This is a genomic window from Gordonia sp. ABSL11-1 (assembly GCF_030315685.1).
Lineage (GTDB): Bacteria > Actinomycetota > Actinomycetes > Mycobacteriales > Mycobacteriaceae > Gordonia.
This window is the reverse complement of sequence record NZ_JASXSI010000018.1, coordinates 55096-102633: the sequence shown is the minus strand read 5'-3', so window position 1 is coordinate 102633 and position 47538 is coordinate 55096. Positions and strand designations below refer to the sequence as shown.

At 68.0% G+C, this 47538-nt stretch carries 53 protein-coding genes and 9 pseudogenes (1 of these 62 only partly in view); 37 read left to right on the top strand and 25 right to left on the bottom strand.

What is annotated here, in order from left to right:
* Nucleotides 1–186 (bottom strand): hypothetical protein (locus QSJ19_RS19235; RefSeq protein ID WP_286322590.1); only part of this gene is annotated, 186 nt, incomplete at its 3' end.
* A 21-nt stretch (nt 187–207) separates the two neighbouring features.
* On the opposite strand from QSJ19_RS19235, the gene QSJ19_RS19230 reads away from it, so the two are divergent.
* Nucleotides 208–657, top strand: coding sequence for a hypothetical protein (locus tag QSJ19_RS19230; RefSeq protein WP_286322589.1), 450 nt, complete (start codon nt 208–210; stop codon nt 655–657).
* 100 nt (nt 658–757) lie between these two features.
* Here the strand turns inward: QSJ19_RS19230 and QSJ19_RS26860 are convergent.
* From QSJ19_RS26860 to QSJ19_RS19210, 5 genes and pseudogenes are all read right to left on the bottom strand, one after another.
* Nucleotides 758–910: pseudogene (locus QSJ19_RS26860) on the bottom strand (hypothetical protein); the annotation flags it as partial.
* Nucleotides 904–1449 (bottom strand): recombinase family protein, encoded by a 546-nt coding sequence (locus QSJ19_RS19225; protein WP_286322601.1) that lies wholly within the window; start codon nt 1447–1449, stop codon nt 904–906. The gene QSJ19_RS19225 and the pseudogene QSJ19_RS26860, both read right to left, overlap by 7 nt.
* Before the next feature lie 194 nt (nt 1450–1643).
* Nucleotides 1644–1823, bottom strand: coding sequence for a hypothetical protein (locus tag QSJ19_RS19220; protein ID WP_286322588.1), 180 nt, complete (start codon nt 1821–1823; stop codon nt 1644–1646).
* 130 nt (nt 1824–1953) lie between these two features.
* A complete protein-coding gene (locus tag QSJ19_RS19215; RefSeq protein WP_286322587.1) occupies nt 1954–2223 on the bottom strand; it encodes a hypothetical protein in 270 nt (89 codons plus the stop codon).
* A gap of 56 nt (nt 2224–2279) precedes the next feature.
* Nucleotides 2280–2849 (bottom strand): hypothetical protein, encoded by a 570-nt coding sequence (locus tag QSJ19_RS19210; RefSeq protein WP_286322586.1) that lies wholly within the window; start codon nt 2847–2849, stop codon nt 2280–2282.
* A 30-nt stretch (nt 2850–2879) separates the two neighbouring features.
* Here QSJ19_RS19210 and QSJ19_RS19205 point away from each other — a divergent pair.
* Nucleotides 2880–3258, top strand: a pseudogene (locus tag QSJ19_RS19205) (IS21 family transposase); the annotation flags it as partial.
* A 52-nt stretch (nt 3259–3310) separates the two neighbouring features.
* On the opposite strand, the pseudogene QSJ19_RS26855 reads toward QSJ19_RS19205, so the two are convergent.
* Nucleotides 3311–3547 (bottom strand): annotated as a pseudogene (locus QSJ19_RS26855) (GNAT family N-acetyltransferase); the annotation flags it as partial.
* Complete coding sequence (locus tag QSJ19_RS19200; protein ID WP_286322585.1) at nt 3544–3807, bottom strand: hypothetical protein; 264 nt, start codon at nt 3805–3807, stop codon at nt 3544–3546. The pseudogene QSJ19_RS26855 and the gene QSJ19_RS19200, both read right to left, overlap by 4 nt.
* A gap of 490 nt (nt 3808–4297) precedes the next feature.
* Here QSJ19_RS19200 and QSJ19_RS19195 point away from each other — a divergent pair, with 490 nt between their 5' ends.
* A complete protein-coding gene (locus tag QSJ19_RS19195; RefSeq protein ID WP_286322584.1) occupies nt 4298–4753 on the top strand; it encodes a GNAT family N-acetyltransferase in 456 nt (151 codons plus the stop codon).
* A gap of 69 nt (nt 4754–4822) precedes the next feature.
* Entirely contained in the window at nt 4823–5434 is a 612-nt protein-coding gene (locus QSJ19_RS19190; RefSeq protein ID WP_286322583.1) for a TetR/AcrR family transcriptional regulator, read from the top strand.
* Between the two features lie 6 nt (nt 5435–5440).
* Here the strand turns inward: QSJ19_RS19190 and QSJ19_RS19185 are convergent, their stop codons facing one another.
* Entirely contained in the window at nt 5441–5992 is a 552-nt protein-coding gene (locus QSJ19_RS19185) for a MarR family winged helix-turn-helix transcriptional regulator (RefSeq protein ID WP_286322582.1), read from the bottom strand.
* Between the two features lie 109 nt (nt 5993–6101).
* Between QSJ19_RS19185 and QSJ19_RS19180 the strand changes: the two genes are divergently transcribed.
* The 7 genes from QSJ19_RS19180 (at nt 6102) to QSJ19_RS19150 (ending at nt 12535) form a co-directional block, all read left to right on the top strand.
* Nucleotides 6102–7034 carry an NADP-dependent oxidoreductase gene (locus QSJ19_RS19180; RefSeq protein ID WP_286322581.1) on the top strand — a complete coding sequence of 311 codons (933 nt, stop codon included), beginning with the start codon at nt 6102–6104 and terminating at the stop codon, nt 7032–7034.
* Nucleotides 7035–7130: 96 nt separating this feature from the next.
* Nucleotides 7131–8516, top strand: a complete 1386-nt coding sequence (locus tag QSJ19_RS19175) for an MFS transporter (RefSeq protein ID WP_286322580.1) — start codon at nt 7131–7133, stop codon at nt 8514–8516.
* 100 nt (nt 8517–8616) lie between these two features.
* Nucleotides 8617–9624 carry an ABC transporter ATP-binding protein gene (locus QSJ19_RS19170; RefSeq protein WP_286322579.1) on the top strand — a complete coding sequence of 336 codons (1008 nt, stop codon included), beginning with the start codon at nt 8617–8619 and terminating at the stop codon, nt 9622–9624.
* Nucleotides 9621–10409 carry an ABC transporter permease gene (locus QSJ19_RS19165; RefSeq protein WP_286322578.1) on the top strand — a complete coding sequence of 263 codons (789 nt, stop codon included), beginning with the start codon at nt 9621–9623 and terminating at the stop codon, nt 10407–10409. Before QSJ19_RS19170 ends, QSJ19_RS19165 begins: the two co-directional genes overlap by 4 nt.
* A 47-nt stretch (nt 10410–10456) precedes the next feature.
* Complete coding sequence (locus QSJ19_RS19160; protein WP_286322577.1) at nt 10457–11515, top strand: sensor histidine kinase; 1059 nt, start codon at nt 10457–10459, stop codon at nt 11513–11515.
* Complete coding sequence (locus QSJ19_RS19155; protein WP_286322576.1) at nt 11512–12198, top strand: response regulator transcription factor; 687 nt, start codon at nt 11512–11514, stop codon at nt 12196–12198. Before QSJ19_RS19160 ends, QSJ19_RS19155 begins: the two co-directional genes overlap by 4 nt.
* Before the next feature lie 151 nt (nt 12199–12349).
* The gene (locus tag QSJ19_RS19150; protein WP_286322575.1) at nt 12350–12535 is read left to right on the top strand and encodes a hypothetical protein; all 186 of its coding nucleotides are present in this window, start codon (nt 12350–12352) and stop codon (nt 12533–12535) included.
* Between the two features lie 428 nt (nt 12536–12963).
* Here the strand turns inward: QSJ19_RS19150 and QSJ19_RS19145 are convergent.
* The 3 genes and pseudogenes from QSJ19_RS19145 to QSJ19_RS19135 all read right to left on the bottom strand — a co-directional run.
* Nucleotides 12964–13395: pseudogene (locus QSJ19_RS19145) on the bottom strand (IS701 family transposase); the annotation flags it as partial.
* Nucleotides 13396–13681: 286 nt separating this feature from the next.
* Nucleotides 13682–14578 carry a DMT family transporter gene (locus QSJ19_RS19140; protein WP_286322573.1) on the bottom strand — a complete coding sequence of 299 codons (897 nt, stop codon included), beginning with the start codon at nt 14576–14578 and terminating at the stop codon, nt 13682–13684.
* Nucleotides 14579–14719: 141 nt separating this feature from the next.
* Nucleotides 14720–15184 carry a MarR family winged helix-turn-helix transcriptional regulator gene (locus QSJ19_RS19135; protein WP_286322572.1) on the bottom strand — a complete coding sequence of 155 codons (465 nt, stop codon included), beginning with the start codon at nt 15182–15184 and terminating at the stop codon, nt 14720–14722.
* Between the two features lie 75 nt (nt 15185–15259).
* Here QSJ19_RS19135 and QSJ19_RS19130 point away from each other — a divergent pair, with 75 nt between their 5' ends.
* From QSJ19_RS19130 to QSJ19_RS19120, 3 genes are read left to right on the top strand one after another with little or no spacing between them, the layout of a single operon-like run.
* Nucleotides 15260–15973 (top strand): hypothetical protein, encoded by a 714-nt coding sequence (locus tag QSJ19_RS19130; RefSeq protein WP_286322571.1) that lies wholly within the window; start codon nt 15260–15262, stop codon nt 15971–15973.
* Entirely contained in the window at nt 15970–16716 is a 747-nt protein-coding gene (locus QSJ19_RS19125; RefSeq protein ID WP_286322570.1) for an SDR family NAD(P)-dependent oxidoreductase, read from the top strand. Before QSJ19_RS19130 ends, QSJ19_RS19125 begins: the two co-directional genes overlap by 4 nt.
* A 32-nt stretch (nt 16717–16748) precedes the next feature.
* Nucleotides 16749–17597 carry an SGNH/GDSL hydrolase family protein gene (locus QSJ19_RS19120; protein WP_286322569.1) on the top strand — a complete coding sequence of 283 codons (849 nt, stop codon included), beginning with the start codon at nt 16749–16751 and terminating at the stop codon, nt 17595–17597.
* A gap of 28 nt (nt 17598–17625) precedes the next feature.
* Here the strand turns inward: QSJ19_RS19120 and QSJ19_RS19115 are convergent, their stop codons facing one another.
* Entirely contained in the window at nt 17626–17874 is a 249-nt protein-coding gene (locus QSJ19_RS19115; RefSeq protein WP_502876258.1) for a VOC family protein, read from the bottom strand.
* A gap of 39 nt (nt 17875–17913) precedes the next feature.
* Here QSJ19_RS19115 and QSJ19_RS19110 point away from each other — a divergent pair.
* A pseudogene (locus tag QSJ19_RS19110) lies at nt 17914–18606 on the top strand (transposase); the annotation flags it as partial.
* A gap of 280 nt (nt 18607–18886) precedes the next feature.
* On the opposite strand, the gene QSJ19_RS19105 reads toward QSJ19_RS19110, so the two are convergent.
* The 3 genes from QSJ19_RS19105 to QSJ19_RS26845 form a co-directional block, all read right to left on the bottom strand.
* Nucleotides 18887–19249, bottom strand: a complete 363-nt coding sequence (locus tag QSJ19_RS19105; RefSeq protein ID WP_286322568.1) for a hypothetical protein — start codon at nt 19247–19249, stop codon at nt 18887–18889.
* Nucleotides 19250–19422: 173 nt separating this feature from the next.
* Nucleotides 19423–19623 carry an IS3 family transposase gene (locus tag QSJ19_RS26850; RefSeq protein ID WP_353507162.1) on the bottom strand — a complete coding sequence of 67 codons (201 nt, stop codon included), beginning with the start codon at nt 19621–19623 and terminating at the stop codon, nt 19423–19425.
* A gap of 119 nt (nt 19624–19742) precedes the next feature.
* Nucleotides 19743–20039 (bottom strand): transposase, encoded by a 297-nt coding sequence (locus QSJ19_RS26845; protein WP_353507160.1) that lies wholly within the window; start codon nt 20037–20039, stop codon nt 19743–19745.
* Between the two features lie 507 nt (nt 20040–20546).
* Between QSJ19_RS26845 and QSJ19_RS19100 the strand changes: the two genes are divergently transcribed.
* The 8 genes from QSJ19_RS19100 (at nt 20547) to QSJ19_RS19070 (ending at nt 27202) form a co-directional block, all read left to right on the top strand.
* Complete coding sequence (locus QSJ19_RS19100; RefSeq protein WP_502876254.1) at nt 20547–21554, top strand: hypothetical protein; 1008 nt, start codon at nt 20547–20549, stop codon at nt 21552–21554.
* Entirely contained in the window at nt 21551–22564 is a 1014-nt protein-coding gene (locus QSJ19_RS19095) for a hypothetical protein (protein ID WP_286322567.1), read from the top strand. Before QSJ19_RS19100 ends, QSJ19_RS19095 begins: the two co-directional genes overlap by 4 nt.
* Entirely contained in the window at nt 22565–23398 is an 834-nt protein-coding gene (locus QSJ19_RS19090) for a hypothetical protein (RefSeq protein WP_286322566.1), read from the top strand.
* Nucleotides 23395–24456, top strand: coding sequence for a hypothetical protein (locus QSJ19_RS19085; RefSeq protein WP_286322565.1), 1062 nt, complete (start codon nt 23395–23397; stop codon nt 24454–24456). Before QSJ19_RS19090 ends, QSJ19_RS19085 begins: the two co-directional genes overlap by 4 nt.
* 2 nt (nt 24457–24458) lie before the next feature.
* Nucleotides 24459–25193: an ATP-binding cassette domain-containing protein gene (locus QSJ19_RS19080; protein WP_286322564.1), complete on the top strand. Its 735-nt coding sequence runs from the start codon at nt 24459–24461 to the stop codon at nt 25191–25193.
* Nucleotides 25190–25924, top strand: coding sequence for a hypothetical protein (locus QSJ19_RS19075; RefSeq protein ID WP_286322563.1), 735 nt, complete (start codon nt 25190–25192; stop codon nt 25922–25924). The genes QSJ19_RS19080 and QSJ19_RS19075 overlap by 4 nt, the downstream gene beginning before the upstream one ends.
* Nucleotides 25925–26482: 558 nt before the next feature.
* On the top strand, nt 26483–26812 hold the full coding sequence (locus QSJ19_RS26840; RefSeq protein ID WP_353507159.1) for a TetR family transcriptional regulator: 330 nt from the start codon (nt 26483–26485) through the stop codon (nt 26810–26812).
* 93 nt (nt 26813–26905) lie between these two features.
* A complete protein-coding gene (locus QSJ19_RS19070) occupies nt 26906–27202 on the top strand; it encodes a MarR family winged helix-turn-helix transcriptional regulator (protein WP_353507161.1) in 297 nt (98 codons plus the stop codon).
* A gap of 516 nt (nt 27203–27718) precedes the next feature.
* On the opposite strand, the gene QSJ19_RS19065 is transcribed toward QSJ19_RS19070, so the two are convergent.
* On the bottom strand, nt 27719–28357 hold the full coding sequence (locus tag QSJ19_RS19065) for a TetR/AcrR family transcriptional regulator (protein WP_286322562.1): 639 nt from the start codon (nt 28355–28357) through the stop codon (nt 27719–27721).
* Here QSJ19_RS19065 and QSJ19_RS19060 point away from each other — a divergent pair.
* From QSJ19_RS19060 to QSJ19_RS27045, 4 genes and pseudogenes are all read left to right on the top strand, one after another.
* The gene (locus QSJ19_RS19060) at nt 28256–28783 is read left to right on the top strand and encodes a VOC family protein (protein WP_353507158.1); all 528 of its coding nucleotides are present in this window, start codon (nt 28256–28258) and stop codon (nt 28781–28783) included. The genes QSJ19_RS19065 and QSJ19_RS19060 overlap by 102 nt on opposite strands.
* Nucleotides 28784–28880: 97 nt before the next feature.
* Nucleotides 28881–29420 (top strand): ester cyclase, encoded by a 540-nt coding sequence (locus QSJ19_RS19055; protein WP_286322560.1) that lies wholly within the window; start codon nt 28881–28883, stop codon nt 29418–29420.
* Nucleotides 29417–30766: a glycosyltransferase gene (locus tag QSJ19_RS19050; RefSeq protein WP_286322559.1), complete on the top strand. Its 1350-nt coding sequence runs from the start codon at nt 29417–29419 to the stop codon at nt 30764–30766. Before QSJ19_RS19055 ends, QSJ19_RS19050 begins: the two co-directional genes overlap by 4 nt.
* 261 nt (nt 30767–31027) lie before the next feature.
* Nucleotides 31028–31616: pseudogene (locus QSJ19_RS27045) on the top strand (hypothetical protein); the annotation flags it as partial.
* 11 nt (nt 31617–31627) lie between these two features.
* Here the strand turns inward: QSJ19_RS27045 and QSJ19_RS19045 are convergent.
* Nucleotides 31628–32056, bottom strand: a complete 429-nt coding sequence (locus QSJ19_RS19045) for an SRPBCC family protein (protein WP_286322558.1) — start codon at nt 32054–32056, stop codon at nt 31628–31630.
* Between the two features lie 125 nt (nt 32057–32181).
* Between QSJ19_RS19045 and QSJ19_RS19040 the strand changes: the two are divergent.
* A pseudogene (locus tag QSJ19_RS19040) lies at nt 32182–32392 on the top strand (IS1380 family transposase); the annotation flags it as partial.
* 377 nt (nt 32393–32769) lie between these two features.
* On the top strand, nt 32770–33363 hold the full coding sequence (locus QSJ19_RS19035) for a DUF1707 SHOCT-like domain-containing protein (protein WP_286322557.1): 594 nt from the start codon (nt 32770–32772) through the stop codon (nt 33361–33363).
* A 53-nt stretch (nt 33364–33416) separates the two neighbouring features.
* On the opposite strand, the gene QSJ19_RS19030 is transcribed toward QSJ19_RS19035, so the two are convergent.
* The 3 genes from QSJ19_RS19030 to QSJ19_RS19020 all read right to left on the bottom strand — a co-directional run bounded on the left by QSJ19_RS19030 (nt 33417) and on the right by QSJ19_RS19020 (nt 35608).
* Nucleotides 33417–34109, bottom strand: a complete 693-nt coding sequence (locus tag QSJ19_RS19030) for an alpha/beta fold hydrolase (RefSeq protein WP_286322556.1) — start codon at nt 34107–34109, stop codon at nt 33417–33419.
* Between the two features lie 150 nt (nt 34110–34259).
* Complete coding sequence (locus tag QSJ19_RS19025) at nt 34260–34595, bottom strand: histone-like nucleoid-structuring protein Lsr2 (protein ID WP_286322555.1); 336 nt, start codon at nt 34593–34595, stop codon at nt 34260–34262.
* 215 nt (nt 34596–34810) lie between these two features.
* Nucleotides 34811–35608: a hypothetical protein gene (locus QSJ19_RS19020; protein ID WP_286322554.1), complete on the bottom strand. Its 798-nt coding sequence runs from the start codon at nt 35606–35608 to the stop codon at nt 34811–34813.
* A 1-nt stretch (nt 35609) separates the two neighbouring features.
* Between QSJ19_RS19020 and trhO the strand changes: the two genes are divergently transcribed.
* From trhO to QSJ19_RS18990, 6 genes are all read left to right on the top strand, one after another.
* Nucleotides 35610–36521, top strand: a complete 912-nt coding sequence (gene trhO, locus QSJ19_RS19015) for an oxygen-dependent tRNA uridine(34) hydroxylase TrhO (protein WP_286322553.1) — start codon at nt 35610–35612, stop codon at nt 36519–36521.
* Nucleotides 36518–37576, top strand: coding sequence for a CobW family GTP-binding protein (locus tag QSJ19_RS19010; protein WP_286322552.1), 1059 nt, complete (start codon nt 36518–36520; stop codon nt 37574–37576). Before trhO ends, QSJ19_RS19010 begins: the two co-directional genes overlap by 4 nt.
* Nucleotides 37577–37775: 199 nt before the next feature.
* A complete protein-coding gene (locus tag QSJ19_RS19005; RefSeq protein ID WP_502876257.1) occupies nt 37776–38900 on the top strand; it encodes an N-acetylmuramoyl-L-alanine amidase in 1125 nt (374 codons plus the stop codon).
* Nucleotides 38901–38960: 60 nt separating this feature from the next.
* Nucleotides 38961–39908: an SDR family oxidoreductase gene (locus QSJ19_RS19000; protein ID WP_286322550.1), complete on the top strand. Its 948-nt coding sequence runs from the start codon at nt 38961–38963 to the stop codon at nt 39906–39908.
* Entirely contained in the window at nt 39905–40678 is a 774-nt protein-coding gene (locus QSJ19_RS18995) for a fructosamine kinase family protein (RefSeq protein WP_286322549.1), read from the top strand. Before QSJ19_RS19000 ends, QSJ19_RS18995 begins: the two co-directional genes overlap by 4 nt.
* A 9-nt stretch (nt 40679–40687) precedes the next feature.
* A complete protein-coding gene (locus tag QSJ19_RS18990) occupies nt 40688–41287 on the top strand; it encodes a nucleosidase (RefSeq protein WP_502876252.1) in 600 nt (199 codons plus the stop codon).
* A gap of 66 nt (nt 41288–41353) precedes the next feature.
* Here QSJ19_RS18990 and QSJ19_RS18985 read toward each other — a convergent pair whose 3' ends face one another.
* From QSJ19_RS18985 to QSJ19_RS18970, 4 genes and pseudogenes are all read right to left on the bottom strand, one after another.
* Nucleotides 41354–42373 (bottom strand): DUF6542 domain-containing protein, encoded by a 1020-nt coding sequence (locus tag QSJ19_RS18985; RefSeq protein WP_286322548.1) that lies wholly within the window; start codon nt 42371–42373, stop codon nt 41354–41356.
* Nucleotides 42374–42407: 34 nt separating this feature from the next.
* Entirely contained in the window at nt 42408–43613 is a 1206-nt protein-coding gene (locus QSJ19_RS18980) for a DNA recombination protein RmuC (protein ID WP_286322547.1), read from the bottom strand.
* 66 nt (nt 43614–43679) lie between these two features.
* A pseudogene (locus QSJ19_RS18975) lies at nt 43680–43934 on the bottom strand (methylated-DNA--[protein]-cysteine S-methyltransferase); the annotation flags it as partial.
* 471 nt (nt 43935–44405) lie between these two features.
* Nucleotides 44406–45944, bottom strand: a pseudogene (locus QSJ19_RS18970) (DNA-3-methyladenine glycosylase 2 family protein); the annotation flags it as partial.
* 119 nt (nt 45945–46063) lie between these two features.
* Here QSJ19_RS18970 and QSJ19_RS18965 point away from each other — a divergent pair.
* Both QSJ19_RS18965 and QSJ19_RS18960 read left to right on the top strand, forming a co-directional pair.
* On the top strand, nt 46064–46429 hold the full coding sequence (locus tag QSJ19_RS18965; RefSeq protein WP_286322546.1) for a hypothetical protein: 366 nt from the start codon (nt 46064–46066) through the stop codon (nt 46427–46429).
* 204 nt (nt 46430–46633) lie between these two features.
* Nucleotides 46634–47538: the 5' portion of an AI-2E family transporter gene (locus QSJ19_RS18960; RefSeq protein ID WP_286322595.1), read on the top strand. 280 nt of this gene lie beyond the right edge of the window; the window shows 905 of its 1185 coding nt (coding positions 1–905); the start codon lies at nt 46634–46636; its stop codon lies beyond the right edge, outside the window.

Sequence of the window (47538 nt, the reverse complement as noted above, 5' to 3'; positions counted from 1 at the left end):
TAGTACAACCGGCGACGCGCGAAACATCCGTTGGTGCGAGAGCGGCGAACGGTTCGGCGAGTACCGCGTCGGCTGTTCGTCCTCTTCGCCGATGTAGATGCGCTTGAAGAACGCCTGGTTGGCGAGGCGCTTGCCGTTGTCGTCTGACTGCATGTACGTCTGCGCGCAACGGGTGAGCAGGCCCATCGCGGTGGCGAGGTGCTTGCGGTGCCCGGTGTGTTCCTCATGCTCGCTGTCGAGCTTGCGGTCGATCTCGGCGAGGCCGGCGCGGATGCGGTCTTGGTGGCGTTTGAGGGTCTCGAGGTCGATGGCGTCGGCGAAGTGCGTGGCGAGGAGCTTGTCGGACTCGTCGTGGAGGCGTTTGCGGTTCGCGGCGAGCTCGGAGAGTTCTTGGGACCGGGACGCGAGGCGCTCCTCGAACGCCGCGTCGACCTGAGAGGCGAGGGCGTTGTAGGTGTCCTCGCTGATCCCGATCCGCTGGTAGCAGGCGGCGACGAGGTCTTCGGCGACGCCGACGGGGATGGCTTTGCGGGTGCAGGTGGTGGCTTTGCGTGCTCGGCCGGTGCAGATGTAGTAGGCGTACCGGACCCGGTGTGGCTCTTGGCGAACGCGAACTGGAGCCGGGCGGGCAGGCAGCGCAGTACAGCGTGCCTTTGAGGTAGTGCTCGTGCTTGCGGTAGCGGACCTCCGCGCTGGCGCGTGAGGACAGCAGACGTTGCACCTGTTCCCAGGTCTCGGTGCTGATGAGGGGTTCGTGGCTGCCGGGATGGACGGCACCGTTGTAACGGATCTGCCCGATGTAGTAGGGGTTGCGGAGCAGTTTGAAGAACCCGGACAGGCTCACCGGTTTCGCTGCCTTTCGAGGGGACGGGACGGTGGTGAGCCCGCGGGCGGTGATGTCGGTCAGCACTCGTTCGACGGACGTGTCGCCGGTGGCGTAGGTCTCAAACGCCCAGCGGACCAGGTTGCCCGGTCGGGGTCGATGTCGACGGTGCGATACTCGCGTCCTTCCGGGGTGTGCCGCCGGACGTTGAGGTACCCCAGCGGTGCTTTGCTGGGGGTTCCGCCGGTCGCGATCTTCTGAGTGAGACCTTTGGTGACCTCCGCGGCGAGGTTGCGGGAGTGGTACTCGGCGATCGTGGCCATCACCCCGTGCACGAGCGCACCGGAGGGCGTCTCGTCGATGCTCTCGCTGCAGGAGACGAGGATGACGCCCGCCTGGGTGAGGGCGTGCTGGATTGTCACGTCCACGAACCGATCGCGGGCGAGCCGGTCGACCTTGTGCACGATGCAGTAGGTGACCTGGTGTGCCTTGACGTATGCGAGCATGCGTTGCAGGTCGGGCCGGTCGGCCGATCGGGCAGACTTCCCCGGATCGGTGAACTCTTCCACCACGGTCGCGCCGAGCTCGTCGGCCTTGCGGCGGTTCGCTTCGCGTTGCGCGGGGATCGAGAACCCCTCGGCGCGTCCGCCTTTGAGTGCCTGCTCCTCGGTGGGGCACGCTGGTAGGTCACGGCCGTCAACGGCAGCGGTTCGCGGGTTACCGACGCTTCCGGTTCAATCAGCATAGTCACGATGTCCTCCTTCATCGTCCTCGGGCCCGCTTCTATGCGGATCCGGTCGTCGCCGGCCTGCGCGGGGTGCTATTGAACCTTGGGTTCGCCACTGCCGGGCAGGGTTGCCGCGCCGTTGTTCGCCACGGGCTGTCCGCCGCCGGCACCTCCGGGCTCGGCCCGGGCGCGGGTTGCGGCACGGTGCTCGGTTTCGGCGAGATGGAGCACGAGATCCACCAGCCGCTGCATGTCGGGAACGGGCCGCTTCACGGGCTCCGCGTACAGGCGCCTTCCGGTATCGGTGCTGGTTCGATGTGTCCGACGTGTCATACCGCCCAGGTACGAGTGGCGTCCGACGGGCGCGCTAACGGAGACGGGCACCCCGCATGAACGCGTCGCTCTATTCGCTGTCGATGATCTCCTGCACGACCCGGTCCTGCTCTGCGCGGCGCGCGGCGACTCGTTCATCGACGAACGCGAGGAAGTCGTCGGTGCGGTCGGTGACGGGATGCTCGGTGGTGTCGGGTGGCGTGAAGTCTTCTGCTTCGCCGCCGGGCCATGCGGTGACGCGAGTCGCGCGGTCGCGGTCCAGGCGGGTGCTGGAGATGGTCACCCAATCACGCAGGCGCTCACGCGCTATGGCGAAGTCGTTGTGCCAGACGATGCCCATGTTGCCGTTGGCTTGCTGGTCGTAGCAGATCTCCCATGCTGTTTCAGTGCGGACAGTTACCAGATCAGCTCGGGGTGGCGGTGCCACATGGGTGGGATGATCTGCGGCGGCAGCCCGTACTCGTGGCGGATCCTGTCGACGAAGGCGTTGAGCTCGAGGAGTTCGTGTTCGAGATCGACCGGGCTCAGGGCATGCCAGTTGACGGTGCGGGGCACGGTGCCGAGCTGGGCGCGGAGGTCTTTGGCGTACTCGGCTTGCACCATGCGCTTGACCTGCGCCAGTAGTGCCGGGGGCAGGCTGGACAGGTCCGGGGCACCTCGCCGTCGTGAGTGTCGCCGGGATCGGGGGTCGGGTTCATGATCGTCCTCCTCGAAGTGGAGCGTGGAGACGACTGCAGGGCAAGCCGGCAACCGTGGTGGCTGGCCTGCCCCGCAGCAGGTGGGCGCTACCGGGCGACCGCGTCGCGGCGGCGGGTCCGGCTGCGCCAGCGTGTCCATGGCCATGAGAAAGTCCCCATTGGTGGCCAGGTCGAGGTCCCCACTGGTGGCCAGATAGAAGTCCCCGCCTTGTGTTCGTCGTGTCGACCCGGAACTGAAGGTCCAGGCGATGACGGTGTTACGTGCCAACCACTCACCATCACCGCCGGGGAGTTCCAATTGTGGTCTGCGAAGGACCGTATGGACATCATTTCTGCTTACCGCGAAGTCGGGAGCTGCCGAGGGGCCGCCGAGTTGTGCGGCACCACCCACAAGACTCCACAAGACTGTGAAGCGTGTCGTTGACCGGTTCGAGGCCGGTGACGATTCGCCACCGGAGCACGTTGAGCGTTCCCGCAACTACGACGCTGTGGCCGACCTGGTCGATGAACGTGTCAAACGATCACACGGCCGCATCACCGCGAAACGGCTGTTACTGGTTGCCCGCACCGCCGGCTACGACGGATCGGACCGCAACTTCCGTCGCCTCGTCGCGCAGTCAAAAGCGCAGTGTCGCAGAGACAATCACCGAGGACGCCGCCCGGCTGTATGGGCTCCCCATCCGCGCGGTCGGTTCCCGGGACGCCGCCTGCCCACACAGCACGTGGTACGAGCACCGCCCAGTAGCCGAACCCGTGCTCTGCCCAGTGCGCGAGCATCGGCCCGAGGAACTGGGCGGTATGGTCGCGATCGGGGTGGGTCTCCTGTGGGTCGTACTGGTAGACGGCGGGGTCGCGGTGGACCGCGAACACTCCCGCGGCATCGTTGGCAGTCGGGCGGCGCAGCAGCACCCCGGAGTCAGCCTCGATCCGTGTCCAGGGCTGCTGCGGTGCGCTGATGGCCGTCATGAGGTCAGGGCGATGGCCGCGACGAAGGCCGCGACGAGGATGTCGAGCACTGCGCAGAACTGGGCGAACGAGTGATCCACGATTCGTCCGGTGCGGTGGTGGTGGATGTCCCATGCGGCGTGGGCGAGGAGCGCCGCGGCTAGCAGCAGGCCACCGACGGTCATATTCAGGCGAACGGCGAGCACTGCGGTCGAGCCGAGCACGAGCATCGCAGCGGTCTGCAGCGGCAGCGCCCACCACGGGCGAGTGCGTCGACCCACAAGGCCCACTGCCAGGAGGGCCGCGGCCAGGGCGAGGATCCACGTGTCGCGTCGAGCCCGGCGAACTTGTCCAGCGCGACCAGCGAGAACGTGATCCCGAAGGCGACCCACGCAGCCCATCGACGCCCAGTGGCCGCTGCCGCCAAGTACGCCAGCCCGGAGGCGGCGACGATGGACGCGACATCTCGTCCGTCGCTCAGCCCATAGGCGGTTGCTGCTGCGACGAGCACTCCCAGCGCCGCCGGCCAGGCCCGTTGCCATCGCGGACCTCGGCGGCTGAGCCGTGCCGGGCCGCGGTGCTCTTCCTGCGTCATGGTGGCGGTATCTCCAGACTCCTTCTTCTTGAACACGAATGTCCAACTTGATAAACTGTACGCCAATGTTCGAGTTGATGGGAAGGGGCGATCGTATGCAGACGCCGCGTAGCGTCGAAGCCGCTGGCCAGGGAGCTACCCGGAAACCGGGTGCACTCGTCCAAATCCGGCCAGCGGTGCCAGCCGATGCCGTCGGCATCGCGCGCATCTGGCAGGAAGGGTGGGCTGACGCGCACCTCGGCCATGTCGCCGATGCCCTCGTTGTCGCACGCACTCCCGCTTCGTTCGCTGAACGTGCCCATGAACTCCTCGCCGACACGCTCGTCGCCGTTCGGGGTGACGTCGTCGCCGGATTCGTGACGATCGACGGCGATCAGGTGGACCAGCTCTACCCGGACCGCGCTGCACGCGGCGTCGGTATCGGCGCGGCGTTGCTCACCGCAGCGGAACAGGTCGTGATCACAGGAGGCCACCGGCATGCCTGGCTGGCGGTGGCGACCGGGAACGCCCGCGCCCGGCGCTTCTACGAGCGGCAGGGCTGGATCGACGACGGCCCCTTCATGCACCAGGCGCCCGTCCCGGGCGGGGCGGTCGCGGTCGACTGCCACCGGTTCCTCAGCCCCCAACGTTGAGTTGCCTGAGTGGGCCGTCGCACATCACCCGGTAACATGAACAGCGTTGTCTATGCTAGGAGGTTGTCGATGGGTCCCAGCCCTACCGGAACGAGTGCCCGTGGCGACGGCGGCACGGCGACGCGCCCCAAGCGTGCCGACGCCCTGCGCAACATCGAGGCGATCATCGACGCAGCCACCCGGCTGCTGGCCGTCAACCCCGACGCGAGCGTGAACGAGATCGCCGAAGAAGCCGGCGTCGGCCGGATCACCCTCTACGGCCACTTCGACTCCCGGGCCACCCTGCTCCGCGAGGTCTCCGAGCGCGCGATCGCACACACAGAGGAAGAGCTCGCGCGGATCGACGTCGACGGTGACCCACGCGATGCGCTCGGTCGGCTGCTGGAAGCCACCTGGCATCTGACGCATCGCTTCGGCGCGCTCGTGGTCGCCGCTTCCCAGGCACTGTCACCCGAGCAGATGCATCGCGCTCACGATGAGCCCTCTGCCCGCGCACGGCGCCTTCTCGAGCGTGGTCGCGCGGCGGGCGAGTTCCGGGGAGACGTACCGATCGACTGGCAGATCAGCGTGATCCAGGCGATCCTTCACGGCGGATCTGCCGCGGTGCACCGCGGCGAGATCACGGCTGACGCCGCGCCCGCGCTCGTTCGAGACACGGTTATCGCCGCGCTCTCGCGCTGACGTCGGCTATAGCACTGCAGGAGGCTCGGTCGCGCCCGGCAGGTGTCTCTTCGGACCCCGGCGTCGCCTTGCCGAGCGGGGAGGTTCGGCGCGGATGCGGTCGCGGACCCGGGTCATGATGTCGGCGAGCTGGTCGCTCTCCTGGTCGGTGAGGAGGTCGAGCAGGAGTGTGCGCACGACGTGGATGTGACCGGGCAGGATGCGCCGGATGAGCTCTGCGCCCTCCTCGGCGATAGTCACGAGGGTGGCGCGTTCATCGTCGGGACTGCGGTCCCGTGAGATCAGGCCGCGCCGTTCGAGGAGCCCTGCCTGGTAAGTCAGGCCGCTGCGGCTATGGACCAGGCCATCGGCCAGGTCGGTCATCGTGGCGTGTCCGTCACCGGAGGCCAGGCGCATGAGGATCTGGAACTGCACCGTGCTCAGGTTCCCCTCTGCGCGCAGGTGCTGTTCGACTTGGTCGTTCAGCAGGCTCGTGGCCTCGCTCAGCGCGAAGTACGCCTGGAGGCGGCGCGGGTCAGGGGGATCGGTCCCTGGCGGCAGGAGGCTCGGTTCGCTCATGGGCCCCTCATCGTCGGCTGGCCGCAGCGCGGCGTACAGGATTGTGTTTCAACTTCGCAGCATAGTACGGTCTAGACGTTACTAATTCGAAGCAATCTGGAGGTTGTTCATGAGAGCGATCCGCTACCACGAGTACGGCGACAGCAGTGTGCTGCACCTGGAGGACGCCCCCGATGCCCGGCCCGGCGCCGGAGAGGTCGTGGTCCAGGTGGCGGGCACGTCGGTCAACATGCTCGACGTGGCCATCCGGCTCGGCATCCTGCAGAACGACGCGCCGATCGCGTTCCCGCACATCCCTGGCGTCGACGTGGCAGGCCGTATCAGCGAGGTCGGGCCGGGGGTCACGGACTGGCACACAGGCGACGCAGTCATCGCGTTTCTGCCCGCGACTGCCGCAGGGGCAGCGGCGGAGTATGTCTCGGCGCCGGCCGCACTGCTCGCCCCCGCACCCGCGTCGGTCGACCTCGCCGACGCGGCCGCGCTCCCACTCGCCGGGCTGACCGCCTGGCAGGCGCTGGTCGAGAACGCCCGCCTGCGGGCCGGGCAGTCGATCCTCGTCAACGGCGCCGGTGGAGGCGTCGGAGGATTCGCCGTCCAGCTCGCCCGGCGCGAGGCGGCGACGGTGACCGCGACCGCGAGCGACCGAAGTCGCGAGCGGGTTCGCGCGGCGGGCGCTGACCGGATCGTCGACTACGCGGCGACGCCGGTCGCCGAGCAGCTCGCCGGCGAGCGCTTCGACGTCGTGCTCAACCTCGTACGCAACAGCCCTGTGGAGGCCGCCGCACTGGCCGATCTCGTCGTCGATCGCGGCGTCTTCGTCAGCGCCACCACTCCCGGCCCCGAACGGCCCGAGCGGAACATCCGCGTCGAGCAGGTCGCGGTGCGCAGCGACCCGGTCCAACTGACACGGCTGGTCGCGCTCGTCGACGGGGGAGAGCTTGTCCTCGACATCGCCCAGCGGCTCCCGCTCGCCGACCTTCACGTCGCTCACGACCAGGCCCTCCACGGCATGCTGCCCGGCAAGACCGTCCTCATCGTCTGACGCCCGAGGGTCCCACGCCTGCCCTCTTGTCGAACATGAGCGTACGATTTATTGTATTCGTACACCACTGTTCGAGTTGAGAGCGAGGATAGCCGGATGACTGCTGCTGACGACGCGTCCGTCGAGAGGGAGCCGACGCCGGATCCGCGCCGGTGGCGCGTCCTGGCGATGCTCGGCATCGCGCAGCTGATGCTGATCATCGACGTGACCGTCGTGGCTGTCGCGCTGCCGGAGATGGGCGCCGATCTCGGCCTTGATCGCGCAGGGCTGGCGTGGGTTGCGAGCATCTACGCGCTCGCCTTCGGCGGATTGATGCTGCTGGGCGGGCGAGCGGCCGATGTCTTCGGCCCCCGCCGCCTCGTCCTCGCGGGCCTCGTGCTGTTCACCGCGGCATCACTGGTCGCGGGCCTGGCAGGCACAGCCGAGCTGCTGCTCCTTGCCCGCGCGCTGCAAGGCGTCGGCGCCGCGATGATGTCGCCCGCGGCGCTGTCGATCATCGTCCGCACATTCGCTGGACCCGAGCTGAGCCGTGCGCTGGGCGTGTGGTCGGCGCTCGGCGGTGCCGGCGCCGCGTTGGGCGTCCTCCTCGGCGGCGTGCTCACAGAGGGACCCGGCTGGCCGTGGGTGTTCTACGTCAACGTGCCTCTCGGAGCGATCCTGCTCTTGACGCTGCTTCGCTGGGTACGACCGATGCCGGGAACCGGGGGTCGGCTCGACCTGCTCGGCGCCGCGATAGCGACGCTTGCAGCAAGTGCGATCGTGTTCGGCCTCGTCTCAGCCGGCGACCACGGCTGGCTGAGCCCGCACACTCTCATCGCCGCCGCGGTCGGCATCGCCGGATACGCACTGTTCGCCTGGCGCATCAGGACCGCGGCCACACCCCTGGTCGATCCCGGCATGCTCCACCGCCGACCGATCCTGCGTGGACTTGCACTCGTCTTCGTGTCCACGGCGCTGATGATCGCGGTGTTCTTCCTCGGCTCCTTCGCGCTACAGCAGTCCCACGGCTTCACCGCACTCCAGACGGGGCTGTCCTTCCTCCCGGTCGCGGTGGGCACGATCCTCGGCTCGAACCTCGCGGGGCGCCTCCTGCCCCGCTGGGGCGTGCGCACCGTCTCGGTGGTCGGGCTGCTGATCACCGCAGCCGGTCTGGCGGCAGCCGCAGGGATCGCATCGGTGACCGTGCTGATCGTGGCCACGAGCGTTGCGGGCTTCGGGATCGGCGCGGGATTCGTCGCCGCCGCGGGAAGCCTGTTCTCCGCCGTCCAGCCGCAGGAGGCGGGAGTCGCTTCGGGCGCGCTGAGCACCCTCCACGAGTTCGGTGCGGCTACCGGGGTGTCGGCGGTCTCCAGCGTCGCGGCCGGGGCGCTGCTGGCCCCCACGGCGGATGCCTTCGCCCCCGGCTATTGGTTCGCCGCCGCTGTCGCCGCCGCCGCGGGACTGCTCTCGCTGGCCCGGCCCAAGGAGACCACCCATGCGTGACAGCGTCAGGATGCCGCGCGCTCCTCTCGCCGGGGGAGGAGCCGGATCTCCACCCGTGCGCAGAGGCGCACCACAACGGGTTCGCGATTCGCTGGTCGGTATGAATGAGACAGCACGGCCAGAGGCCGACGCCGTGGTGAGCGTCCGGGGCCTGTCGAAGTCCTACGGAGGCAAGCTCGTCCTCGACCGCTTCGACATGGACATCCAAGCCGGCGAGGTCGTCGGGCTGATCGGTGCCAACGGCGCTGGGAAGACCACGGCGGTCGAGTGCATCCAAGGCCTTCGCCGCCAGGATGCCGGCAGCATCCGGGTCTTCGGACTGGACCCGGCGCGCGACGCGCAGCGCGTCCGGTCGCAGATCGGCAGTCAGCTGCAGGACTCGGGCCTGCCGGACCGGATGCGGGTATCCGAAGCGGTCGCCCTGTTCGCCGGCCCGGACGCCTCAGACCCTGCCGCGCTCATGGAGCAGTTCGGGATCGCCCACCGCGCCCGCGCTCCGTTCGCGGGACTCAGCGGCGGGGAGCGGCAGCGGCTGTTCCTCGTGCTCGCCCTGCTGAACCGCCCCCGGATGGTGATCCTCGACGAGCTCACGCAGGGCCTGGATCCCGCCGCCCGCCGAGGCGTCTGGGCCGCCGTCGAGCAGCTTCGCCGCACCGGCGTCACCGTGCTGCTGGTCACCCACGAACTCACCGAAGCCGAGGCGCTGTGCGACCGAGTGCTTGCGATGCGCGCCGGACGGATCCTCGACCAAGGGACCCCCGCCGAGCTCATCGAGCGTCACGCCGGCCAGGCGATCATTCGCTTCACCCTTCCCGTGTCCGACGACCACGCTGCGGCGACGGCACTTCAGCAGCTCAACAGGCTGCCAGAGGTGCAGTCGGTGACTCGCACCGGCGACATCGTCACCGTCCGCGGTGGTCGCGTCGTCATCGCGCACGTCGGCGCCTGGCTGACGAGTCGGCCGGAACCGGTCCCCGCCGACCTCGACGTGCACATCCCCGATCTCGAGACCGCCCTGCTGACGCTGCTCACCGATCCGCCCGACGAGGCAACCGAGAAGGCCGGTGCCCTCGCGGCGCCCGCACAGGCGACAGGAGGCTTGCGATGACGAACACAGCGCTCACTCGACCTGCCGGGGTCGACGGCCCGAAGCCGCGGAGGCGGTCGGTGACCGGCAAGCTGCTCGCACAGGAGTTGCGGCTGGTGTCCCGCGATCCGTTCACGCTGATCTTCGCCGTCGGGTTCCCGGTGCTGTGCATGCTGACCCTCGGCGGCGTGTTCGGTACCGAGCCGGCGCACGGCTTCCCGATCAACCCCGCGCACTACTACATCGCCTCCTACTTCACGGTGATGATCGGCGCCGTCGGGTTCGTGATGCTCCCGCTGCACATCGCCTCCTACCGCGAGCGCGGGGTGCTGCGACGCTTCACCGCCGCCGGTTTCTCCCGCTGGTCGTTCCTGTACGCCGAGTCGTGGCTGGGGCTGAACTCGATCGCGGTCGCCGGGGTCGTGCTGTTGCTGGTCGCCGCCCCGGTCTACGGTGTCCCGCCCGTCCAGGATCCGCTGCGCGCCGGCGCGGGGATCGTAGTCGCCTCGATCGCCTTCGTCGCTATCGGCGTGCTGCTCGGGACCCTGCTGCCCACCGCGCGCGCCGCCCAGGCCGTCGGACTGCTGCTCTACTTCCCGTCCTTCCTGCTCGGCGTCGGCGGCCCGCCGACCTCGGTCATGCCCCCGGTCCTGCGGGCGGTCGCCGAGAACCAGCCCCTCGCGCTCGCGAACCAGGCCATCCGCGACCCGTGGCTCGGCCTGGGCGACGGCACGATGCCGCTGCTGATCGTCGCCGCGATCGCCGTCGTCGCCACCGTGCTCGCCGCACCCAGGAGCCGACTGTGAAACGACCCGTCGGTGCTCGATCGCGGCTGAGGCGAGCGGTACCCATCGTGGCAGCGCCCACGGCGATCATCATTCTCACCGCGGCGGGTGCCGTCCAGACGCACCGCGAACCACTGATCGCCGCGGCACTCTGCATCCTGGCGGTTCTGACCAGCGCGGTGCTGATCTGGATTGACGCGACGGGCTGGCCGCTCGTGGTCGGGCTTGCCGTGCTGGCTACTGGCGTCGCCTTGGCGTGCTGGGGCGATCCGCGCAATCTCGGCTGGTTCGGGATGTGCGTGATCGCCGGCTGGGCCGCGCTCGTGCTCACGACACGATGGGCCATCGCCGTCGACGCAGCCTTGACGGCAGCGTTCATCGTCATGCTCTCCGTGGTCAGCCCCGAGCCGGGATGGATCACGTGGACGTTCGGCGTTGCCCTGACCTGCGGCGCATTCGTCTTCGTCCGCAGGGAGCGCGAGCTCGTCGAGCGCCTGCATGCCGCCCAGGCCGAGCTCGCCGAACGTGCCCGCACCGACGAGCGGCACCGCATCGCCCGCGAGATGCACGACCTCGTCGGGCACAGCCTGACCGTCTCGCTGCTGCACCTGGGCAGCGCCCGCCTGGCCCTCGACGACGACCTCGACGCCGCCCGCACCGCGCTCACTGAGGCGGAGAACGCTGCCCGAGACAGCCTCGAGGATGTCCGCGCCGCCGTTGGCTTGATGCGCAGCGGCGACGCGGCAGCGGCATCGCCGACCCCGGCGGTCGCCGACATCCCCGACCTGATCCACTCCTATCGCAACGCGGGAGCCGACATCGACCTCGACCTGCGGGGAGTCCCGGCGGGCATTGCCGCCAGCCGCAGCCTCACCGCATACCGGATCGTCCAGGAGTCCCTCACCAACGCCGTCCGCCATGGCGACGGAGGACCGATCAAGGTCCGCCTCGACACGACCCGTGAACGCATCAAGATCACGGTTCGCAACGGGGGCGCTCCTCCTGGCCGGCGCCCGGCAGGCACGGGAATCACCGCGATGAACGAACGCGTCGCCACACTCGGCGGCACACTCTCCGCCGGACCATCAGCGGGAGGATGGTTGGTCGAGGCGGTGATCCCCGCATGACCGAACCCCACATCCGCGTCCTGGTCGTCGACGACCAAGAGCTCATCCGCGCAGGACTCCGCGGGATCCTGCGGGAACGCTACGGGTTCACCATCGTCGGCGAGCTCGACACCGGAATCGACGTCACCCAGGCCGTCGCCCAACATGAACCCGACGTCATCGTGATGGACGTCCGGATGCCCCATGTCGACGGGATCACCGCCACGCACGCACTCACCCGCGCGGGCAACGCACCACCAGTGCTGGTGCTGACCACGTTCGACGAGGAAGAGATCCTCGCCGGTGCACTCCGCGCCGGCGCAGCCGGGTTCCTACTCAAGGGCGCCCCCGCCGAGGATCTTCAGCGCGCCGTTCGCACCCTCGCCGCCGGGGGAGCCTGGCTCGACCCCGCCATCACCGGACGGGTCCTCACTACCTACCGCGAAGGCCGCCCGCCGATGCGACCGGGTGACCAGGTCGACCGGCTCACCCCGCGCGAGAAGGACGTGCTCGCCCTCATCGGTGCGGGCCTGTCCAACGCCGAGATCGCCGCCGACCTGTTCCTCGGCGAAGGCACCGTCAAAACCCACATCAGCCACGTCTTCACCAAACTCGACCTCCGCGACCGGGCAGCAGCCGTCGTCTTCGCGTTCGACCACGGCCTCGTCCAACCCGGCGACCCTCGACAGCAGGCGGAGACATGAGCACCGCGACCGACCGATCCAGACTCCTGGTGCGAATCCGGAACATCCACGAGCGCATCATCGGTGCTGATCCCGAGGACATCGCTCCGCTGCTGGCAACCCTGGGCCAGCCCGACGATGCTCTCTATCCTCCGCTCCGCTGTAGGAGCCGATGACGTTCGACAAACCCGTCGGAGTCGGGGCCAGCGGAACGCACGGCACCATCAGCGCTTACGAGCCTGGCAAGCTCATCGAGATCACGTTCCCGAGTGGAACAGGCATCCCAGGAACACACACATTCACCGTGACAGGTCTCGGCGACGATTGCTGGCTCGGCATGACGTCGACGCTCGGGTGACCCCGATCGCGTGGCTCGCGTGGAAAACGATCATCGCCCCGGCCCACAACCCCATCATCGAGGAGCTGCTCGACAGGCTGCAGAGCGCCGTCGGCGCCCCGCGGACGTTGCCGGCGAGGTTGTCTGCCTACGCGGCTCCTGCAGTGGTTCGATCGAGCCAAGGCACGCCCCGCAGACCCCGATCGCACCAGTCTGTCCGTTGTCTCCCAACCTGACACACCGCGGGACTGAGGAAGGACGGGCACGTGACTCCTATCGCCAAGCACACGAAGCACGGGATGGGCGGCGCCCACGCCAGGGGCGGCACTCCTTCTCACCGCACTCCTCGCGAGCTGCGCGGCGGGCGCCGACGACCCTGCCGCTCCTCCGTCCGACACTCCAAGCAGCACATCGTCACCATCAGCTAGTACTACAGCCGTAGATCGGTTCTATTGTGGGGGTGACCTGCGGTTTTGGTGGCATTGTCGTGCTCGTTGTTGGTGTCGTCGTCGCCAGAGTGACCAGTCGAGGACGGTACGGGTGGTGTGCTGCGGTATGAGGATGAGGCTGATGAAGAGTCGGCGGAATTCGTTGACGCTCAACCGGATCAGTGATGGGTTTGGGTGTTCGGTGCAGCGTTGAGCTGCGGTGGTGACGGCCAGGAAGGCGCGGGCGAGCATGACCAGGATGGTCCAGCGGTGCCATGAGGTCCAGGTGCGCACTTGGTGTTGGTCCAGGCCGGTCAACCCTGTGCTGGTCTGGAAGGCTTCCTCGACCGTCCAGCGTTTTCCGGCCACTCGCATGAGGTCGGTCACGGTATGGTCGTCCGGCGCAGAGCACCGGTAGTAGGCCAACTCGCCGGTGGCATAGTTGCGACGGATCGCCTCAGCCATCAACGGCTCGTCCTCCACGATCAACACGCATGCCTCTCATGCTACGAAGCGGCGCATATCGTGAGCGTATGAGTTCCTCCGGTGCACAGGCATTGCTCCGGCACCAGAGGGAGCGAAATCCGCTGGTGATCACCAGACCGGAAAGTTCTTCAGTCGCCGTGCCTACATTGCCTCGTGGCATCGACACGCGCCGTCCGCACTTGCCGCACGGGCGAGGTGTCGCAGGAATGGGCTCGAAGATCACTCCCGTCGGCTTCTCCCAGGTTCATGTGGTTCAGGGCGCCGACGGCAGGAATCCGACGACAAGGCCCAGCCCTATGATCGCCATACCACCCCAGACGCCCGGCGAGGGTGGCGGTGCCCCGAAGAACATGCCGATAACCGCGGCTGCGGGCGGTGCGAGCCCGGCGCACAGGCCGGCCGTTCCCGCGCCCATCCGCTGGACTCCGGTGAACCAGAGGACGAAGCCGAGCGCGGTGACCACGATGCCGAGGTACAGGATCGCGGCGATCGACTCGGGTTCGACGAGCATCGTCAGAGCCGGGTTTTCGACAATGAAGGACATGATCGCGAAGACGACGGCCGCGGCCAGCGAGGTCGCCGCGGAGTAGCTCCACGGACCCATGCGCGGGAGCGCTTGAGCGCCCAGCAGTCTGAACCCGGCCTCGCATATGATCAACAGCGCCGCCATAGTCACCCCGATGACGTCGGCGTGTCCCCATCCGGTGACGACGACGGCACCGGCACTGACGATCACGGCGCCACCCGTCACGCGCGGGGAAGGTCGCCGCCGCTGGGCCAACGGCCCCATGATCGCGAGCACCACAGGGATGCACGCGACGGCGGCACCGAGGAGTCCCGGCTCCGCGTGACGAGTGCCGACGATGGTGGCGAGCGTGAAGCCGACGAGCCCGACGAGAGCCCCGAGCACCACCCAAAGGATGTCGCGGCCGCGCGGCGTGACCAGCCTGATCTCGAAGACCCGCGCCAGAGCGAGGATCGCGAATCCGGCCACGGCGTATCGGGCGGACTGGATCGCCAGCACCGGAAGGTACTGGGTCACGGCAATGACGGAGACGTTGCTGCCCACAAGCGCCATAGCTACGAAACCCGGCCACGACGCAGCCCAGAATCGCGCACCACTCGCACCGGTCGCGGGTTGCGTCGTCACCGCCCGTTCCCCTGCGCCATGAGACCGATCCTGGGGTCGAGGAACGCATCCGCGCCTCTGACGACGGTCGGATGCGCATCTCTCCCCACCGGTGGGCGCTGGCGTGGGTGTGCTGATGGTTCTGTCGATGTCATGTCATGTTCAGCCCCGACCCCGGGTGTCGCGATGGATCTCGCTACTGATTCCTCGGGATGCCGCGATGGCAGCGAGACTGGCGGCGAGCCGCTCGAGGTCGTCCTCGTTGAGGCCCTTCGTGAAGGCCGCCTCATGGGCCTCGGCGATAGGACGAAGCTCAGCGAGGAGACGCTGCCCGTCAGGGGTGAGGTGCACTTCGTGACTGCGGCGGTCTGTCGCACTGCGTCGCCGTTCGACGTGCCCGGCACGTTCGAGCCGGTCCAGTACCGCGACGACCCGGCTCGGCCCGACGCCGAGCTGCTCACTCACCGCCTTCTGGCTGATTCCGGGGTTCCGGCCGACCATGCGCAGCAGACCGGCCTCGGACGCGGTGATGCCCAGGGGCGCGAGCGCCTCCTCGAAGGCGGCGGAGGCGTCTGCGCCGAGCTGGGCGAGCAGGAAAGCGATGCGGCGTGGGCGGCGAGCGTTCATACCGACCACGATACCTCACTTGCAGAATCATTCATACTATGTATTATCACTTCCATGAACGAAAGGAAGCTCCCGATGAGCACGCACACCACAGCCCCGGCCCGCGCGGCCGGTGGACCCAACCCCGGCATCCTGGGCCTTGCCTCCCTTGGTCTGCTGATCGGCAGCCTCGTCTCGATGGCGGTGCTCTCCGGCGGTGGCACCATCACCTCCCCCTTCGGCGACACCGAGACCGTGGCCGGGTTCTTCGCCAACCACGGCTTCGCGGTTCGGTTCGCGGCGATGCTGCAGCTGGGGTCGTCGATCCCGCTCGGGATCTACGCCGCCACGATCTACGCCCGTCAGCAGCGACTCGGCATCCGCGTGCCCGGTCCGAACATCGGGTTGTTCGGCGGCACGGCGGCGGCGATCCTGCTCGCGGTCTCGGCGATCGTCACCTGGACGCAGAGCCAGGACGTCGTCAGCGCGGATCGTGCGCTCACCCATGCGCTCGCCTACGTGAGCTTCGCCGCAGGCGGATTCGCGCACGTCCTCGGGCTCGGGCTGCTCGTGGCCGGCATCGCCGTACCGGCCCTGCTGCTGCGTCTGGTCCCGACCTGGTTCGCGTGGATCGGGCTCGTGATCGCCGTGCTCGCAGAGCTGAGCTTCTTGACGATGGTGCTCGAGCCGCTGCAGTTCCTCATCCCGATCGGACGGTTCGGATCGCTGATCTGGCTCGTCGCCGCCGGGTTCCTGCTGCCCAAGACCCGCCACACCGAGTCTCGCCCGGCACAGGGAGCACGCGCATGAACGGCCCGCTGGAGGGCCGCACGGCGCTCATCGTCGGCGCCAACGGCGGCATAGGGCGCGCCATCGCCCGGGCCCTCGATACAGCCGGAGCCCGGCTCGTCCTGGCCGCGCGGGACACGGAAAGGCTCGACCGACTCGCGGCCGAGCTCAAAGCCTCCGGCATCCCGAGCCGGACCGTCGGCCTCGAAGTCACCGACGACGACGCGCTCGCCGCCGTGGTGGAAGGGGCGGCAGCGGAGGGCATGGACATCGCGGTGAACAACGCCGGCGCCACCCATCGTCCTGCGCCGCTGGGGGAACTCTCCGCCGCGGATGCAGACCGGGTGCTGACCGTCACGTTGCGCGGCACCCTCGTCGCGATGCAGCACGAGCTGGCGGCTCTGCGCGATGGCGGCAGCATCGTGAACGTGGTCTCCACCGCGGGTCTTGCCGGAGCACCCGGGATGGCGGCCTATGTCGCGGCCAAGCACGGTGTGGTGGGGCTGACCCGCACCGCCGCACTCGACTACGCCGATCGCGGCATCCGCGTCAACGCCGTCGCCCCCGGGTCCATCGACTCCGGCGGCATCGCCGCCCAGCCCGACGAGATCAAGCAGCAGATCGGCTCGTTCGCCCCGCTTGCACGCCTCGGCGGGCCGGAGGAGGTGGCCGCCGCAGTCTTGTGGCTCGCCTCCCCGGCCGCGTCGTACACCACCGGCACCATCCTCACCGTCGACGGCGGCAAAGGCGCTCGCGGCGCCTGACCTGTCCATCCGTGTACCAAAGGAGAACGACCATGAACAACAAGACCCCCTATGCACCGCAGGCGGCGGCGCAACTGCAGTACGTGCACCTGGAGAAGCTCTATGGCTACCTCCCCGGGCTCACCGAATCCCTGCCGACGATCTTCGGCGTGAGCCCGCAGGAGTACGCAGACATCCGGGAGCGGTTCCACACCCAGACCCGCTCCGCGGCAGTGCAGTTGCTCGCCGACCCCGTGTTCGCCGATCGCGTGTCTCAGGTCCCGTTCCCGCGCGGCGCCCGCATCCTCGCCGTCGGCGACTCCATCACCGACGACCTGCAGTCCTGGGCCGAGATCCTCCGCCACGTCCTCGCCATCGCCCGGCCCGACGACGAGCTCACCGTCGTCAACGCCGGACTCTCCGCGCACACCACCGCGATGATCCTGCGCCGCTGGCCCTCGCTGCTGCATCCCGCACCGGACTGGATCCTCTGCGGGCTCGGCGGCAACGACGTCACCCGCATCGCCGGCGGCAAGCCCCAAGCCACCCTCACCGAAAGCATCGAGAACCTCCGCGAGCTGCGTCGCATCTCCGCCGAACGCACCGACGCGCGCTGGGTCTGGCTCACCCCGGTCCCCGTGGACGAGGAACGCGCGGCCGCCAACCCCGGATTCCGGTACGGGGCGAGCAGCTGGCGCAACACCGACGTCACCGCCCTCGCCAAAGCTATCCGCGACTTCGACGACTCTGTCGTCGACCTCGTCGATGTGTTCGGTGTCCCCGCCCATCCGGAACTGCAAGGACCAGACGGTGTACACCCATCCCTGACCGGCCAGCAACGGATCGTCACGGCACTCGTCGAGACGCTTCACCGACTGGTCGTTGGTGCGAACGAGGGCTGACGACCGGGATCGCAGGTCGGTGGCGCTCTCAGCCATCCTCGCGAACCGAGAACACGCTGCCGTCCGGGTCGGCGAGGGTCACGGCATGACGCTCCTCAGCGAGGATCGTGGCGCCGAGGGAAACCAATCGCCGGAGCTCTGCCGTCAGGTCGTCCGCGATCAACTCGAATCGCTGCTCGTCCGGGACGCACTCGGTGCCGTCATCCTCGCCGTCCCACGCGATCTTCGTGCCGCCCGCGGGCGACTGGAAAGCGGTCTGCACGCCTTCGTCCCACACGAGCGGCCAGCCAAGCGCATCCCGCCAGAACAGGCCGAGTTCTACGGCCACCGCACGGTCGCCGCCGCGATCCGGGCCGGCGCCCAGGTGTCAGTCACCGTGCGCCAGGATGCACACATACGGGCGCAGATCGCCACAATCGCCGAGGACGCCTGGACCCCCATCGAGTACACCGACGCCATCTTCGACGCCGACAGCGGCCAGTGGGTCTCGCGTGCCGAGGTCGCCGAAATGCCGTTCACCGCGTTCACCTCCAAAGCCAAGCCACTGCAGGTTCGAGGGCGGCTGGTCGTACGCCGCATCCCCGACTTTCAGCCCGGGGGCGACGGCCTGTTCGACGTGTGGCGCTTTCATGCGTTCTTCACCACCAGCGACCTCGACACCGTCACCGCCGACAAGACCCACCGCGGCCATGCGATCATCGAGCAAGTCCACGCCGACCTGAAAGCCTCCGCGCTCGCGCATCTGCCGCCGGGAAAGTTCAGCGCCAACGCCGCCTGGCTGGTGTGCGCGGTCATCGCGTTCAACCTCACCCGTGCCGCCGCCAGCCTCAGCGGGCAGTGTCTTGCCAAAGCCACCACCCCCACGATCCGCCGCACCCTGATCTGCGTTCCCGCGCGGATCGCCTCCTCAGCCGGGCGCATCACGATGCACCTACCCACACGCTGGCCCTGGGAAAGCGAATGGAATCGGTTGTTCAACAACACAATCGGCCAACAACACGCGGCCTAACACCTAACCCGATCAGCTCGCCGGCCCCGATCTCAAAACTCAGTGAAACGAGCCGAAATCGGAGATCGGCAACTCACTCATACCCATCACCGGCCTGAACGTGCTCAACACCATTCATCGCACCCCCAAAAGCCGATCGGTGGATCGAGGAATAGCTCCACAGTCGAGAAACCTGCTCTGACCTGCATCGAAAGGGCGTTTTTGTTCCCGGGGTAGCCTGCCTCAGAGTCTCAGTGGGCCAAGGGGATTCAGTGGCCCCAAGGTGGCCCGGCAGCGGGCCTCACAGCCGTCCGTTGGCGAAGGGTAGGCGTCCACGGTGGTCGCGGAATGCGACGATCATCGCGCTCTCGATGGTGGCGGCGTCAGCGTCCGGTGTTTCACGCCAGCCGAGCAGTTCCGTGTGATCGGCGAGTTGCCAGATACGTCGGCCGCCGGTGTGCGCGACGGGCTCTCCGGCTCCATACCGCCGATACTCATCCAGGCGCACACGGAGTCCGCGACGCCCGGTCTTCCCGGCGTTGGCTTTACCGATATCGTGCACTCCGCGGTCGGAGTGGTGGATCAGCCTGGCCGCATCCTGGCCGGCCGGCGAGCGTGCCCACAAACCCATGTCCAGGGCGTCGAGCGCGAGGTCGGTGTGCATGGCTGTCAAGACCTACCGGCCGACGACCATGCGCGAGTACACGTCGAGCATCAATGCCGCGTACACCCAGCCGGAGTGGGTGCGGATGTAGGTCAGGTCGGCGACCCACAAGATACTCGGCGCTTCTGCAGCGAACTGCTGTTTGACCCGATCAGCCGGCTGTGGCGTCTCGGCTACCTCATTGCGAGTGGTCTTACGTGTTTCAACCGCGGTATCCCTTGCAATCCATCGGCTTTCATCGATCGTTCGACGGTGCGGCGGGCCACGTCGAACTCCTTTCTGCGTAGTTCGGCGTGGACCTTGCGAGTACCCTGGACACCGAGGTTGTCGTGCGTGCACGGTGCGGATCTCGCCGAGCATCTCGCGGTTGTCAGCGGTCACGAACTGCTCGTGGCGCTTCGACACGTCGAGAGCCCAGATGGGTCCGTATGGTGGACGGGCGATCTGGGCGGCCGAACCTCGCAGGGCCGCGCAAATCGGATCGACTCCGTGTTCATCGCGATGAGCAGTGACGAACTCCATGATCAGCGCTGCGGGCGGTCGATCTCCGCCGCGAAACGGCAGACGCCTGCTTCAAGATCGTGTTCGCTCGCCACAGCTCACGGTTCTCCCGTTCCCGCTGCGCGATGCGTTCAGCGTCGCTGAGTGTGGTACCCAGACGCACGCCGCCATCGACCTCGGCCTGCTTGACCCACGTCCGAAGCGCTTCAGGATGCACGCCGAGTTGGTCAGCGATCCGTTTGAGCGCTCCCGACCGCGTGGCCTGGTCCTGACGGGCTTTCACCGCCATCCGCGTTGCCCGCTCTTCAGCTCAACGCTGTACTTCCGAGGTGCTGCCGTTGCTCTATCCTTCACGGGTTCGAGAGCTCCGACAAGCCCGGGGCGATTCACACCCTCATCTGCATACCGGCACGTATGGCGTCCCCAGTCCGACGCCTGAGAATTCGCCTGTCGACCGGATGACCAAGGGAACGCGAGTGGAAGCTGTTGTTCCACAACACCATCAGGCGAAAACACGCCGCTTGAGTCCTAACTGCGCCCGGCTCACCCGGCTCCGACCCGAAACCCCGTGAAACACGCCGACATCAGAGATCGGCGACTGCCACATACCCGCACCCAGCTCGACCATGCACAACACGTTTGACCAGACACCAGAAAGCCAATCGGTGGATCGAGGCCAGAATACCGACCATCGTGATTCTTGAGTAGGCGACTGCGCCGTAGCGCCATAGAGTGCACGTCCAGCAAGGTTGCCGCTTTCGGGTTGCGGCGCGAGTCGATCCATCCGGGGGGATCTGTGCGCAAGAAATCGCATTGTCGTGAGCTGGTACTGGGACTGGCGTCGGTTGGCGCCATCGCCGGGTCGGTGTTGTTCGCCGCGCCGGCGGCGGCGGCACCCAGCCCGATCAATGGAATCCTGTCGATCGCACCGGGTTCGTGCGGCGGAGGCTCGGCTTCGGGTTCCTTCTTCCGCATGATTCTCCCCGAAGGCAACGCGTCGGGCCCGTTCTTGGCCAACGGTGACTCGACCTGTTCGGACAAGACCATCACGCTGCTCGCACCGGGCACCGACGGCGGCCTGCGCAGCGGAAGCTATCAACCGCAGCCGTCGGCGGCCTTCGACGCGCAGGGAAACGCGTTGTCGGGGAGCGTGACCAGCCCGGTGAAGTTCTACGGCATCGGCTTCGCCACGGCCACCAACCGGGTCGATCCGCAGACCCGGTCATCGACTTCGGTGCCGCAGCTCTACGTGGACGGCTCGTCGATCACGGGGAACCTCAGCGCTTTCGGCGTCACCTGGAACAGGCAGGTCTTCAACCAGGGGTCGCCCAAGCCGGGCGGTTCCTTCCCCGGCAAGACGACGCCGGTGCGCGGACAGTACGACGCGGCATCCCAGACCTATGTGATCGAGTGGACGAGCCAGATCGTCGGCGGACCGTTCAACAACTTCACCGGCCTGTGGCACCTGACGGGCCGCGTTTCCGGTGGCCCGGTGGCCGCGCCCCAGGCTCCCGGAAACGCCGGCGCCGCGCCCGGAGCGCCACGGGCGGCGCCGGGTGCACCGGCCGCACCGGGTGCCCCAGCCGCACCGGGTGCCCCGGTGGCTCCCGGTGTCGCGGCCGCGCCGGCCGCTCAGGCAGCGCCGCCCACGGTGGCCAACAATGTGACGCTGCAGGCCCGCGACGATTCGAGGTTGTCTTCCTCGCGCTGGTTCGTCGCCGCACTCGTGTTGCTGACCGCGCTGGCAACAGCGGTCCTCACCAACGCTGACCGCCTCTTCCGTGGCGGCCGGGGATCGTCGTGACAGCGGTTCCCGCAACCTTTCTCGATCTGCCGCATGCCCAGGCCGTACTCCGGGACACACCGGATCGGCTCACGCGGAACAGGTTCGCGGGTGTGGTGGTGCTCCTCATCGGCCTGCTTCTCGTCGTGGCACCGGTGTTCGGCGGTCTGTTCGGTGACGTCGCCGCCGGACGGCAGATGCTCGATCAGTTCGGGCCGCACCTGCAGGCGGACAAACTCGCGCACTACCGCGACGACGTTCGGCTGCTGCGTGACGCGGGTTCGGGACTCGATGCGATCTATCAGCGGTCCGACGTGGCGCCCGGCCGCTTTCCGGCCGTCGACGAGTACCGGCGGTCCGCGCCGGCGATCGCCGACCGTGCCGACGCGCTGCTCACGCGCATCGAATCAGGGGTGCCCGACTACCAGCGGCTCGCCGGGATCGGCGGATTCGACCGCATCCCGTTTCTGCTCGTCGGGGTGGGACTGGCCGCCCTGATCGCGAGCGCGGCGATTCTCGGATCGGCTGCGGGGGCGCGCCGTGCCGTGGTGGCGGCCGCGGTAGCGGGATTGCTGCTCGCCGCCTACCCGTTCGCCGGAGGGCTTGCGCGTGCCGGTGACTCCGGTGACCGGATGCTGCACACACTGGCGCCGGTGATGACGGCCGCCCAGGTTCGGCAGTCGCAAAGCGACTTCGTTGTCACCGTCAGCGCCCTTGGCGTACTCGACACCGAGTTCCGTTCGGTCCGGCGTGAGGGGGCCGACCACGGTGCGGTGGCCGCGCTGCAGGCGCAATGGCCACGGGTGTCGGGCGATCTGGCGGACCTGGTCGGCACGGTGAACGACAATCTCGACAACTTCGCGGCACTTCGTTCGCTCAACGCCGTCACGGCCCCGGTCGGGGCCGGCGGCTTCCGGGCTCTGCCATGGGCTCTGTTCGCCACAGGTGTCGTCCTGTTCGTGGCAACCCTCGCCGCATGGCCACGAAGGATTGTTCGCGAGCGGACCGGATCCGACGGAGGAGAGAAGTAGATGACGCCAACAGCCCATCCGAAACGGCGGTGGTCCACCACAGCGGCACTCGGCGTTCTCCTCGCCTTGGCGGTGGCGCTCACCGGACTGACCGCGTGCGGTAAGACACCGAGCATCCCGGACGGCGAGTTGGTCGGCCTGTTCCGGTTGACCCCGGGCGCGGTACAGGACGGAAAGCTGACCGGTACGTACTTCCGGATGATCCAGCCGGGCGGAACCGCCGACAACGGGCCGTACATGGTAAACGCGAACTCACCCGCCGACGGGGGACAGGCGACGATACTCGAACCCGGCAGCGCGGGCGGACTGCGCACCGGTGGGTACCAGACCCAGCCGGTTCCCGCTTTCGCCCCGGATGGTGACTCACTCGCCGGGTCCATCACCAAGCCGACGAAGTTCTTCGCGGTCGCCTTCAGCATCTCGACAAATCCGATCGATCTGCAGACGAAGACTGCCGTCCCGCCGCCGACGGTCACCCTCCACGACGGGAAGCTGACGGCCGACGTGTCGTCGTGGGCCGCGTCCTGGAACCGGCAGGACTTCAACCAGGGCGCACCGAAGCCGGTCTCGTCGACCCAGGCCAAGGCGCCGGGACAGCAACAGGCAGAACGTGTTTGGGACTGGGCAGCCAATCGGTGGCTGCAGGCACCGCAGAAGGCGACGGTCACCGGTCCCGGTGCGACCGGCACCTTCGACCCGGATACCAAGGCATTCACACTCGACTGGACCAGTCTGATCCAGGGTGGCCCGTTCAACAGCTTCATCGGAAAATGGCACCTGACGGGCACGTTCGAACCGTCGCAGAAGGCGCCGGAGAGTGCAGGTGCGTCATGAGCTGGCAGTGGCTATCCCTGAAGCCGCCATCCCTTCGGCGCCGGTCCTCTGCCGAGCCGCCGCCTCAGACACCCGATGCGGCCGGCGGCGATTCGCTTCCCGAGGATTCGGACCCGCCCACCGACAGGATCGCCGTCCCGGCCGGTGCCCTCGCGTATGCCGACGGGGGTCAGCCGGGTGCGCCGCGGGCGGATACCGGCCACCATCAGGCATTGCTGATCGCACGGGTCGTGGCCGCGGCCGTGATCGTCCTCGCACTGGTCGCCGCGATCCTGCTGCCGACGGGGCGCCCGGGGGAGTACCGCGTCGTCTCGGAGAAACAGAGTGTTGCGTCGACTCCGCCGACCAAGGTCACGGTTCCCGGCTTGACACTGCCACGCGGGTCGGTCCCGCCGGCAGCGGCGGCACCCGCCGCCGGCATCCCTCTGGCGACCGGGGTGCCGTTGGCGACGAGCCCGAACGCCGGGGCGAGCGGACCGCCGGTCAACGGCGGGACACTGAAACTCTCTCCGTCCGACGGTGCCGCCCCGGGTGGCGGCCCGACGCTGCCCGGCGGTGCCGGATCCTCCCCATTGCCACAGCAGAAGCCGTGCTCGCGCGGGTGGCCGGCGCCGCGCGCCGATCAGCAGGGTGGCCTGGGATCACTCATCGGGCTCGCACCGTTCGCGGGGCCCCTCTCCTCCGAGGCCTTCGCGCTGGGCTCGGTCTACCAGCCGATCCTCCAGTTGGCCGGTCCGATACTGGCCGAGGTGGAGCCGGTGGTGACCAGCAACCTCTACTGGATCAACCCACTGATCGACCGCGTCCAGGCGGTCGAGTCGGTCGTCCTCGCGGCCATCCTTCCCTACTACGGCCCGTACCGGCAGCAACTCCTCGATGCCGAGGTGGAGTTGGGCAGGGTGCTCACCCCGATCCTGCAGCGCTTCTACGCCTCCGACGCCGCGAGTTGCCTCGTCGCTTGGGAAGCCCAGATCGTCGACCGGGCCAAGGGAAGGCCGATCCAGGTGTTCTCTCTTGCCCGGCCCGGAGCAATCATCACCCTCGGTCCGCGCAGGTGACGGTGGTCGCCGCACCTCCGGCCGCGGGCGTGACCGTTGCGGGCGCGGTGAAAGCGGTCGAGGGGATGCGCATCCTCGACGACGTCTCGTTCACCGCGGCAGCGGGCCGGATCACGGCGCTACTCGGTCCCAACGGTGCGGGTAAGACCACCATCCTGCGGGCGATGCTCGGCCTCGTGCGCCTCGACGCCGGAGCGGTCCTCGTCGGCGGCCAGCCACCCGGGCGGGCGGGTGACCCGGCACGGACGGTGGGCGCGGCGTTGAGCATCGAAGGTCTCCATCCGGCCCGCACCGCCACCGGGCACCTCCGCATCGTCGCGGCGGCCACCGGCGTCAGCGCCGATCGGATCCGGGACGTCCTCGAGGTCGTGGGGCTGTCGTCGACGGCGCGTCTGCGGGTGGGCCAGATGTCACTCGGCATGCGGCAGCGCCTCGCCCTGGCCACCGCGCTGCTGGCCGATCCCCAGGTACTGATCCTCGACGAACCGCACAACGGGCTCGACGCGGAGGCGATCCGGTGGCTGCGTCACGTCCTGCGGCGGTTTGCCGATGCCGGGCGCACCGTGCTGATTTCGAGCCATTTGCTTGCCGAATTGCAGTGTTCCGCGGATGAAGTCGTGGTGCTGGACCGGGGCCGGGTGGTCGCGCAGTGCGCGGTCGCCGACGTCGCCGGTGCGGGGGCAGGCCCCGACGCCCTGGAGAATTGGTACTTCGACCGTGTCGGTGCGGCCAGATGAGGGCCGCGATACGCGCGGAGGTGCTGAAGATCGCGACGGTCCGTGGCCTGTGGATCACCTGGATCGTCGCCACCGTGTCGATACCGGTGATCGTGCTCGCGATCGTAGGTGGCCGTGGACTTGCTGCGGGGGGCAGCGTCGTATCCGGCGCGGTGTCGGGATTCCTGTTGCCGCTGCTGCTGTTCGGGGTCTGGGCTGCGGCGGTCGGTGCCGACGAGTTCGCCCGGGAGACGATCATCGTCAGTATCGCGCTGGAGCCGCGGCGGATACGGCTGTTCGTCGCCAAGTCGGCGACGGTTGCTCTCGCCGCCGTGGTCGGTGTCGCGATCGGGCTCGCGGTGTCGGTACCCGCGGTGATCATGATCCTGCCGCCCGGTGCGACACCGGTGGGGCCGTGGTACGCGCTGGTGTGGCCACCACTGGTTGCCGCCGCGGTGTCCGTGACCGGCGTCGCCGTCGGCGTCGCGGCCCGCTCCACCCTGACCGCGGTGGGCATCGTCGTGATCGCGCTGCTGTTCCCGGGTGCCGCGGGCGGACTGCTCGGCGCCGCTCAGCCGTGGATCGCCGGCGCCGACCCGTCCGTGGTGGTGGCCCGCCTGGTGCACAGCGGCACAATCGGTGCGGCCGAGACCTTTCCGGCGCCGGTCGGCCTCGCCCTCGTCATCGTGGTGGGGGTGAGCGTCGTGATCGCCGCGGTGGCTGCACGGCGGTTCGTCTTCATCGACATCTGATCGAAGCGTGGCGGCCCGGGCAGCGCTGCATGCCGGTCGTGAGCACACGGACCATCGCGACGGTCCATGGATGTCGTCATCGGACTTCGTTGCGCACGAACCGGGCGGGCATCGGTGAGGTTGACGTATGCATAGTGCTGCGAGCTGGGAAAGGTGGTGTGCTCTCCGGGCCCGAGGTTGATCGGGGGAGTGGGCGTCGGTGAAGGTGATGCGCAGGCGACCAGCGACGACCAGCAGCGTCTCCTGCCAGTCCGCCCGTTGTGCTGCGCGCCGTCCGCGGTGCCCGCCTCGATGCTCGGGTCGCGACGTACTTCGGTCCCGCAACCAAGGGCGACACCGGCGCCGCCATTGAACCGCCCCCGGCGTGTCCGGAGATTCTCGTTGTCGGGAACGGGAGGACTGCACGATGGTTCGCAGGGGTATTCGAAGGAGTTGCGGTGAGGGCGGTGGCGGTCGACTGTCACCGGTTCCTCAGCCCGCGGCGGCGATCTGCCGGGGTGAGTCCTGCGTCGCTCATCGGACGACATGAACAGCGTTGTCCATGCTTGGAGGTAGTCGGTGGCTATTAGCCATATCGATACGAGTGCCCGTAGCGACCACGGCGCGGCGACGCGTCCCAAGCGTGCCGACGCCCTGCACAACGTCGAGGCGATCCTCGATGCAGCCACCCGGCGGCTGGCTGTCGACCCCGACGCCAGCGTGAACGAGATAGCCGAAGAAGCCGGCGTCGGCCGGATCACGCTTTACGGTCACTTCGACTTACGGTCACTTCGACTCGCGGGCGACCCCGCTCCGCGAGGTTTCCGAGCGGGCGATCGCATACACCGACGAAGACGGGTGACCCGCCCGATGCGCTCGGTCGGCTGCTGGAGGCCACCTGGCACCTGACGCATCGCTTCGGTGCGCTCGTGGTAGCCGCGTCCCAGGCACTGTCGCCCGAGCAGATGCACCGCGCCACGATGAGCCTTTCACCCGCGCCGTATCGTCTTCCTGCTCGCCCAGCTCGGCGCAGACGCCTCCGCCGCTTTCGAGGAGGCGCTCACGCCCCTGGGCCTCACCGCGTCCGAAGTGGGACTGCTGCGCCTTGTCGGACGAAACCCGGGGATCAGCCAGAAGGCGGCGAGCGAGCAGCTCGGCGTCGGACCGAGCCGGGTCGTGGCGGTACTGGACCGGCTCGAACGCGCCGGGCACGTCGAGCGGCTGCGCAGCGTGTTCGACCGCCGCAGCCACGAAGTGCTCCTCACCCCGGACGGGGAACGACTTCTCGCAGCACTGTGACCGATCGCCGAGACCCACGAGGCGGCCTTCACCCAGGGCCTCGGCGAGGACGACCTGGACCGGCTCGCCGCCAGCCTCGCGGCCATCGCCGCATCGCGCGGAATCAGCGACGACATCCGTCGCGATACCCGCGGCGAGGGCTGAACATGCCATGACATCGACACAACCATCCGTCCCCTGACCTGCGCGCCTAGCCGTAGGCAGAAATGAGCATCCGACCGTCGTCAGAGGCGCGGATGCGTCCTCGACCCCAGGATCGGTCTCGTGACGGAGGCACACGGTCGTGAGGAGGCAATCCGCGACCGGTGCCAGCAGCGCGCGTCCTCTGGACCAGGCTGGTCATTCCGGGCGGGCGCGACATCCTGTGGGTAGTGCTCGGGCTCTCGTCGGATTCACGCTCGCCGCCCGTCACGCGGAGCCCCGGGCTCCTCGGTGCCGGTGCGGTCGCCGTCACCGGACCTCTACGACGTAGCCGAACTGGCGAAACATCACCGAAGACGGCGTCTGTCGCTGCCGTCATGAGGGTGTGTCGACGGTAGGCCCCAGCAGTGTGTGGCTGAGCACATCTACGACGAAGGATTCCCACTGTGCTGGGGTCCAGCCTCGGTCGCTGAGGACCAGGAACATGCTCAATCCCGATATGGCACAGAGTATGTCGGTTGCTTGACCGACCGGCACCCGCAAGGTGTCCATGGCGTCGAGTTGCTTGGCGAGGATCCCGAAGGCGGTCGCGGTCTGTGCCTCGTTGGTCGCCCATTGCTCGGCCATCTCGGTGTCGACGATGGCGGCATCGCGAACGACCCGCATGATCGGACCGACCCTGGTCAGGACACTTCGGCCGTTCGATGTCCAGAGTTCGAGCACCCGGCGGGGATTCGACTGTGCCCTCGCCTCTTCCAGCCACGGGCGTTCGAGAAGCGCTACGGGGTCGTCGTCCCCGACCGCGGCGACGTCGACAGCCTCCTTGAGCACGGTGCGCTTGTTGCCGAAGTGGAAGTAGACCGTCTGGACGGCGACACCTGCCTGCGCCGCGATCTGTTCCAACGTGGTGGCGTGGTAGCCGTCGGCGATGAACCGTTCGGCTGCCGCGGTCACGATCTTGGCTCTCGTCTCTCGGGTGCGTGCTCCGCGAACTCTCTTGACATCTCCACTCATGAGTTGCATTCTAACTCTAGAGTCCGACTACAAAAAGAGGAGGGTGCCGTGATCGAAGGTATTCACCACGTCAAGCTGCCGGTGAGCGATCTCGCGCGCAGCCGCTCGTGGTACGAGCAAACGCTCGGGTTTCGCGTGACGATCGAGTTCGTCGAAGACGGCGAGGTCAAGGGCGTGGCGATCACGCGCGAGGGTTGCGGGCCTGCGCTCGCCCTCCGGCACGACCCCGGTCGCGCGAAGGCGATGGCCGGCTTCGACCCCATCGCCCTGCTCGTCGGCGACCGGGACGACGTCCATGCCTGGGCGGCTGCTCTCGATCAGGCCGGCCAGCCCCATGGCGGTGTGGTCGTCGGCCACCAGGGCGGTGCGGTGCTCGTCGGCCTCCTCGACCCCGACGGAATCGAGATCCGTCTCTATGCAGATTGACCCTCGGCTGCCCACAGGGCTCATTCCCATCCATCCACACCAAGATTCACCACACCGAAGAGAGAACGACATGCCCGAAACCATCCACGCTCACGACGTGACAGATCACACCGACGGGTCTGAGCCCATAGTCGGCGACGCTGCTGTTGCCATCGCCTCGTTGCACGCCATGGGCAACGGCACACTCGACGACTTCGGCGTGCTCTACACCGCCGACGTGGTGAACCGGGAGGCCGTCGCCGAGCCACCGGACACTCGTGGCGAGGGGCCGGCAGCTATGTATGCCACGGCGCTCTGGTTACGTGCCGCGTTCAGCGACCTCGCCTGGCAGGTGCACGACCTCGCCCAGGATGGAGACCACGTCGTCATCCACGCAACAATGTCCGGTCGTCAGACCGGTCCCTTCGTCGCCTACCGGCCCGACGGCGAAGTCGAGGTCGCGTTCCCGCCACGCGGTCGTGCCTTCGCGGTCACCCAGACCCACTGGTTCCGCATGCGTGACGGCCGGGTCGCCGAGCATTGGGCCAACCGTGACGATCTCGGCATGGGAAAGCAGCTGGGCTGGACACCGCCCACGCCCGGATACCTGGTCCGGATGCTCCTGGCTACCCGCCGCGCCCGAGGGGCTTCCCGATGACCGCGCCATGCCCGACGCCCGCCCGCATCCTGTTCGCCACGACGCCCGCCGACGGACATACGGTGCCGGCGTTGCCGATCGCACGCGCTCTGGTCGAACGCGGCCACCGTGTCCGCTGGTACGCCGGGAGCAAGTACGCCGACCGGATCCGAGCCATCGGCGCGGAGTATGTCCCGATGAGCGACCACGACTTCAGCCTGATCGGTCTCGACGAGTACTTTCCCGCACGCAAGGAGCTGTCCGGCCTCGCCAAGCTGAAATTCGACATGGTCGTCGGCTTCTCCGAGCCGACCCGAACCCATCTGGCGGATTTGTCGGCCGCGCTCGAGCGTGAGCCCGCAGATCTGGTGGTCGGTGACACGGGGATGGGCGCGGGCCCGATGCTCACCGAACTCGGCGGCCCGCCGTTCGCCGCGTTGGGGATCAGCGTCGTCGGCTTCCCGAGCGACGACGTACCGCCCTTCGGGGTGGGGCTCGGGCCGACGACCACACTCCTCGGCTCCCTACGCAACAGGCTGTTGCACACACTGGTACGAAGGACTCTGTTTGCCGGGATGACTCGCGCCGTCAACCAGATCCGGATCGATCACGGCCTGCCGACGCGCGACGAGATCGTGTTCGAGTACATGCTGCACGCTGCCCTTTACCTCCAACTGGGGGCGAAAGGATTCGAGTACCCGCAGCGCGATCTTCCCGGGCATGTCCGTTTCGTCGGCCCTGTCCGCCCCGAGCCGCTCGACAGCTGGACCGAGCCGGAGTGGTGGGCGGATCTGGGTGCCGGCACGCCGGTGGTCGTGCTCAACCAGGGCACCGTGGCCACCGACCCGGCGGAGCTGTTGCAGCCCGGGCTCGCGGCGCTGGCCGACGAGGACGTCCTGGTGGTCGCGGTGACCGGAGGCAGGGATCCGCGAGACCTCGGCGCGCTGCCGGCGAACGCTCGCGTCGAGCGGTTCATCCCGTTCGACCGGCTGCTGCCGTTGGCCGACGTGCTGGTCACGAACGCCGGCTTCGGCGCCGTTCAACTCGCGCTCGCCGCCGGAGTGCCGATTGTCGCCGCGGGGAAGACCGAGGACAAGATCGAGGTCGCTGCCAGGGTCGGCCGGTCCGGGGTTGGAATCAACCTGCGGACCCAGCGGCCACGACCGGACGCCATCTCTGCCGCCGTCCGTCAGGTGCTGGGCGACAATCGTTTCCGACGGCGAGCCGCGGAGCTACAGAGCGAGATCTCCGCCGCAGGTCGCGAGCACGGCGCTGTTGACGAACTGGAGAAGCTGCTGTGCCAGAGGCGAAAGGGTGTGCAACTCGATCCGCTCACTGAACAACAGCCCGTTCCGCGTGTTGGCTGACCGGCATCGGTCCAAGGTCCACAACGATCCGTCGCGGCGCCCACACAGGGTGGTTCGGATCCGGCGATGAGTCGTGGTCTGTTGCGCATGCGTTCTTGGTGGGGGCGTGCGTGTTTGGCGGCGGTACGGGTGCGGCGTCGTCGCGGGCGTCGAGTTCCCGCGGCACACCCGTCGGACCGCGAGGCCGGCGCCAATGGGGAGGAGAATGGACGCTGCTGCAGACTTTCGCCGGCGATCTCGCTCCGCTGGACGACGCTGTGACACACCAACACCGTGTCCTGTGGCGGATACGAGAGCCATCTCGAAGAGCGGGAGGCGGCGCGCCGGCACCGGCGCGGAGAATACGAGGAATTCGCAGACGAGAAGGCCGATCCGGTTGGGACAGGCGTAAGCACAGCGCGAATGGTCGGGTCAAGGCATTCGCAACGGTACCCGCAAAGCTCCCGACACCGAGAAGGTCCGATGTCGTGCGGCCACCGAATCGTACCAACGGGGCAGGAAGTTCGATGTTGCTCACGCTGCTCCTCGGCAGGATCGGACCCGCGCGGGGACCGCGCAACTCGATGCCAACGTCGCCGTCGGCGAAATCGACAAGGCGAGTGGCCGATGCACGGGCACAACGCCACTGGCCGACTGATTCGGCGTCGTCGTCCCCGATCTGAGTCCCGTCAAAGTTCGGACGCCGCTCGCGAAGCCCACTTGCGCGCCGACCACGGCGATCAGGCCTGCTGGCGATCTGTCGCCGGGCTAACGGGGGCTAACGGACCCGGGCTGCGCTCGCGCTGCTGCGGGCTCGCGGAACCGATGTTCCGGTAGTCGACGAGCGACCAACCGCCTCGACCTGCCTGCCCACCGAACTCGTCACGTGCCCATCGTCTTCACCAGGTCGGCGAACTTGGGGAGCAGAACCCGGTTCCACGAGCGCTCGATGCCGTTGCGTGCGAACTTCTGGTGGCGATCCTTGATGTCGAACCCGCTCATCCGCCAGAACAGGCGGGTGCCGCGCCCGTGTGGACTCAGGCGATAGTCCATGATCCAACGCTGCGGCGGGTCACCCCGAAGGTCTGTCCAACTGTAGGCGAGATGGTCGGGTTCTGATGCGGCAACGACCTGGCACGCCATCTCCGCGTTGGGCTTGTCCGGTACCGCTACCTGAACGATAAACGTCGTACCGACCGTTGGCTCGAACCCGACAGTCGGCGAAAGCCACCGGGCGATGAGCTCGGGCTCGGTAAGTGCGCGCCATGCGACAGCGGGCGGATGCTCCACGAATACGGAGAGATCGATCATGGACGGGTCCTGCTCCGATTCCTCGAACATCGCTCAACCGTAGACGCGTTATCAGCAGGCCCAGAAAGGCACCGCAACGGGATCGTCGGGGCGACCCGATCTTGACGACGTACGCACCGCCGCGGAGTTTCAACGCGAACGCCGCCTGGCCGGCGTCTGCGGTCCTCGCGTTCAACCTGACCCGCGCCGCCGCCAGCCTCAGCGGATCCCGCCTGGCCACAGCCACCACGTCCACGGTTCGTCACACCGTGATCACCGTGTCCGCCCGCGTCGCGTCTTCTCCCACCGCGACTCACCCTGCACCTACCGGCCCGTTGGCCTCGGAGGACACCGTAGCGAGGGAGACCGAATACTGTCTTCGAGTCCGAGGACGACGACGGCAACAAGCACTCCGAGCGCAAGTCCCTGGATCCCACTCTGATCGAGGGCGAGACGTGGTCCGTCAGCAAGCGCAACAAAGGCGGGAAGGAAACCAACCTTCACGATGGATCGCCGTAGTTGAGCGAATGAGGCGACATATGGGTCGACGAACATGCGTTCGGAGCCCTCGCCGATCGCCTGCGGGTTGCCCGAGACGCCCAGGCACGCGGTGCGACCCGGTCGACACCCGAGGTCGTGTGAGCGCTGGTAGATGAGACGCCAAGCGACACGTAACAGACCCCCGCGCACACCGGCTTTTCACGCTGGCAGTGTGGCCGCATAGGGTGGCAGGCATGGCCGACAGCGTCGAAGACCAGGACGTCCGAGTCGGACACCCGGAGCGCGAGCGGGCGACCAGCCTGCTCAGCGATGCGTTCTCGTCCGGATATCTGGAGATCATCGAGTTCGAGGAACGCTCGGAGGCAGTCATCGCCGCACGTACCCGCGGAGACCTGCGTGCGCTGCTCGCCGACCTGCCGAACGCCGCGATGCTGTTCCCGGATGCCCGTCCGACCGCGACGTCGTCGACGGCCGTCACACCGGCCGGCCGCACGGAGTGGGACATCGACTGGACGACCCTGCGACGCAAGGGCGGATGGCAGGTCCCACCGGAGATGTTGGTCAGCGGTTCCTGGGGCACGCTCGATGTCGACTTCTCGAAGGCGGTCTTCACCACGGCGACAGTCGATCTGGCGCTCCAGGTCTCGACCTGCACGGTGAAGCTGCGACTCGGCGCCGACCAGGAGATCCGGAGCGCGGACCTTACGACGACGGGGTGGTCGTCACTGAAGGACAAGGCCGGCCCTCCGGCGAGGCCCGGTGGGGCGGTGATCGTCCTGTCCGGCGCACTGTCGGCGATGACGGGGCTCGTGATCAAGCGGGTGTGATCGGTGTGCCTGGAGTGGCACCCGCTTCGGTACATGGCCGTACGCGAGCGCCCTCAGCCGGTCAGGAGCGCGTCGGTGACCTCGATAGGCCGACTCAGTCCCATGAGGTGACCTCCCGGCACGACCATCGGGTCGACGCCCAGACGTTCTCGGGCGATGACCTGCTGGAAGTCCGGTGGGAAGAAGCGGTCGTCGCGTCCGGTGATGACCCGCATCGCGGCCGGCCACTCGTCGAACGGGGTCGGGCAGCTCATGATGTCCTCTGCCTGCTCGGGTTCGGGACGGCTCATGGCCTGGGCCACGAGGTCGGCGGGGAGGTCGTGGAAGAACTCGGCCATCATGTCGACATCGTCGCCGAGGACGCGACCCTGCTCTGCGGCCAATGCGGCGCGGGCCGGTCCGGCGCCGCTCGTGGAGAACCAGTGCCCAGGGGTCTCGCGTGGATTCGGGATCATCGCGTTCGCCAACACGATCCCGTCCGCGCCCAGACGGGCGGCCAGGACCGGGGCGGTGAAACCGCCCAGCGAGAGTCCCACGACGATCATGTCGTCGTCCACCGGATTGACGCCTGCCGAGGTGAGCTGGTCGATGCACGCGTCCGCGTAGGTGTCGAAGTCGGCGTCGGGGTTCGCGGCGGGCAGCGCGAGCGCGACCGCACGGTGTCCGCGCCCGGCCAGTTCCGCGACCACCCGATGCCAATCCCATGCGTCTCCACCGGCCCCCGGTATGAACGCGAACGTCGTCACGGGGTCATCGTAGGCAGGGTGATGCCGGGAATGGCGGTGAACGATCCCTGCGGCCGGGCCGGTACGACGACAGGCCCGGTCCGTGGAACGGACCGGGCCTGTCGTAGGCCACCGATGGCGGCGTGAGTCGGCGGCGTGTGCCGCCATCGATCAGTGCGCGGCCTCGAATGCCTCGATCACGCTGAGCGGGATACGGCCACGATCGCTGACGTCGTATCCGTTCTTGTTCGCCCAGTCGCGAATCGCCTTCGTTTGTTCTTTGCTCCGCGTCGTCGAGATCGGAGTCGTACGCTTCACGCCACGCGATGACGTGACCCGCGAAACCGAGACGTACTTCGTCAGAGAATCGCGGAACTGCGCGGCATGTTTCGCCGATGTGTCGAATTCGTAGGTCTTTCCGTCCAACGACCAGCGCACGGTCTCGTAATCGTCGAGGACCTTGCCGTCGATGTCATCAATGACTTGAACGATTTCCTTCTTCGCCATGGTGAACTCCCTGTCCTCGTGGTGAGAATCTGTTCTCGCGTGAATTGTCCCGACCAACGAGTCGTGGTACGCAAAGTCTGGGCTGACGGGGCAACAACCTTTGATTCACTTTGTTGGTCGAACACATACTAGACCTTACAAATTAAGGAGTTCCTGAGAACCTCGCCATTCCTCGGGGTATGCAAAGAACGCATCCGGAGGCAAGGCGGGATCGGTCACGAAGTGGGCGGAGGGACGTTTCTGGTCTCGGGTTCAGAACTGTTTGCCGGCCCGTCGTCGGCGGTGGCGGATCCGGGCAGGCCGACCAATGCGGCCGGTGCGCGGTCGGCGGCTTCGATTGCGCGGTAACCCGTTGGTGTGAGGGCGAATCCGGATTTCGAGCGTGATTCCAGACAGAACACTCCCGACACCTCGACGAGGCACGAGAATCGTGACACGGAAATCGTGTACCCGTAGTCGACGATTGAACTCCGGTAGAGAGCCGGATAGCGGTTCGAGCACGCGCCGTCCTCGGCACCATCGGAGTGGAGGATCACGAGATTTCCGGCCCACTGGCACGTCGTCGGCGTGTCGGGAGGTGGAGTCCCGCGCCTTTCGGTGTTGATGCGACAAGCCAGCGTTGCTGTTCCATTGGTTCCTGTCGAACAGTTCACGCTACGGCTGGGATTCGAGAAGTGAAACCGTGAGGTGTCCACCAATGCAGATTCCGGGGTGACCGACCCTTGGTGATACCGGGAATTGTCCACGCGGGGCGCGAGAGCGATAACCCGCCCATAGGTCCAGTTGGGCAATGCGGCGACCGGTGTGTCGTCGTCGGAGAGTTGAGATGTGGTCGTGGTGGTCGTGATCTCGGATTCCGTCGACAACACATCGGTCGGCGGGATCACGATCTGCGACGGTGTCGTCTCCGTCGGCACCGAGCATGCCGACAACACTCCCGCGGCGAGAACGGTACCGGCGAGAATGCCCCAGACGCGTCGCGATCGGTGTCCCGGGTGTCCGTACTCTTGCACTGTGTCGACCCCCAAGATCGTGTTGTTCTACGTGTTCACACCGCTGGCGGATCCGGAGGCCATCCGGCTGTGGCAGCAATCGGTGTGTGAACAGCACGGTCTCCGGGGCAGGATCATCGTGTCACCTCACGGCATCAACAGCACGGTCGGTGGCGACATCACCCAGGTGAAAAAGTACGTGAAGGCGACGCGGTCCTATCCCGCGTTCAAGAATGCCGACATCAAATGGTCGGATGGCAGCGGTGACGATTTCCCTCGCCTGAGCGTCCGCGTGCGTCCGGAGATCGTGACGTTCGGTGTCCCCGGCGAGGTGGCGGTCGATTCCCGCGGTGTCGTCGGCGGCGGGGTCCATCTGAGTCCGCAGGATGTCCACGCCCTCGTCGCCGACCGGGGTGACGAGGTGGTCTTCTTCGACGGTCGCAACCGGATCGAGGCAGAGGTCGGCCACTTCGACGGTGCCGTCATCACAGATGCCACCTCCACCCGCGATTTCGTCCCGCTGCTCGACAGCGGTCGCTACGACGACCTCAAAGATCGTCCGGTCGTCACCTACTGCACCGGGGGCGTGCGGTGCGAGGTGCTCACGAGTCTCATGCGGGCCCGGGGATTCCGGGAGGTGTACCAACTCGACGGCGGCATCGTGCGATACGGCGAAGAGTTCGGCGACCGGGGGCTGTGGCAGGGCTCCCTCTATGTGTTCGACGAGCGGATGACCGTGGACTTCTCGGATGACGCGCCCGTCGTCGGCGCCTGTGTCCGATGCGGCACCGCCACGAATGCGGTCGCGAACTTCCCGGATGCGCTGGGCCGGGAACTGGCGGTGCTGTGCCCGTCGTGTCAATCCGAGGTCGCCGGTGACGTCGGTCCGACCGGCGAGGCCGAGAAGCCCGCGGTGGGGGAGCGGCACCGGTGAGTCGTCGGCAGGTGCCCGTCATCGTGGTGGCCGGCTTTCTCGGGTCCGGGAAGACGACGCTGCTCAATCACCTGTTACGCCAGGCGTCCGGATCGCGGATCGGAGTCCTCGTCAACGACTTCGGTTCCATCAACATCGACGCGATGCTGATCGCCGGGCAGACGGACGGAACCGTGAGTATGTCGAACGGGTGCATGTGTTGCAGTGTCGACGCCGACGGGGTGGAGGATGCGCTCACCCGCCTGCTGCGGCCGTCTGCGCAGATCGATGCCATCGTGATCGAAGCCAGCGGGATCGCCGAACCCCGGGCACTGATCCGGATGATCACCGGCTTCGCCGACCCGCGGCTGCGCTACGGCGGCCTGGTCTACGTCGTCGACGCCGCACAGTTCGCCGATCTGCGTGTGCGACATCCCGAGATCGACCGGCACATCCAGATCGCCGATCTGGTCGTCGTCAACAAGACCGACCTCGTCGGCGAGGCGCAGATCGCCGACGTCCGTGCACTGGTGGCGGCGAGCAACGACACTGCTCCGATGATCGCGACGGCCGACGCCGTCGTCGATCCCGAGATGCTCTTCGACGCCCGTCGCCGGTCGGGCGACGACTCCGCACCGCGCCACGGGCAACTGACGCTCGACGAACTGCTTGCCGAGGACTCACACGCGCATCCGACCTCGGGTGGCGAGGACCACCGGGACCATCTGCACGAGCGCTATCAGTCGGTCGAGTTCGTCTCCGACGCCCCGATGAATCCGCGTCGACTGGCCGAATTCCTCGAACGTCCGCCTGCGGGGTGCTACCGCATCAAGGGTGTGGTCGCGTTCGACGTCCCCGGCCATCGTCAGAAGTTCATCGTCCACGGTGTCGGCGGGTTCGTCCGCGTCGAGCGGCGAGCGTGGGGCGGTGCACAGCGGGCCACGTCCATCGTCGTGATCGGCGCCGGCGTGGACCCTGACGCGGTCCACACGGCCCTGACCTGCGCTGTCGACGATGGTGTGCCTGATGAGCACGGCATTCTCAGCATCACCCGGCACCTGGTCACAGCTCCCTAACGGTTTCGATCGGCCCAGGTCGCGAATTTTCAAAACAGCCGGCGGCCTGTTTCACTTGGTACGAATGTGACTAATGTGGCCAGTGTTGCATCTTGGAAGGGAGTGTGGCGCCCGATCCGACCGCAGGTCGGCCGAGGGCGTCCGATGTGTGATGACCCAGCGACGCAGGATGACCCAGCAGATGACGATCCAGAGTGTGATGACCCGCCGTGTGCCTGTCTGGCATGGAGGGCTGCTCCGCCGACGAATGATGGCGACCGCGGTGTCGGCACTGATGGTCGTGGCCGGCTCGATCGCCGTCACTACGGCGACGGCACCCACCGCGGGCGCCGCCCCCGGGGTCAACATCCTGGCCGGCAAGACGATCTTCCTCGATCCAGGTCATCAGGGGAGTTCGGCCGGACACAGTCTCAACGCCCAGGTGCCCGACGGTCGTGGCGGGAAGAAGGACTGCCAGACCACCGGGGCCACCGCGGTGAACGGCGCCAAGGAGCACACGGTGAACTGGCAGATCACCCAACTGGTGAAGTCGGGACTCGAGAGCCAGGGCGCCCGCGTCGTGCTCAGCCGTCCCGACGACACCGGCTGGGGTGGATGCGTCGACCAGCGGGCCGCTGCCGCCAGTCGGTCCGGTGCGGCGGTGGCCGTCAGCCTGCACGCCGATTCGACGACCGCAGGGTCCGACGGGTCGAAGAAGGGCTTCCACATGATCGTCCCGTCGCTGCCGGTGCCGGATGCGACGGTGAACCGCGTACAGGGTGGCGACGGGCGCACGGCGTCGACGACGATGCGCGACGCCTTCCTGAAGGCAGGCTTCCCGGCGGCCAACTACGCCGGGGTCGACAAGGGGATTCAGACCCGCTCGGACATCGCGGCGGTGAACCTGACCAAGGTGCCGGCCGTGTTCATCGAGATGGGCAACCTGTCCAATCCCGGTGAGGCTGCGGCACTCTCGGGCAAGGACGGCCAACTCAAGTACGCCATGGCCATCACCGACGGCATCATGAACTACGTCCGCGGACCGGCCGCCGCGCCTTCGGTGCCCAACAACAGTGCGCCCGACAACAGTGCGCCCAGCACGTCGGCGCCCGGTGGGACCTCGGGTACCGCGAATCCGCCGACGACGACAGCGCCGAGCGGCACGACCGACGACTCGGGTCTGGCATCGGTGATCCCCTTCGTGCAACAGCTCCTCGGCACCGAGGACCCGCAGGCCATCGCCCAACTCCTCCTCGGCCAGGGTCAGGACGTGTCGGCCGAGGTACTGAGGGCCATGCTCTCGATCGTCTACGGCCTGTTCGGTGGCAAGCTGCCGATCGGCTGAGGGCCCGGCCTGTCGTCGAAGGTCGATGCCGGGGCTCGTGATCGCCACTAGGGTGGGGCCATGGGGCTCAAAGATCTGATCGTGATGAAGACGCCGGTGCCCACCCTGGCAGGTCGCACCGTCCTGATCACGGGTGCGGCGAGCGGGATCGGGCGGGCCACCGCGAAGGCGGCGGCCGACGACGGCGCGCATCTGGTGCTGACCGATCTCCATCCGGACGCACTCGACGCGGCCGTGGCGGAGATCGGGGCCGACGGCGGGTCGGTCGTCTATCACCAGGCCGGCGACATCTCCGACCACGACTGGGTGCGGTCGTTCGCCAACCAGGTCGATGCCGAGGTCGGCGTCATGGACGTGGTGATGAACATCGCGGGAGTCTCGGCGTGGGGGACCGTCGAGAACCTGGAGCATCGGCACTGGCGCACGATGGTCGACGTCAATCTGATGGGTCCGATCCACATCATCGAATGCTTTGTCCCGCAGATGATCCGGCGCGGGCAGGGGGGACACCTGGTGAACGTGTCGTCGGCGGCGGGATTGCTCGCCCTGCCGTGGCATGCCGCCTACAGCGCCAGCAAGTTCGGCCTGCGCGGTGTATCGGAGGTCTTGCGCTTCGACCTGCGTCGGCACGGGATCGGCGTGTCGCTGGTGTGCCCCGGCGGTGTGGACACCCCGCTCGTGGAGTCCGTCGACATCGTCGGCATCAATCGGGACGACCGACGGGTGAAAGCCGCCATCAACCAGTTCCACAAGTCGGCCGTCTCGCCCGAGAAGGCTGCGGACGCGATCCTGAAAGGTATTCGTAAGAACCACTTCCTCGTCTACACCTCCTTCGACATCCGGTTCGGGTACTGGTGGTCGCGGAAATTCGCCCTGCCCTACGAGATCGCGATGCGCGTCGCGAATGATCAGTTCGACCGTCTGGCGAAGGCCACTGCGCGGTCGTCGGAACGTGCCGGCCTCACAGCCCCTGACGACACCACCGACACCGATGTCACCTCCGGATGACCTCGGTCTTCCGGAAACAGCGTCGCGACGTCGACCCCGACTTCTTCCGTGCCGAGGCGGCGGGTCTGCGCTGGCTGGGTGCCGGCGGTGGTCCTGTGGTGGGCGTCGTCGACGTCGGTGAGGACTTCATCGAGCTCGATCGCCTGGAGTCCGCACGTCCCACCCGCCGTGCGGCCCAGGCGTTCGGCGGTGCGCTCGCCCGGTTGCACGATTCCGGTGCAGCCGAATTCGGCTCCGCACCTGAGGGATTCGACGGCCACCAGTTCATCGGTGAGCGTCCGCTGAGTTCGCGGACACATTCCGGATGGGGTGAGTTCTACGCTGCCGAGCGTGTGTTGCCGTATCTCGCGCCGGCGATCGACGCGGGCAACATCGGCGCCGACGACGTCGACGCGACGCGCCAGGCGTGCACCCTGATCGCCGACGGCGTCTTCGACGACGGTGATGCCCCGTCGCGCATCCACGGAGACCTGTGGACGGGGAATGTCGTCTGGACGTCGGACGGCGTGGTCATGATCGATCCCGCCGCACACGGGGGGCACCGGGAGACCGACCTGGCGATGCTCGCGCTGTTCGGATGCCCACTGCTCGATGACATCGTGGCGGGCTATGAGGCGGTGCATCCGCTGCGGGCGGGATGGCACGACCGGGTGGCGCTGCACCAGCTGCATCCGCTGGCCGTCCATGCCGCCGGTCACGGTCCGACGTACGGGTCGGCTCTGGGGCGTGCGGCGCGGGCCTGCGTCGCGCTCGCCGACGGTGGGCGCTAGCGTCGGTCCGTGTCCATCGATCGTTCCGTCCTGGTCGTCGCCGCCACGCGGGCGGAGGCGAAATATGTCCCCTCCGGTGCCCGATTGCTCATCACCGGTATCGGCAAGGTCCGTGCCGCGTCCGCTCTCACCCGGGTCCTCACCGAGTCCGTACTGGCAGATGGTCACGACCCCGGCGGTGTGGACCGCGAACCCCCGGTGCGCAGCGTCGTCAACGTCGGGACCGCAGGGTCCCTGCACGATCACCATGCCGGTCTGTTCTGCCCGTCGGTGGTCGTCGAGCATGACATCAGCAGCGCGGAACTCCGGTCGATGGGCTATCCGGTCGTGGACCGGTGGGAACTGCCCGACGGCGACGGCACCGTCCTCGCCTCCGGCGACACGTTCGTCGCCGATCCCGCGCGACGCGCGACGCTTGCGCAGATCGCCGACCTCGTGGACATGGAGGGATGTGCCCTGGCGCATGTGAGTGCTGAGTTCGGGGTGCCGTGCCGAATGGTGAAGGTGGTGAGCGACGGCGCCGACGAGGGTGCGCTGGACTGGCCCGAACTCGTGGACGCTGCAGCGCGACAGCTGGGTGAGTGGCTGGAGGTCGATCGGGTCTGGTGAGCCGATCGACGGTGTCGGAAAGGCGTGCTCCCCGGCGGTCCGCGGTGAGTGACGCTGATCGGGCGATCAGCCGCGGTTGCGCGCCCGGGTCGAGGGGTAGCCGGACGTCGATGCCTGCCGGGTCTGTGCCTGCCGCGTGGGAGCCTGTCGGGTCGACGACTCGTATCGCGCGTGGTCACCGCTCGCCGACGACGGGCGTGGGCGGACGGCCGCGGCAGTGGGCCGGGGATCGGCCATCGCCTGGGCGTCGGGGCTCGCGGGATCATCCTCGTCGACGCCGTTGATGCGTTCACCCGCTTCGGCGCGGTATACGGCGCCGGCGGTCGCCCGGCGCCTCGGAGCGGGCGCGACCGGCGCTGCCGCGGCGGCGGTGCTGTCCGGACGTGGTGTCGAGGTCCGGCGGGGCTTCGCGTCGGCGGTGGGGCCGGGCGTCTTCGTAGTGCGCTCGCCGGATTCGGTCTGCCGGTTGCGCGGTGTGGCAGACCGGGCGGCACGTTCCGCCGTCGTCCGCGACCGTCGCTCGGTGCCCGAAGCGCGCTGATCGGTGTCCTTCGCCCCGGCTGTCGCCGTGGCAGGAGCGGATCGCTTCCTCGCGGTGGAGGCCTGTTTCGATGTCGACGATCCCGCGGCACGCCTGCGCGTCCCCGTCGATCGATCGCGCGTGAGGTACCACCGGGCCACGACCAACGCGAGGGTGACCAGGAAGGTCAGTGCCATCCACGGGAAGGCGTTCGCGATCGGCAACAGCACGCGGAAGATCAGACTCTTCAGTCCTGACCCAGCCCGGTCGGCGTTGAGCGTGTAGAGCGCGATGATGCCGACAAGGAAGGCGATCAGAGGAGGCTGGGCGGCTGCGGTGAACAGGGCGCGCCGGCGGACGGCCAGAGCCGCCGCGACACAGCCGACGAGATAGCAGAACTTGAAGATGGCGCCGAGAGCGTCGGTGTTGCTCGCGTCGATCACAGCACCGATGCCGGTGATGACCGTCGCCACGAGCACCGCACCCCACCAGGGGAGACCGCGGACCGTGGGGAGCACGGACTGCTGATCCAGCGGCACCGCTGAACGCTGTTGGGCAGAAGACACATGTTGACGGTACCGGGTCAACCCCCGATTTCCGCTAACCCCCGGGTGATGTTGCCCATCGGTCGTCGCGATCGGCGTCCTCGCTGGTCCGGATACCTCCCGCGTTGCGGACCGAGATGTCGACCGGCGCGGCGACGGTGTGTTCCGACTCACCCTCGAGTGCGTCCAACTCGGCCAGCTTGCGGGCTGTCACCGCGACCCGGCTGTCGACGGCGCCCACCGTCGAGTTGAAAGAGTCGACGGCCCGGCGAAGTGATCCGCCCAGTCGATCGAGGTGACCCAGAACACCCCCGATCCGATGGTGCAGCTCGGTGCCGAGCTGATGGATGGCGGCGGCGTCACGAGCCATCGCGTCGTGACGCCAGCCCAGGGCGACGGTACGCAGCAGCGCGACGAGGGTGGCCGGGGTGGTGAGCACGACATTCTTGGCGAAGCCGTACTCGATCAGTTCGGCGTCGGCTCGGACGGCCGCTTCGAGGACCGGGTCGCTGGGGAGGAAGAGCACAACCATCTCCGGGGTGTTCTCGAACGCCGACCAATAAGCCTTCGACGACAGCTGAGCGATGTGGGCGCGGACGGCGCGCGCGTGCTCGGAGAGATGAGGTCCGGCGACGCCGGTATCGCCGGCCTCGACCGCTGCGAGATAGGCGTGCAGCGGGACCTTGGCGTCGACGATGATGTCGCGGCCGCCGGCGAGGTGGACCACCATGTCCGGTCGTACCGCCCCCGACGGTCCGTCGGCCGACACCTGCGTGCTGAAGTCGCAGTGACGTGACATACCGGCGAGCTCGACCACCCGTTCCAGCTGCAACTCGCCCCATCGCCCGCGGACGTGGGGTGTGTGCAGCGCATTGGAGAGCTGGCGTGTCTGGTCGGACAACCGCGCCGACATCGCGTGCATACCCCGCACCTGCTCGGTGAGCCCGGCGTAGGCGCTGACCCGATGGTGTTCGGTCCTCCGCAGCTCGTCGGACAACTGGGCGAGCACCCCGCGCAGCGGATCGACGATGTGGGCGACCTGCGAGCCGATCGCCGACGACTGGCGGCGGGCCGCCTCCTCGGACGCCGACGACAGCGAGTGCGTCACCATCGCCTGCGCCTCCCGGATGCCGTCGAGCTCGGCCCGGGCGGCGGCCAGCGCCGCGGCGGACCGCGAGGCGTTGGCCAGCCACCCGATGACGAGCCCGACGAGCATGCCGGCGATGAGGGCGATGACGACCGAGGTGTTCATGGCCGTCATCGTGCTCGACGGGTACGACAGTGTCGCGGCTCGCTCGGCGCTCGCTACTCCTCCGCTCGCTACTTCTCAGCCCGCGGTCCCGTCGGTCTCGCGCCGACCTTCCCGATCGAGCAGCGACTGTTTGATCGGCAGCCCGTACCGGAATCCGCCGAGGGTCCCGTCGCTGCGCAACACCCGGTGGCACGGCACGAACAGGGCGGCGGCGTTGCGTGCACAGGCGGCGGCCGCGGCGCGGACCGCGGTGGGTTCCCCGGACAACTCGGCGAACTCGGTATAGGTCACCGGATCCCCCGGGGTGACGGTCCGGAGTTCGGTCCAGGCCCGCATCAGGAACGGACCCGACTGCTGGCGAACCTCCACGGTGTCGATCGCCGAGAGCGTGCCCGAGTAGTAGGACTCGACGGCGTCCCGGACCGTGACGAGCCCGTCTGTGCGGCGCACGAACTCGGGCCGCAGGCTCCGATGGACGAGTGCGACGAGGTAGTCGGGATCGTCGGTCCACCCGGAGGCGAGGACACGGTCCTCGGCGTCGGCCACGACCGTGAAGGTGCCGTCGGGGGTGGTGACCGATGTCCACTGTGCGGTCGTGGTGTCGTCCGTGTCGGGGGTCGTCCCGGCTGCGCTGCCGGTGATGGTGTCGGACGGGGTGGTGATGGTGGAGGTCATCGTGCTCCTTGTGCCGGCTCGGCCGGTGTCGACCGGCGAGGTGAGGTGGTCGATCGCCGAGGCGATCGGTGGGTTGCCCGCGTGGGGTTGTCGCGTCGACGTCGGCACACTCGATATCTCTGTGCGCAGTATTGCCTCGGTCACCGACAATCGGCGACGCCACAGGTGCATCGATGCGTAGGAACGCCACGGCGACCATCCGGGTGCGCCGTCGCGCAGGTCGACGCCGAGTTGCTCGGCGGCACGCACGACGACGAGATCACGATCGAGCAGGATGTCGGGGTCGCCGGTGACGCGCATCGCGACGTAGTCGGCCGTCCATCGTCCGACCCCGGGGCATTCCAGCAGAGCCGTGCGCATGTCGTCGGTGGAGCAGCCGGGGTGCAGGTCGATCCGGTGTTCCGCGAGCGCCGACGCGGCTCCGATGACGGCGTCGACCCGACGCCGCGGACCGGTGAGGATGCGACGCCCGTGTTCGGCGATCGCGGCGGGTTCCGGGAACAGGAGCCAGTGCGCGGCGTCGCCGTCCTCGACACCAGAACCTCGCCGATCGTGCCCGGCTTCGGTCGCCCACCGGGGTGTCCGACCGAGTTCGCCGGTCAGGCGGTTGATGTGATGGCGGGCGACCTTGACGCTGATCTGCTGCCCGATCATGGTGCGGATCAGAGTCTCGGCCGGGTCGATCGCTCCGGGCACCCGCAGGCCCGGTGCGTCGGCGACGAGCGGGGCGAGCATCGGATCACGGCCCAGCGCCGCGTCGGTGCTCTGGGCGTCGGCGTCGAGATCGAGCAGCCGGCGGATCCGGTTGACGGCGACGGCGAGATCACGCATGTCGAGGTGCGCGATCCGGGCGACCACATGGCTGGGCGTGGGCTCCACCGTGACCAGCGCCGGGCCGTGGGGGAGGTCGATGGCACGCCGGTATCGCCAACGACCGTCATCGAGCGTGTCGACGATCTCGACTCCCGCGGTCGCGTGCGACGCGAGAAACCAGTGGAGCCAACGGGTATCGAGGGGCGGTCGATAGGCGAGCCGGAGCGTCACCTCGCCGACGGCCGATGCCTCCGCCGTCCGTGACGGCGACGGCAGCGTCCGCAGTCGGCTCGGGGTGAGGCCGAACACCTCGCGGATCGTGTCGTTGAACTGCCGCACGCTGGTGAATCCGGCGGCAAAGGCAATGTCGGACATCGGCATCGCCGTGCACTGGATCAGGACCCGCGCGGTCGCGGCCCGATGGGCGCGGGCCAGGGCGAGGGGACCGGCGCCCAGCTGCGCGGCCAGGACGCGGTTGAGATGCCGTGGGGTGTAACCGAGTCGCGTGGCGAGACCGTCGACGCCGTCCCGCTCGACGACACCGTCGGTGATCAGCCGCATGGCTCGCGACGACAGGTCTGCACCGCAGTTCCACAGCGGCGAACCGGGCACCGCATCCGGGGCGCACCGACGACACGCACGAAAACCCTCCTGCTGTGCGGCGGCCGCGGTCAGCACGAAGTGCACGTTGTGCGGGCGCGGGGTCTGTGCCGAACATGACGGCCGGCAGTAGATGCCGGTGGTGTGCACGGCGACGAAGAACTGGCCGTCGAATCGCGCGTCCCGGGACGAGACCGCCCGATAGCAGCGGTCGAACTCGAGGGTGTCGGGAGTGCGGATCGCGGTGGTCACCCCACCACTGTGACAGTGATCGTCCGATAATCCTGGCGGGAATCGGACATGGTGATGCGACGGCCCGCTCATCGGCCATTTGAGTGACGTAGCTAACATTCCCTGGCACGATGTTGGTCATGAACACACCGTTCGATGGTGACCGACAATGGCGTCGGAGCCGCGAACCAGCCCTGTCCGAACTCCCGGCGTGGGGACTGGAGATCATGATGGGTCTGTACGGACCCGAGACCATCGAGAAGGCCTGCGGCCACGGGACTCGGCGACAAGCCTCGGCGCGCGGCGGACAAGCCAGGCGGTACGCCGCCGCCGGCGGTGCGCCGGCTCGCACCGGCTCGGCGTCGACGACCACCCGGCCCGACGACGCCGCGCCGACGATGCTCGACCCGATCTGCTCGGCGCAGCCGATCTCGCCGATGGTGCTCCAACTCGAGGCGGTCAACGAATTGGTCCGCTACGTCGAGCGCAAGTTCAAGCGGCACTGACTCTTAGCGCCTTATGCGTCAGGGCCGCTCGCGCCGACGTCCGGCCCGCCGTGACGCGCCCGACGGGCGACACACCGTCGGAACGACTCACGCGCGCAGCGAGTATGTGACGATCTCTGCGTGGCAGAAGAAGCGGATGTTCCCGGCACATCGGATACGTCGAAACGGTCCGGGAGGCCGTCGGACGAGTCGTCGACGACGACGGTGACCGCACCTCCGACCCGCGCGCAGGTGGTCCTGTCGGGCCTGCGGTCGTCGGCGGTCGTCAGTCTTCAGATCGTCCTGGTCGTCGCGGCCTTCTGGGTGCTGATGTGGGTCCTCGGGAAGCTCTGGGTGATCCTGCTCCCGGTCTTGTTCGCCATCATCGTGTGCACCGTGCTCTGGCCGCCGGCGCGGTGGATGCGTAACCGGGGTGTCCCCGCGGCAGCGGCATCGCTGGTGATGATGCTCCTCGCGGTCGGCGTGTTCGCCGGCGTCATCAGCCTCATCGTGCCGAGCATCGTGAGCCAGGCGCCGGAGCTGGCCTCCCGGGCCACAGACGGTGTGCACAAGCTCCAGGACTGGATCCAGGGACCGCCGTTGAACGTCAAGGACGAGCAACTCGACAACATGGTCGGCACGGTCACCGACAAGTTGCAGTCGAGCGCGTCGAGCATCGCCGAAGGTGTCTTCAGCGGTGTCGGCACCGCGACCTCGATCCTGGTCACCCTGTTCACTGCGCTGATCCTGGTGTTCTTCTTCCTCAAGGACGGTCCCAAGTTCATCCCGTGGCTCGACCGCACCGCCGGCAAGCCGTCCGGTACGCACATCGGTGAGGTGCTGACCCGGATGTGGAACAGCCTCGGTGGTTTCATCCGCACCCAGGCCATCGTGAGTTTCGTCGACGCCGCCCTGATCGGTGCCGGCTTGTTCATCCTCGGTGTCCCGCTCGCCGGGGTGCTGGTGGTCATCACGTTCCTGGGCGGTTTCATCCCGATCGTCGGTGCGTTCGTCGCGGGTGCGCTCGCCGTGTTGATCGCGCTCGTCTCCAACGGGCTGACGACGGCGCTCATCGTCCTCGGCATCATCCTCGCCGTGCAGCAACTCGAGGGCAATGTGCTGCAGCCGTG

What these genes read in the sequence shown, in the direction of transcription:
- QSJ19_RS19215 (WP_286322587.1), bottom strand. Translation starts at nt 2,223, where the DNA reads ATGGGCATCGTCTGGCACAACGACTTCGCCATAGCGCGTGAGCGCCTG.
- QSJ19_RS19190 (WP_286322583.1), top strand. Translation starts at nt 4,823, where the DNA reads ATGGGTCCCAGCCCTACCGGAACGAGTGCCCGTGGCGACGGCGGCACG.
- QSJ19_RS19185 (WP_286322582.1), bottom strand. Translation starts at nt 5,992, where the DNA reads ATGAGCGAACCGAGCCTCCTGCCGCCAGGGACCGATCCCCCTGACCCG.
- QSJ19_RS19180 (WP_286322581.1), top strand. Translation starts at nt 6,102, where the DNA reads ATGAGAGCGATCCGCTACCACGAGTACGGCGACAGCAGTGTGCTGCAC.
- QSJ19_RS19175 (WP_286322580.1), top strand. Translation starts at nt 7,131, where the DNA reads ATGACTGCTGCTGACGACGCGTCCGTCGAGAGGGAGCCGACGCCGGAT.
- QSJ19_RS19170 (WP_286322579.1), top strand. Translation starts at nt 8,617, where the DNA reads ATGAATGAGACAGCACGGCCAGAGGCCGACGCCGTGGTGAGCGTCCGG.
- QSJ19_RS19165 (WP_286322578.1), top strand. Translation starts at nt 9,621, where the DNA reads ATGACGAACACAGCGCTCACTCGACCTGCCGGGGTCGACGGCCCGAAG.
- QSJ19_RS19155 (WP_286322576.1), top strand. Translation starts at nt 11,512, where the DNA reads ATGACCGAACCCCACATCCGCGTCCTGGTCGTCGACGACCAAGAGCTC.
- QSJ19_RS19150 (WP_286322575.1), top strand. Translation starts at nt 12,350, where the DNA reads ATGACGTTCGACAAACCCGTCGGAGTCGGGGCCAGCGGAACGCACGGC.
- QSJ19_RS19135 (WP_286322572.1), bottom strand. Translation starts at nt 15,184, where the DNA reads ATGAACGCTCGCCGCCCACGCCGCATCGCTTTCCTGCTCGCCCAGCTC.
- QSJ19_RS19130 (WP_286322571.1), top strand. Translation starts at nt 15,260, where the DNA reads ATGAGCACGCACACCACAGCCCCGGCCCGCGCGGCCGGTGGACCCAAC.
- QSJ19_RS19125 (WP_286322570.1), top strand. Translation starts at nt 15,970, where the DNA reads ATGAACGGCCCGCTGGAGGGCCGCACGGCGCTCATCGTCGGCGCCAAC.
- QSJ19_RS19120 (WP_286322569.1), top strand. Translation starts at nt 16,749, where the DNA reads ATGAACAACAAGACCCCCTATGCACCGCAGGCGGCGGCGCAACTGCAG.
- QSJ19_RS19105 (WP_286322568.1), bottom strand. Translation starts at nt 19,249, where the DNA reads ATGCACACCGACCTCGCGCTCGACGCCCTGGACATGGGTTTGTGGGCA.
- QSJ19_RS26845 (WP_353507160.1), bottom strand. Translation starts at nt 20,039, where the DNA reads ATGGCGGTGAAAGCCCGTCAGGACCAGGCCACGCGGTCGGGAGCGCTC.
- QSJ19_RS19090 (WP_286322566.1), top strand. Translation starts at nt 22,565, where the DNA reads ATGACGCCAACAGCCCATCCGAAACGGCGGTGGTCCACCACAGCGGCA.
- QSJ19_RS19085 (WP_286322565.1), top strand. Translation starts at nt 23,395, where the DNA reads ATGAGCTGGCAGTGGCTATCCCTGAAGCCGCCATCCCTTCGGCGCCGG.
- QSJ19_RS19075 (WP_286322563.1), top strand. Translation starts at nt 25,190, where the DNA reads ATGAGGGCCGCGATACGCGCGGAGGTGCTGAAGATCGCGACGGTCCGT.
- QSJ19_RS19065 (WP_286322562.1), bottom strand. Translation starts at nt 28,357, where the DNA reads ATGAGTGGAGATGTCAAGAGAGTTCGCGGAGCACGCACCCGAGAGACG.
- QSJ19_RS19050 (WP_286322559.1), top strand. Translation starts at nt 29,417, where the DNA reads ATGACCGCGCCATGCCCGACGCCCGCCCGCATCCTGTTCGCCACGACG.
- QSJ19_RS19045 (WP_286322558.1), bottom strand. Translation starts at nt 32,056, where the DNA reads ATGATCGATCTCTCCGTATTCGTGGAGCATCCGCCCGCTGTCGCATGG.
- QSJ19_RS19035 (WP_286322557.1), top strand. Translation starts at nt 32,770, where the DNA reads ATGGCCGACAGCGTCGAAGACCAGGACGTCCGAGTCGGACACCCGGAG.
- QSJ19_RS19025 (WP_286322555.1), bottom strand. Translation starts at nt 34,595, where the DNA reads ATGGCGAAGAAGGAAATCGTTCAAGTCATTGATGACATCGACGGCAAG.
- QSJ19_RS19005 (WP_502876257.1), top strand. Translation starts at nt 37,776, where the DNA reads ATGACCCGCCGTGTGCCTGTCTGGCATGGAGGGCTGCTCCGCCGACGA.
- QSJ19_RS19000 (WP_286322550.1), top strand. Translation starts at nt 38,961, where the DNA reads ATGGGGCTCAAAGATCTGATCGTGATGAAGACGCCGGTGCCCACCCTG.
- QSJ19_RS18995 (WP_286322549.1), top strand. Translation starts at nt 39,905, where the DNA reads ATGACCTCGGTCTTCCGGAAACAGCGTCGCGACGTCGACCCCGACTTC.
- QSJ19_RS18980 (WP_286322547.1), bottom strand. Translation starts at nt 43,613, where the DNA reads ATGACGGCCATGAACACCTCGGTCGTCATCGCCCTCATCGCCGGCATG.
- QSJ19_RS18965 (WP_286322546.1), top strand. Translation starts at nt 46,064, where the DNA reads ATGAACACACCGTTCGATGGTGACCGACAATGGCGTCGGAGCCGCGAA.